Genomic DNA, 47,691 nt, shown 5'->3' with positions numbered 1-47,691 from the left:
GCGTTTCGGGTCGTAGCCGACGTACGGCCTAAACTCGGCGTGTGGCTTTCGAACTTCCGGAGAACCTTCACCCCGATGCCGGTCCCTGTGCGCCCAGGATCCCTGGGTGGACGAACGGCCCGCGCCCGACTGGCTGGGCGACGTCTCGCTAGGCGTAGAAGCCTGGGCAGGCAAGACCCCGTTGGTTGAGCCGGATTCGCGAGGTACGAGCGAATCCGTGTCGAAACCAACACGTTCCCGTCGGAGCAAACCTCGCCCCGCAGACCCGGCCGACCCGAAGAACGACCCCGAGCCCGACCACGAGGCGATCGCCCGCAAGATCCTCCTCGACGCCCTGACCGGCCAGGCGCGCAGCCGCAAGGAGCTCGCCGACAAGCTGGAGAAGAAGGAGGTCCCCGCAGCCCTGGCGACACGGCTGCTGGACCGCTTCGAAGAGGTCGGCCTGATCGACGACGAGGCCTTCGCCAAGGCCTGGATCGCCAGCCGGCAGCCCGGAAAGGGCCTGGCGCGACGAGCCCTGGCCCAGGAGCTGCGCCGCAAGGGCATCGACGACGAGGTGGCCCGCGACGCGCTCGACGAGATCGACCCCGACGACGAGCGCGAGGCCGGCAGGCGGATGGTCCGGCGCAAGCTGCGCTCCTTGGAGCGCTTCGACGACCAGACCAAGACCCGGCGTCTGGTCGGGATGCTCGCCCGCAAGGGATACGGCGCCGGTGTGGCCTTCAGCATCGTTCGCGAGGAGCTCGCTCTGGCCGATGACGATGGCGCCGACGGTCTCGTGTCAGAATCCGACCTGTGAGTGAGCAGCAAGAGCGCGAGATCCTGACCTACGACCTCTTCGGCACCGCAGTGCGCGACATCGCCCAGAAGGTCGTCGACAGCGGCTACGAGCCCGACATCGTGCTCTCCATCGCCCGAGGCGGTCTCGCCCTCGGGATGGGCCTGGGCTACGCCCTCGACGTGAAGAACCTGTCCGCGATCAACGTGGAGTTCTACACCGGCATCAACGAGCGTCTCGACGTCCCGATCATGCTCCCGCCGACCCCCGCGGCCGTCGACCTGACCGGGATGAAGGTGCTCATCGCCGACGACGTCGCCGACACCGGCAAGACCCTGGAGATCGTCCACGACTTCTGCGAGGGCCACGTGGCCGAGGCCCGCACCGCGGTGATCTTCGAGAAGCCGTGGACGGTGATCAACGCCGACTACGTCTACAAGAAGACCGACCGCTGGATCGACTTCCCGTGGTCCTCCCAGCCGCCGCTCGTCGACCGCCGCGGCGGCCAGGCCCACTGACCCCACACGGTTAACCTGGGTGCATGTTCACTCCGGTTGCGGTCCACACCGGGACACACCGTCTCGGTGGCGTGACGCGCCCGGGGGAGAGCTGGGCAGCGGCGGCGACGAGGATCGCCGGGCGGCCTGCGTACGCTGTGGATCTCTCCGGTGAGGTGAAGGAGTTCTCCTCCGACCCGATGCCGGTGGTGGCGCTGCGACCGATGACCCGCGGAGACCTGCCTCATCTGATCCGTTGGCTCAACGCGGAGCACGTGCACCGCTGGTATGCCGTCGACGGTGAGCCGACGCCCGAGTGGGTGAAGGAGAACTACGGGCCGGACATCGACGGCAAGACCCCGGTGACCTTCTGGGTGATTGAGGTCAACGGGCGCTCGATCGGCTTCTGCCAGGACTACCGGATCAATGATGAGACGACCGGAGTGAGGCCGATCGGCGAGCTTGCTCGTCCGTTCGCGCCGAGCGAGGGAGTAAGCGCGCGAAGCGCGCAGCCCGACTACGCGTTGCTCACCCCCGACCCGGACGCGATCGGCTTCGACTACGCGATCGGGGAGCCGGCCTTCGTGGGTCGTGGGATCGGCCCGCGGATGGCCTGGGTCTGGCTGACCTCGATCCAGCGCCGCTATCCGGGCGCGACGGCCTGCTTCGCGGCCCCTGACCACCGGAACGCCGCCTCGCTGCGGATGCTCGCCAAGGTCGGCTTCGAGCAGGGCACCTGGTTCGACGAGCCCCAGCCCGACGGCTCGACGACCACGATGGTCGGCTGCTCGTTGGATCTGGGGCGCGTTCTCGGCTGACCCGCCCCGGTGGCTCCTCTTCCGGGCCTATCGTCTAGCCATGAGCCTTCTTGACGAGCTGCGGCTGCCGGCCGGACCGGTGGACCTGCGGAAGTACGACACGAACTCCGCGCCCGGCGTCGACGTCGACAAGGAGACCGGCAAGCAGGTGCTCGCCGAGCTCGGTCCGATGCTGCTCGAGCTGCAGACCAAGCTCTTCGCCTCCAAGGAGAGCGACGACCCCAGGCGGGTGCTGCTCGTCCTGCAGGGGATGGACACCTCCGGCAAGGGCGGCGTTCTCAAGCACACCGTCGGGCTGGTCGACCCGGTCGGCGTGAAGATCACCAGCTTCAAGGCACCGACCGACGAGGAGCGGGCTCAGGACTTCCTGTGGCGGATCGAGAAGGCGGTGCCGGAGCCCGGCTACCTCGGCGTCTTCGACCGCTCCCAGTACGAGGATGTGCTGATCGGTCGCGTCCGCGAGCTCGCCCCGCCCCAGGAGATCGAGCGGCGCTACGGCGCGATCAACGACTTCGAGAAGCGGCTGGCCGACGACGGCACCGTCATCCTCAAGTGCATGCTGCACATCTCGCCCAAGGAGCAGAAGAAGCGGCTCATGGCCCGGCTCGAGGACCCGACCAAGCACTGGAAGTACAACCGCGGTGACGTCGACGAGCGCCAGTTGTGGGACAGCTACCGGGAGGCGTACGAGATTGCGCTGGAGCGCACCAACACCGAGTACGCTCCGTGGTACCTCGTGCCGAGCGACAAGAAGTGGTACCGCAACCTGGCCATCGGCGAGCTGCTCCTGGAGACACTGGACCGACTCGATCTGGACTGGCCCGCGCCCCGCTTCGACATCGCCGAGGAGAAGAGACGACTGGAAGAGGACACCATCTCGTGAGTCTTGAGACGGTGCGGGTGACGCGGTATGTCACCCCGCTCCGGGAGGGCGGCAGCCTGCCCGGGATCGTGGAGGCCGATGACCTCGGCACCTATGTCTGCAAGTTCCGTGGCGCCGGGCAGGGGCTGCGGGTGCTGGTCGCGGAGGTGGTCGTCACCGGTCTGTGCCGGGCGCTCGACATCCCCACGCCCGACCAGGTCGTGCTCGACCTGGACCCCGAGATCGCCCGCTACGAGGCCGACGAGGAGGTCCAGGACCTTCTCAACGTGAGCGCCGGGCTCAACCTCGGCATCGACTTCCTGGCGGGTGCGTTCGGCTACGACGCCGCCTACTCGCCGGACCCGTCGCTGGCCGGGCGAATCCTGTGGCTGGATGCGCTGATCGCCAACGTCGACCGCTCCTGGCGCAACCCCAACATGCTGCTGTGGAACGGCGCGCTCTACGTCATCGACCACGGCGCCTCCCTCTACTTCCACCATGTCTGGCCCGGCGGAGGCGGCGACCCGGCGCGCTACGCGGCGCAGCCCTACGACACCTCCGAGCACATCCTGCGGGCCTACGCGGACGAGGCGCTCGCCCAGAACGACGACCTCGCCGCGCGGCTCGACGACGCGGTGCTGGAGAAGGTGCTCGCCGACGTACCCGACGAGTGGCTCGAGCCCGTCCCCGGCTACGACACCCCGGAGTCGCTACGCGAGCGCTACGTCGCGTTCCTGCGGGCGCGCCTCGACGGCGAGCGCCCGTGGCTGCCCGCGGCCGAGCCCGCCCAGGAGGCGTGATGGACGCCTACCAGTACGTCGTGCTCCGCTGCGTACCCCGCCCCGAGCGGGAGGAGTTCCTCAACGTCGGCGTCGTCCTGCATTGCCCCGAGCAGAAGTTCCTCGCCGCCCGGTGGTCGCTCGACGAGCAGCGTCTCGCCGCCTTCGCCCCGGGCCTCGACCTCTCCCTCGTCCGGGCCGCCTTGGAGTCGGTGGACCTGATCTGCGCCGGTGCCGCCCACGCGGGCTTCGGCGCGGGCGTCCGAGCCACGGCGTACGGCCTCCGGTCGCTCTCCGACAACGAGTCCGCCCGCTTCGGTCTCCTCAAGGCCCCGAAGAGCACGGTCCTCCAGCCCGGCCCCGTCCACGGCGGTGTGACGGCCGACGCCGTCGCCGAGCTGGACCGAGTCTTCGCCCACCAGATCACCTGAAACCCCCGCCGAGAATGCAGTTGTGGGCGACGAAACCACAGTTTCGTCGCCCACAATTAACTACTCGGCGGGATCAGACCGGGACGAGCTCGACGGCACCTACGGCGTAGCGAGCCAGGATGGTGCGAGCGACCTCGGGGTGGGCGCCCATCGGGTCGCTGACCGCGACGGCGCCGGCCTCGAGAGCGAGCTCCTTGGCGCGGTCGGGCAGCTGCCCGGGAGCCAGGAAGAGCATGCCGACGGCGATGTGGCGGCGACCCTCGGCCCGGAAGGCACGGACGGCCTCGCCGGTGGCCGGGGGAGCAGCCGAGGCGTACGCAGCCACGACCGGCAGCTTGTGGTGGGCACCCCAGATCCGGGCCAGGCGGGCGACCGACTGGTTGGCCAGCGAGTCCGAGGAGCCGGCGGCGGCCAGGACGAGCGCGTCGAGCTCGCGCACCCGCGCGGCCTTGAGCGACGCCCGCAGGCGCTCGTCGAGCACCTGGAGGAAGACGCTCTCGAGGCCGAGGATCTCGCTGGTGTGGACGCGCAGGCCGGAGTGGCGCGCGGTGGCCTCGGCGATGACCGAGGGTACGTCGACGCGGGCGTGGAACGCCTCGGTCAGGAGCAGGGGCACGACGACGATCTCGTCGTGGCCGGCCTTGACCAGCTTGTCGACGACGGCCTGGAAACGCGGCCGGGAGTGGTCGAGGAAGGCGGCTTCGATACGGAGGTCGGGGCGCAGGGCGCGTACCTCGGCAACGAGGGCGTTGATGGTCGCGGCCGACTGCGGATCGCGGCTGCCGTGAGCCAGGGCTACCAGTGCAGGAGCTGCCATTGTCTTCATCCTTCGGGTGTTGCGGGTCTGTGTTGCCACGCGGGCGGAAAGTCTGTGATGGGGAGGGTCAGGCGTGGATGCCGCACTCGGTCTTGCCGGTGCCGGCCCATCGCCCGCTGCGCGGGTCCTCGCCGGGGGCTACCCGGCGGGTGCACGGCGCGCAGCCGATCGAGGGATAGCCGTCATAGACGAGCGGGTTCACGAGCACTCCGTTGTCCTCGATATATCGCTCGACCTGCTCGTCGGACCATCGCGCCATCGGCGAGACCTTGACCTTCTGGCGCTTGGCGTCCCAGCCGATGACCGGGGCGATGACCCGGTTCTTCGTCTCCGCGCGGCGCAGGCCGGTGGCCCAGGCGTCGTAGGAGGCGAGCGAGTCGGCCAGCGGCTTGACCTTGCGCAGCGCGCAGCACAGGTCGGGGTCGGTCCGGTAGAGGTCCTTGCCGTACTCGGCGTCCTGCTCGGCCACGCTCTGCACGGGCGTGATCGTGAGGAGGTTGACCGGCATCGTCGCCTCGACGGCGTCGCGGGTGCCGATCGTCTCGATGAAGTGGTAGCCGGTGTCGAGGAAGACCACGTCGATCCCGGGTACGACCTTCGAGGCGAGATGAGCCAGGACCGCGTCACCCATGGAGGACGTGATCGCGAACCGCTCGCCGAAGGTGGCGGCGGCCCACTCGATGATCGTCTCGGCCGGGGCGAGCTCGAGCTCGGCTCCCCAGTGGGAGACGATCTCGCGCAGCTCCTCGGGCGTACGTCCCTCGGTGTCGACCGCGCGGTTGGCCCTTGCGGCTGCTGTGCTGACGCTCATCGGTGCGCCTCCTTCGTGGTTGCCCGAGAGATCTGTCCAAGTGACTTCAGCTGGAAGGCGCGCAGGCAGGCGCGGCATTCCCAGGACCCGTGCGTGGCCTCGTGCGGCCACAGGTCGGTCTCGCCACAGAACGGGCAGTGGAACGGGGTGCTTGCGCGCTCGCTCATGCGGTCACCTCGTCCAAGGTCTTCTCGCCGCGCAGCAGTACCTCGTCGGCCCGCGCGGTCCAGGCCGAGAAGGTCTCGGCCTCCTCGCGGTCGGCCAGGTAGTTGACGACCAGCGCGGAGATGTAGTCGTCGAGCCCGGCCGAGGTGACCTTGTGCGCGCGCAGCTTGCGCCCGAAGTTGGCGGTCAGGCCGGTCGCGCCGCCCAGGTGCACCTGGAAGCCCTCGACCTGGTTGCCCTCGTCGTCGAGGACCAGCTGGCCCTTGAGCCCGATGTCGGCGACCTGGGTCCGCGCGCAGGCGTTGGGGCAGCCGTTGACGTTGACGGTGATGGAGGCGTCGAGCTCCGGGAACCGGGACTCGAGCGAGGCGATCAGGTCGCGGGCCCGGTCCTTGGTGTCCACGATCGCGAGCTTGCAGAACTCGATCCCGGTGCAGGCCATCGTGTTCTGGCGCCAGTTGGAGGGCCGGGCCGAGAAGCCGATCGCGTCCAGCGCGGTGACCAGGTCCTCGACGACCGCAGGGTCGACACCGATCAGCACGATCTTCTGGTACGGCGTGAGCCGAGCGCCCTCGACGGCGAACTTCTCCATGACGCCGGCGAGCTCGACCAGATGGGTGCCGGAGATGCGGCCGGCGATCGGCGCCAGGCCGACGTACTTCTTGCCGTCCTTCTGGTCGTGGATGCCGACGTGGTCGCGGTGGCCCAGGGGCGACTCGGGGGAGGGGTTGGAGACGAGCTGGCGGTCGAGGTACTCGTTCTCGAGGACCTCGCGGAACTTCTCCTTGCCCCAGTCGGCGACCAGGAACTTCAGCCGGGCCCGCGAGCGGAGCCGGCGGTAGCCGTAGTCGCGGAAGATGCCGGCGACGCCGGCCCACACGTCGGCGACCTCGTCGATCGGCACCCACACGCCGAGCTTCTCGGCCAGGCGCGGGTTGGTGGAGAGACCGCCGCCGACCCAGACGTCGAAGCCGGGGCCGTGCTCGGGGTGGACGGTGCCGACGAAGGCGATGTCGTTGATCTCGGGTGCCACGTCGTGTGAGGGGTGGCCGGTCAGCGCGGTCTTGAACTTGCGCGGGAAGTTCGAGAAGGCGGGGTCGCCCAGGTAGCGGGACTCGATCTCGCGCAGCGCCGAGGTGCCGTCGATGATCTCGTCGGCGGCGACGCCGGCGACCGGCGAGCCGAGGAACGGACGAGGCGAGTCACCGCAGGCCTCGGTCGAGTGCAGCCCGACCTCCTCGAGGCGCGACCAGATCTCCGGGACGTTCTCGATGTCGATCCAGTGGTACTGGATGTTCTCGCGGTCGGTGATGTCCGCGGTGTCCCGCGCGAAGTCGACGCCGATCTGACCCAGGGTGCGCACCGCGGCGGGGGAGAGGAGCTTGCCGTCGGAGCGTACGCGCATCATGAAGTAGCGGTCGTCGAGCTCCTCCTCGTCGAGGATGGCGGTCTTGCCGCCGTCGATCCCGGGCTTGCGCTGGGTGTAGAGACCGAACCACCGGAAGCGGCCGCGCATGTCGGCCGGGTCGATCGAGTCGAACCCGCGCTTGGAGTAGGTGTAGAGGATCCGGTCGCGAACGTTGAGCGGGTCGTCGTTCTTCTTCGACTCCTCGTTCTTGTTCAGCGGCTCGGTGTAGCCGAGGGCCCACTGACCCTCGCCCTTCTTGGGCCGGGGGATCTCGGTTCGGGTGGCGCGCTTGGCCTGAAACCGGTTGTCGCTCATGTCAGAGAAACCTTTGCGTCGGTCGTGGACGCACGGCGGAGCAGGGACGTGCTCGCGGCGGGCGCCCGGGATGTCTGTCGGGCGGCGGGCCAGCGGCTCGACGCGGTGAAATGCGGAGCGCTGGGCGTCAGTGGCGCCAACAGATCGAGCTGCGGATGCGGCAATAGTCCACGTGGCGTCGAACCACGAGGTGCGCATGTGTTGCAGCAGTGACCATGTCAAGGAGTCTCAGGTAGCGGACGGCTCTCACGCAATCTGGAATCCCGATATATGAGACATCGGTCCGTTATGTGGGACGTTCCCGCTTGTTCACGCGGGCGGTGTGGCCGAGGTCACCATCTGGTCACGGTCTCTCAACCGGGCTGAGCAGTCAGTCATTCCCGCGGGCGGTGATAGAGGACGTACGCAACGCACCGGGCGACCACGATGCTGCTCTCGTCCGCGCGGCTGACTACGCTGTGACCTATGAGCGATCTGTCCGCCTTGACGAGTTCTGCCTACAACCAAGCCCTCGAGGTCATCGCCTCCGTGGAGCCCCGCATCGCCGAGGCGACCAAGCAGGAGCTCGCTGACCAGCGCGCCAGCCTCAAGCTGATCGCGAGCGAGAACTACGCGAGCCCCGCCACGCTGATGACGATGGGCACCTGGTTCTCCGACAAGTACGCCGAGGGCACCGTCGGTCACCGCTTCTACGCCGGCTGCCAGAACGTCGACACGGTCGAGCAGATCGCCGCCGAGCACGCCAAGGAGCTCTTCGGTGCGGAGTACGCCTACGTGCAGCCGCACTCCGGCATCGACGCCAACCTGACGGCGTACTGGGCCATCCTCGCCCACCGGGTCGAGGGCCCGTGGCTGGAGAAGATGGCCGTCAAGAACATGAACGAGCTCTCCGAGGCCGACTGGGAGACGCTGCGCGGCGAGCTCGGCAACCAGCGCCTGCTGGGCATGTCGCTGGACGCCGGCGGCCACCTCACCCACGGCTTCCGCCCGAACATCTCCGGCAAGATGTTCCACCAGAACCAGTACGGCACCGACCCGGAGACCGGGCTGCTCGACTACGACTCGCTGCGCGCCAAGGCCAAGGAGTTCCAGCCGCTGATCATCGTGGCCGGCTACTCCGCCTACCCGCGCCGGGTGAACTTCGCCAAGATGCGCGAGATCGCCGACGAGGTCGGCGCCACCCTGATGGTCGACATGGCCCACTTCGCCGGCCTCGTCGCCGGCAAGGTGTTCCAGGGCGAGGAGAACCCGGTTCCCTACGCCCACGTCGTCACCTCGACCTCCCACAAGTCCCTCCGCGGCCCGCGCGGCGGCTTCATCCTGGCCACCGAGGAGTACGCCCCGAGCGTCGACCGCGGCTGCCCGATGGTCCTCGGCGGCCCGCTCTCTCACGTCATGGCCGCGAAGGCCGTCGCCTTCGCCGAGGCGAAGCAGGAGAGCTTCCAGATCTACGCCCAGGAGGTCGCCGACAACGCCAAGTCGCTCGCCGAGGGCTTCCTCAAGCGTGGCGCCAAGCTCGTCACCGGCGGCACCGACAACCACCTCGTCCTGCTGGACGTGACGAGCTTCGGCCTCACCGGCCGCCAGGCCGAGTCGGCGCTGCTCGACTCCGGCGTGGTCACCAACCGCAACTCGGTCCCGGCCGACCCCAACGGCGCCTGGTACACCTCGGGCGTCCGCCTCGGCACCCCGGCGCTGACAACGCGCGGCTTCGGCGCCGACGAGTTCGACCGCGTCGCCGAGCTCATCGTCGACGTGCTCTCGAAGACGACGCCAGGGACTACCAAGGCCGGCGGCCCGTCCAAGGCGTCCTACGCCATCGAGGACTCGGTCGCCGACAACACGAAGGCCGCCGCGGCGGAGCTGCTCGCGAAGTTCCCGCTGTACCCCGGTCTCGACCTCGCCTGATCCCGTGAGCGTTCCGAAGCGACCCAGCTCGATCCCCGGCGTGGGGGCCCCTGAGAAGGTGGTCCCGACGGCGGCGGTACGTGTCGTCGTCGAGGACGAGTGGCCGGCACTCAAGAAGGTGCGCCTCGCGGCTCTCCAGGACACTCCTCGTGCGTTCTGGGCGTCCTACGACGAGGTCGTCACCTGGCCCGACGAGCGTTGGCGGCTGTGGGCCGCGTCCGGTGCGGCCTACATCGCCTGGCTCGGGGAGAAGCCCTCAGGGCTCGCTGCCGGGATCATCCACGACGGCGAGCACCACCTGATCAACATGTGGCTCGCCCCCGAGGCGCGTGGTCACGGTCTCGCCGAGGGCCTCATCCTGGCCGTCGCGGGCTGGGCGCGTCGTGACGGCGCCTCCGTGCTGACCCTGTGGGTCGTCGACGGCAACGAGTCCGGGCGCCGCCTCTACGAACGCCTCGGCTTCGAGCTCACCGGTGAGACGCAGCCGTTCCCCGAGGGCGACCCGCGCACCGAGTCGAAGATGGCGCTCCGCCTCACCTGACCGCGATGGCCGACCCACGCGAGGGCGTGACCCCCGACGGTCTGATCATCACGGGAGCGCGCCGCGACCGGGTGCCGCCCGCGTATGAGCCGGTCCTTGCGTACGTCCTCGGGCGGACCCCGCCGGAGGTGTCGGTCCACGTCTACGGCTCGGTCGCGAACGGCACGGCCATCGAGCCCACCTCCGACGTCGACCTGCTGACGATCGGACTTCCGGCGGCGGACGCGTCCGCGCTCGGCACCGAAGCTTCGGCGGCGTTCGCCGAGGTCTGCCGTGGCGTCGAGATCGCCGCGGCGTCCGAGGGCGACTACCTCGGCGAGGGCGATGAGGCGTACGGCAACCGGGTCTTCCTGCGGCACTACTGCGCCCATCTCGCGGGCCCCGACCCGGGCGCTGTCCTGCCCGGGTTTCCGGCGGACGCCCGTGCGGCCCGCGGCTTCAACGGCGACATCGAGCGTGCTCTGCGCAGGTGGCGCGCCGCCCTCGGCCGCGACGACCCGAGCGACCTCTCCCGCCGGATCGCGCGCAAGTCACTCCTGGCCCTGGCCGGCCTGGTCAGCGTCCACGACGGCACCTGGACGACCGACCGCTTCGCGGCCGTCGCCCGCTGGAGCGAGATCGAACCGGCCCGGGCGTCCGAGCTGACCAGGCTCCGGACGCTGTGCGACAGCGGCGGCGCCTCCGCGGACGAGACCGAGGCGCTGCTCGCCGCCGGCGGCGTGATCGAGTCCATCGCCGCCCGTTTCGCGGCGGAGATCGGGCTGTGGCAGCCCTAGACTCGGCCCGTGACGAGTGAACAGGTCGAGGTCAGCGCCCTGGCGATCAATGTGGCCATTCCGGAGACCCTTCAGTGGACGGACACCCGCCGCGACGTGGTCTTCCGGCTCAGCACCCTCAACGTACGTCTCCTGCCCGACGGGCGCCTCGCCGCCAAGGCCTACGGCCGCCCAGTCGAGGGCGGCCGCAGCGCCTACACCTCGTTCCCGGTCCCGGACCGCCCCGAGCTGACCGCGCTGATCGGCGAGGCCGCGCAGGTGGCTGCCGAGCGATGGCGGACAGCGTACGCTCCGGAGGCATGACTCCAGACGAGGTCGACGCCTTCGTCTCCTCGCTGGACGGCTGCCGCCACAAACCGCGCGGCTGGTACCTCAACGACCGCCTGGTCGCCAGGCAGGTCGACGCGACCACCCTGCTCGTCCGCGTCCCGATCGATCGCCGCGAGGCGCTGATCGAACGCTGGCCGGACGCCTTCGGCATCCCACCCCGGATGGAGGCCCACCACAAGATCGAGGCCTACCTCGACCGCGCCCCGGCCCGGGCCGTGGAAGCGGCGATCCGCCTCGCCTGGGAGTTCCAGCGCGGCGAGTGACCCGGCTCTGCGTCGGTGTCAGCGGGATCCGTCGGGGTCCTCACCGTGGCCCGGGTCGGCTCGACCCAGCCCGGCATCGCGGCCGACGATGATCGCCTTGCCGCGCTCAGACAGGTTCAGCTTGGCCAGGATCACCGAGACGTTGTTGGCCACCGTCTTGGGGGACAGGAACAATGCCTGGCTGATCTCGACGTTGGTGAGGCCGGCTGCGACCTTGTCGAGGATCACCCTCTCCCGATCGGTGAGCTCCGGGAAGGACTCGGCTGATCTGGTGGGGCCGCCGGCGAAGAACGTGCGCATGCGATGAGCGAGGGCGGCACCGAACACAGCCTGCCCGGCCGCGGCCGAACGCACCGCGGCGAGGATGTCCTCGCCGTCGGCACCCTTGAGCAGGTAGCCGACCGCGCCGGCGGCGATCGCGGCATGCACGGTGGCGTCGTCATCGAACATCGTCAACACCAGCACAGCCAGGTCGGGTCGAGCCTCGAGGATCTCGTGGGTCGCCTCCAGACCTGAGCGCTCCGGCAGCTGCAGGTCCATCAGTACGACGTCTGGCTCGGTCTCGGCGACCACTTCGACCGCGCTTTGCCCATCGGCGGCCTGGCCCACGACGGCGATGTCGTCGACGGAAGCCACCACTGCCTCGAGCCCCTGCCGCACGAGCTGGTGGTCGTCGACGATGACCACCCGGATGACTCCGTCGGCTCTCATCACGGAGGCCCGGTCGCTGCGGGATCCACAAGCGGGAACGACGCCCGGAGGCGTCCGCCGTCGCTCGTGGGACCGATCTCAAGGGTCCCGCCGAGCTCCGAGACCCGCTCACGCATGCCGATGGTGCCGACTCCTGGCGTCCAGACTCGCCTGGATGCTCCGTCGTCCGCGATCTCTAGAAAGGCGTTGCCGTCGACGGTGCCGAGGCGGACTCGGCAGCTGCCTGCCTCGGCATGCCGGACCACGTTGGTCACACCCTCGATGCTGATCCGGTACAGCGCGACCTCGACCGCAGCCGGCAACGCCGGGAGGTCACCGCCCTCGACCGCGATGTCGAGGCCATCGACCTCGCCCATCCGGCGTACCTGGGCGGTGATCGCCCCGACGACACCGAGGTCGTCCAGCGCTGCGGGACGGAGGGAGTAGACGACGGTACGCAGATCCGCGATCGCCTGGCTCGAGGCTTCCTTCGCCCGGGCGAGAAGTTGGAGCGGGTCTCCGCCTGCAGCCAGCCGGCTCCGCATGGCGTCGAGGTTGAGGCCGACACTGGTCAGCAGCGGCCCCAGGCCATCGTGGAGATCGCGGCGCAGCCGGCGCCGTTCTTCCTCCCGCGCCTCGACGATGCGCTGACGCGACATCGCGAGGTCGGTGGTGAGCGCCTCGGCGTGCACGGCTGCACTCGCTTGGCGGGCCAGTTCAGCCAGCACCGCCTGGTCCCGCGTGTCGAGCGCCGACTCGCCTCGCCGCGGCGCGGCAACGAGGCTTCCGACCTGGACGCCCTGGGACACGAGCGGCCAGCGGCCGAGATCGGCCTCCGCCGGCGGTGGGTCGCCGTACTTGGCCAGCAGCTTGCGGTCCCCGGGTCGCTCGATCGCGACGTACGGCAGCCGGAGCGAAGCGGCGACCGTGCTGACCACTGCCGCCAGCGCCGCGCCTGGTGCGGCCGCGGCGTCGAGGCGTTGACCGAGATCGCGCAGCGCACGATAGGGATCCGCCCGATGGCCGTAGAACAGCTCGTCGACCAGGTGCTGACTGAGCCGCAGCGCCGGCCCGAGGACGAGGGCGGCGACGACCGCCGCGGTCACCAGTCCGGCCCGCTCCCGCTGGAACGCAGCGGCGGTGGAGGTGAGCGTTGCGAACACCGCCACGACCAGGACCGTCACCATCAGGTACGCCGCCGACCGCCGGATGATGGTGTCGATGGCCCACAACCGGTAGCGGACGATCGGAATCACCAGTGTGCTGGTGAAGATCAGTCCGTCGGCCGCGTATACCGCCAGCGGAAGCGATTCGGTGATCGCGAAGGGGAACAGTGCCAGCGTGAGGACGACGCCGAACGCACGCCACTTGAGCTGGTCACGCTCGATGCCGGTGGCCCTCCACGCACGTCGGACGACCTCGAGCCCGGCGATGATTCCCAGCAGGATCACCAGTGGGACGGCTGCCGTGAGCCCCAGCCCGATCTCTCCGAGGAGCGTCCCGCTCGTCAGGGGATTGCGGAGCGTCTCGACCGTTCCGTCGGCTCGATCCAGCTCGAGAGTCCAATCACCGATGAGCCCACCGGTCAGGCCCAGCGCGATGCCCACCAGGAGCAGCCGGCTCAGGAAGCGCCCGAACCTCGAGGAGACATTGCCGCTCGGGAAGCGGACGTTCACCAGGCCCTGAACCGCCACCGGCAGGAACTGCACCGTCGCGAGCAGGCACCCGAACCGGAGCAGAGCGTTGTCGGAGCCGGCACTGAGGGCGACGTACGACTGCGAGGCGATCGCGATCCCGACGGCGACGACCGCAGCGCAGCCCGCCAGCAGCCAGCCGAACGGGAGATCTGGACGACGGACCACGAGGAAGGCGCCGACGACCGCGTAGGGCACGACGTAGGCGAGCGTCGTCGCGTACTCCGCGACCTGCCCACGAGGAGCTTCCGTCGGCGTCATCAGCGCGGCGATCGCGACGCCGGCTCCGACCAGGGCGACAGCGAGCAGCACGCCGGCCGCCGGCACCGGGTGGGTGCGGGGTGACCAGGAGCGCTCAGCGATCACGGTGCTCGTCACGATATCCCCACAGTGACCCTGGGGCGCTGCGCGCGCAATGGGGTGGCGTTCCCGGTCATCGGGATGTTCTCCCGAGAACGCGGGAGGGCGCGGTGATTCCCGCCTCTGTGCGCGGGAATCGGCGGGGCAGACGATCAGATCCGTGGCGTCTGCACTCCTCGCCGGCGCCTACCGAGAACATCGACTCAGGAGGACAGCATGAGCTCCACCATCCAACCTGCACCCCCGGACAGCACGGGGCGGACGAAGCGAGTACGCGATCGCCGCGCCTTCTGGCGCATCCTCCTCGCGGTGATCCTGCCGCTGCCGATGCTCGCCAAGGGCATCCACTACATGCTGAGCCCGGTCGGAGGCGACGTCACCTTCACCGAGACGGTGACAGCGCTCGAGGCCCATCCCGACATGCTGGAGACCCTGAAGTGGCTGGACGCGGTCTTCGTCGTCGGGCTCATCCCCGCCACCATCGCCCTGGCCTGGGTCGCCCGCCGTGGCGCCCCCCGACTGACCACGGCCGGCGGGGTCATCGCGCTGACGGGCTTCCTCGTCGGCATGCCCCTGATGGGCGGTGTGATGACACCGGCGCTGGTCACCGTCCAGCACGACCTCGACCCGGCGTCGATGGCAGCCCTGGACGACGCCCTCCACCACGAGCCGCTGCTCGGGATCGCCTCGCTCCTGTTCATCGTGGGCATCGTCTTCGGTCTCGGCCTGCTCGGCGGCGCGCTGATGCGCAGCCGTGCCGTGCCGGTCTGGGTCGGTCTCGCCGTGATGATCGGAGCCGCGACCCACCCGTTCATCCCGAACAACATCGGTCAGGGCGTCGGCCTCATCGTCGCCGCGATCGGGTGCGCCGGTGTCAGCCTCGCCCTGCTGCGGATGACCAACGACGAGTTCGACCTGCCGCCTCAGGCGTGAGCGTCCGGCTTGCGCCAGACGGACACATGACTCGTGGAGTCGTTGGTGAACTCGGAGCGGTCCCAGCCGGCGTACCTCGACTCCAGCGTCATCCCGGCCAACCGCGCCATCAGGTCGAGCTCGGAGGGCCACACGAACCGGAAGTTGTGTGGCCCGTACCTGAAGCGTCCGTCGGCCTCGCGGGTGTAGTGGTGCGAGATCGCCTGCTGGGTGACCAGGTCGTAGGTGTCGAACCCGAGGTGCGCTGCGGAGACGTCGAACGGGATCGCCGGGCTGCCCGGGGGAAGCCGCCTCAGGCCGGGCACGCCGACCTCGACCAGGAAGCGCCCGCCCGGCGCCAGATGACGCGCGGCATTGGCGAAGCAGGCGACCTGCTCCTCCTGCGTACGCAGGTTCCCGATCGTGTTGAAGACCAGATATACCAACGAGTACGTCCCCACCCCAGGCGCCTCGGCAGAGGCCATGTCGCCGACCACGACCGGGATCTGCTCCTCGGTGACCTTGCGCCGCAGGACGTCGGCCATGGGCTCGGACAGCTCGATGCCGGTGACCGGCACGCCCAGCTCCCACAGCGGTACGCCGATCCGCCCCGTCCCGATGGCGAGCTCGAGCGCGGGGCCGCCGTCGGCGACCTCGGCGAGGAAGCGGGCCACCGGCCCGGTCACCTCGGCTGAGTTGACCCAGTCGTCGGGGTCGTCGTAGCGCTCGGCGTCGTCGCGGGTCCACAGGTCGCTGCTGGTCATGGGCATCGACTCTGCCCGGCGGCACACCCCGGGCGCGAACCATTTTAGGCGGCCTGACGTCGGTTCAGAGCCAGGAGTAGCCGACCTCGGGCCGCCCGCCGCTGGGACCGTAACGGACCCCGCGCGCGGCCAGGCCCTTGTCGGCGAGGTGCTCGAGGTAGCGCCGCGCGGTCACCCGCGACGCGCCGACCACCGCGGCGACCTCGCTCGCGGACAGGTCACGCTCGGCCTCGCGCAGCGCGGCCGTCACGGCCCGCAGCGTCTCCGGGCTCATGCCCTTGGGCAGCGGGGTGCTCCCGGTGGGCCGCAGCGACCCCAGGAGCTGGTCGACCTCGTCCTGGACGACCTCCTCGGGGGCTGCATCCAGCCGGGCACGATAGTCGGCGTACTGCTCGAGCTTGTCCCGGAAGGTCGCGAAGGTGAACGGCTTGAGCAGGTAGAGCACGACCCCCTGCACAACGGCCTGCCGCACCACCTTCGTGTCCCGCGCCGCCGTCACCGCGATCACGTCGCACAGATGCCCGGCGGCACGCAGCCTGCTGAGCAGGCCGAGCCCGTGCCCGTCAGGCAGGTTCATGTCGAGCAGGATCAGGTCGACCGGAGCGCCCGCGTCACGGGCGGCGTCGAGCGCGCGGACCGCATCCCGCGCCGACCGCGCGATCCCGGCCAGGGCGAAGCCCGAAACCCGGTCGACGTACGCCGCATGGGCCTCGGCAGCGAGCGCCTCGTCCTCGACGACCAGCACCTTGACACTCATTCGGCCACCTCCGTGCCGAGGGTGACGATGAACTCGGCCCCGCCGAGGTGCGAGCGGCCGATGACGACCTCGCCACCATGACGCCGAGCGATCTGGCCGACCAGCGCCAGGCCCAGGCCGCGGCCCGTGCCGGGCTCGGCCTTCGTGGTCCAGCCGCGGTCGAGGACGCGCGCCGAGTCGGCGTCGTCCAGGCCGGGACCACTGTCGCCCACACGGACCGTGAGGGCGTCGTCGTCACCGGTGAGGTGGACCTCGACCTGGCGGGACTCGAAGCCGGAGACGGCGTCGAAGGCGTTGTCGACGAGGTTGCCCAGCACCGTCACCAGGTCGCGGGGCGGGATGCCCGTGCCGGGTGGCACCTCGCCGACGATGCGGAACTCGACGCCCTGCTCGGCCGCCTCGGCCGACTTGCCGAGCAGCAGCGCGGCTACCACGGGGTCCTCCACCGCGCCGACGACCCGGTCGGTGAGGAGCTGGGCGACCTGGAGCTCCTCGGTGGCGAACTCGACCGCGTCCTGCTCCCGGCCCATCTCGATGAGGGACACCACCGTGTGGAGCCGGTTGGCCGCCTCGTGGTTCTGGGACCGGAGCGACTCGGTGAGGCGGCGTACGACCTCGAGCTCGCCGGTCACCGAGCGCAGCTCGGTGTGGTCGCGCAGCGTCACCACGGCCCCGACCTCGCGACCGTCCCACAGCGCGGGGGCCGAGGAGACGACGAGGATCCGCTCGCCCGCGAGGTAGAGGTCGTCGGACTCGGCTGTGCGGCCGCGGGCGGCGGCGACCAGGCCGGGCGCCAGGTCGAGGTCCTCGATCCGGGTGCCGATGACGTCGTCCGGGAGCGCCAGCAGGCGTCGCGCCTCGTCGTTGACCAGCTGCACGCGCCCCTGCCCATCGAGTAGGAGCAGACCCTCGCGGACCGAGTGGAGGACGGCGGAGTAGTACTCGTACATCCGGGCCAGCTCGCGCTCGCCCATGCCGTGGGTCAGCCGGTGCAGGCGACGGCTCAGCAGCCAGGCACCGGTCAGCCCGGCGGCCAGCACGAGTACGCCGCACAGCAGCACGATCGTGACGTCGCGCTTGAGCCCGCGGTTGATGTCGCTGACCGTGATGCCGACGGACACGAGCGCGACGACCTCGTCGCCGTCCTCGACCGGCACCACCGCGCGGACCGACGGGCCGAGCGTTCCGGTGTACTGCTGGGTGAAGACCTCGCCGTCGGGCGCGCCGCCGAGGTCGCCGACGAACTTTCCGCCGATCTGTTGCGGATCGGTGTGGGTGTAGCGGGTGCGGTCCAGGTCCATCACCACGACGAAGTCGGTGTCGGTGTCGCGGCGTACCTGCTCTGTCCAGGGCTGGAGGGTCGCCGTCGGGTCCTCGCCGCGCAGCGCCGTGCTGACGGTGGGGGAGTCGGCGACGGTCTGGGCGACCGCGACCGCGCGCTGGGTGGCGCGGCTGTAGGAGTCGCGCTGGGCGTCGTAGGACGCCATCAGGATGCCGGTGACGACGAGCAGCAGCACCGTGCCGAACTGGAGGAGCAGCACCTGCTGTGCCACCGGCCGATCGCGCAGAACACGGCGGCGGAACGGGTGGACACGGGGCACCACCTCATTCTGGACCACCTGCGTTGCGTGGATGTGATCGTGGCCACGAACACAACGAACACAACAGTGACGGTCGTCACGTTCTGCCGGAGAGTTGCCCGAGTTGCCCCGGAGGGCAGGACACACCGGACCAGGAGGAACGATGAGTACGACCACCACTGAGACAAGACCCAAGAAGGACCGGACACATTATCTCTACATCGCGGTGATCGCCGCGGTGGTACTTGGCATCCTGGTCGGGTTGATCGCCCCGTCGTTCGCGGTGGAGCTGAAGCCGATCGGCACGGCCTTCGTGAACCTGATCAAGATGATGATCCAGCCGATCATCTTCTGCACCCTGGTCATCGGCGTCGGCTCGGTCGCCAACGCGGCCAAGGTCGGCAAGGTCGGTGGCCTGGCGCTGGTCTACTTCATCGTGATGTCCACGGTCGCCCTGGCGATCGGTGTGATCGTCGGCAACATCATCGACCCGGGCACCGGCCTCCAGTTGAGCTCCGACGCTTCCAGCGCGGGCCAGGAGGCTGCGTCGGAGGGTCACGCGAGCACGACCGACTTCCTCCTCAGCATCATCCCGACCTCGCTCTTCTCGGCTCTCACCTCCGGTGTGGTGCTGCAGACCCTGCTGGTCGCACTGCTGGTCGGCTTCGCGCTGCAGCGGATGGGTGAGTCGGGCAAGCCGATCCTCAACGCGATCACCGTGATCCAGAAGCTGATCTTCCGGGTGCTCGCGATGATCATGTGGGCCGCTCCGGTCGGCGCCTTCGGCGCCATCGCCGGTGTCGTGGGCGAGACCGGCATCGACGCGCTGAAGAGCCTGGCCGTCATCATGATCGCCTTCTACGTCACCTGTGCGATCTTCGTCTTCGGCATCCTGGGCGTGCTCCTCAAGCTGGCGACCGGCGTCAACCTCTTCAAGCTGCTCAAGTACCTCGCCCGCGAGTTCCTGCTCATCCTCTCCACCAGCTCGTCCGAGTCGGCCCTCCCGCGCCTGATCGCGAAGATGGAGCACGCCGGTGTCGAGAAGGCGACCGTCGGCGTCGTGGTCCCCACGGGCTACTCGTTCAACCTGGACGGCACCGCGATCTACCTGACGATGGCCTCGATCTTCATCGCGGACGCGATGGGTGACCCGCTGAGCATCGGTGAGCAGATCGGCCTGCTGCTGTTCATGATGATCGCCTCGAAGGGTGCCGCCGGTGTGACCGGTGCGGGCCTGGCGACCCTCGCCGGCGGGCTCCAGTCCCACCGCCCGGAGATGGTCGACGGGGTCGGGCTCATCGTGGGCATCGACCGGTTCATGTCCGAGGCCCGTGCGTTGACCAACTTCGCCGGCAACTCGGTCGCCACCGTCCTGGTCGGCCACTGGACCAAGACCATCGACCACAGCCAGCTCGATCGTGTCCTGGACGGTCAGGACCCGTTCGACGAGACGACCATGGTCGACGACCACGCGGCTCCGCCCGCTGCCGAGACCGACAAGGCTCTCGTCTAGACCCCCATGGCACCAGGCCGTACGCCGCGCGACACGCGCGACGTACGGCCTGATGTTGTTCTACGCCCTGTCATCGGTTGCGGTAGAGGATCCGGGCCAGCTCGAACGGCGCGGCACGCCACGATCCGATCGGCTCGTCATCGAGCCCGATCCGGCCGAGCGCGGCGACGATCCACGAGAACGCGAAGCAGCCGATACCGGCGATAACCCAGATCCCGACCGTACGCCAGGCCAGGTCACCGCCGAAGGCACGGAAGATGCCGATGACGGCGGCGATCACGGCGATCGCTCCGATCAGCCAGAACACGATCGAGCAGATGGCAGCCGCCAGCCGGCCGGCGACAGCCAGCGGGTCGCGAGGAGGCTGGTGATGGGGCCCTTGACCGGGCCCTTGGTGGGGAGGATGCGGATAGTTCATTTGGGCGCTGATTCTGGCCTAACTCGGCCGCCGGAGCCACACCGGGCTGGCGGGTCTTGGCGGCCCCGGAGTGCGTGACAGGTATCGTCCTGCGCGTTCTCGGGTGAGTGTTCGACAATTTGCCCGGGACATCGATGGACCATAACGACTAATGTTATGGAGATCACATAACGAGGCAGTGCCTCGTGGACCCGACGCGGCCTGCGTGGCACGACTCCGTGGATCAAAACGACGATGGAGGGTGCAATCAGATGCACGTGCGAAAGTGGCAAATCGGAGCAGTAGTCGCAGGTCTGCTCGCCGTGACCGGCTGTGGCGTTCCCGGTGGCGGAGGCAGCAACGATGCCGGCGAGACCGAAGACGGAGACGGCAGCATCCAGATCCTCGGCGCGATCCCCGAGGGCGAGGCAGTGGGGCTCAACGCGGCCCTCGACACGTTCACCAAGGAGACCGGGATCGAGGTGACCTACACCCCCTCCACGGACTTCACCACCGAGATCCGCACCAAGGTCAACGGAAACGACGCGCCCGACATCGCGCTCTTCCCGCAGCCCGGTCTGGTCGCCGACCTGACCGAGTCGGGTGACACGCTTCCGCTCGACGACCTCATCGACGTCGGCTCGCTCGACGACACCATGATCCCGGGCCTGATGGACTCGGTCGAGATCGACGACAAGACCTACGGCGTCCCGATCCGCGTCTCGATGAAGTCGCTGGTCTGGACCCCGAAGAACTTCGAGCAGTCCGGCTACAAGGCGCCTGAGACCTGGGACGAGCTGAGGAGCCTCGAGGACCAGATGATCTCCAAGGGCCAGACCCCGTGGTGCCTCGGCGCCGAGGCCGGTGCCGACACCGGCTGGGTCTACACCGACTGGGTCGAGGAGATCGTCCTGCGCCAGGAGGGCCCGGAGTTCTACGACGACTGGGTCTCCCACGAGGTCCCCTTCAACGACCCGAAGATCGTCGAGGCGATCGAGACCATGGGCGACATCATCAACAAGCCGAAGAACGTACGCGGCGGGGCCGACGGCACCCTGAGCGAGCCCTTCGGTGACTCCCCGCTCCCGCTCTTCGACGCGAAGCCGGGCTGCCAGATGCACCGCCAGGCCAACTTCATCACCACCTTCTTCCCGAAGGATATCCAGCAGGACCTGGCCGGCAACGTCGGCGTCTTCGCGCTGCCCGGCAGCATGGAGGGTGGCTTCGAGGGCAACCCGGTGCTCGGTGCCGGTGACATGGCGACCGCCTTCACCAACGACACCGACGTGGTCGAGCTGATGGAGTTCTTCGCGTCGCCCGACTTCGGTGCCGAGTGGGCCAAGTCCGGTGGCTGGCTCTCGCCGAGCGTCGAGTTCGACAACTCCAACTACGCCGACCCGATGTTCGGTGAGATCGCGACCCTGCTTCAGGACGCCGACACCTTCCGCTTCGACGGTTCGGACCTGATGCCCGCGCAGGTGGGCGCCGGGACGTTCTGGAGCGAGATGAACGCCTACGTCGGAGGTGAGAAGAGCGCTCAGGAGGCTGCCGACGCGATCGAGGAGAGCTGGCGAGGATGAGCGATGATCCGTACCTGAAGATCCTCAACGGCCTGGTCGCGATCGTCCTAGGAGTCGGCGGCACCGCCGCTCTCTACTGGGTGCTCAACTTCCTCTCAGGCCTCCTGCCCGGCAAGTGGGACAGGCGGATCAAGCCGTACGTCTTCATCGGCCCGGCCATCTTGGTGGTCACCGTCTTCCTGGTCTACCCGGCCCTGATGACGGTGATCTACAGCTTCGCCGATGACAGCAGCATCAACTGGGTCGGGTTCGACAACTACACGGCCCTCTTCCGGGACGATGAGTTCATCGGCACGTTGGTCAACAACCTGCTCTGGATCCTCATCGTCCCGGCAGCCAGCGTCATCGTCGGCCTGCTCGTGGCGGTGCTGGCCGACCAGCTCAAGGCGTTCCCGGAGAGGGTCGCGAAGTCGGTCATCTTCATGCCGATGGCGATCAGCTTCGTCGGGGCGAGCACGATCTGGGGCTTCGTCTACGCGACCAGGTTCGCGCAGGGCGACAAGCAGATCGGGCTCCTCTCGGCGATCTCGACCAGTCTCGGGTTCGAGCCGGTCGCCTGGCTTCGCATCCAGACCGGCAACCTCAACGACCTGCTCCTGATCGTCATCATGATCTGGCTGCAGGCGGGGTTCGCGATGGTGCTGCTCTCCTCGGCGATCAAGGGCGTCCCCGAGGACACCGTGGAGGCGGCGCGCATCGACGGGGCCAGCGAGCTCCAGATCTTCTTCAAGGTCGTCGTGCCGCAGATCTGGCCGACGGTGATCGTCGTCTTCGTGACGATCCTCATCCTCGTGATGAAGGTCTTCGACATCGTCTACGTGATGACCGGTGGCCGGTCCGGCACCTCGGTGCTGGCCAACACCTTCGTCCTCGAGCTCTTCGAGTTCGGTGACGCCGGTCGCGCGGCCGCGGTGGTCGTGATCCTGATGATCGCCGTGATCCCGGTGATGATCTACCAGATGCGCCAGTTCAAGAAGCAGGAGGCCGGTCGATGAGGAGCTTCACCCTCGGCAGCGTCGCTGTCCGTGTCGGCATCGTCTTGCTGTGCGTGCTCTGGTTCATCCCGACGCTGGGTCTGCTGATCTCGTCGTTCCGCAACGAGGCCGACGTGAAGTCGTCGGGCTGGTGGACGGTCATCACCGACCCGTTCTCCCAGTGGACCGTCGACAGCTACTCGCAGGTCCTCGAGAGCGGGATGGCGAACGCCTTCGTGAACTCGATCGTCGTCTCCGTCCCCGCGACGGTGCTGCCGATCATGATCGCCGCATTCGCTGCGTACGCGTTCACGTTCATGCGGTTCCCAGGGCGCAACGTGCTGTTCATGCTGATCGTCGGGTTGCTGGTGGTCCCGCTGCAGGTGGCCTTCGTGCCGCTGCTCAACCTGTTCGGGAGCTACGACCTCAACGGCACCTTCCTCGCGGTGTGGCTGGCCCACACCGCGTTCGGGATGCCGTTGGCGGTCTTCATCCTGCGCAACTACATGGCGACCCTGCCGCAGGAGATCATCGAGTCCGCCGAGATCGACGGGGCCTCCCACTTCCAGACCTTCTGGAGGCTGATCGTGCCGATGTCGGTGCCCGCGCTGGCAGCGTTCGCGATCTTCCAGTTCCTCTGGGTCTGGAACGACCTTCTCGTCGCGCTCATCTTCCTCGGGGCAGGTGACAACGAGGTCGTCACGATCACGTTGCGCGACCTGATCGGCGACCGTGGCCAGGAATGGCACCTGCTCACCGCGGGTGCGTTCATCACCATGACGGTGCCGCTGCTGGTGTTCTTCTCGCTGCAGCGTTACTTCGTCCGTGGGCTCACGGCCGGGTCCGTCAAGGGCTGAGGTTCGGTCCGCAAGCGGCGGGCGTCATGTCTCCTTCGGGGGCGTGGCGCCCGTTGCGCGTCCAGGGCCCCTACAGGGTCAGCGTCGCTCGCCGCATGACCGCCAACTGGTCGCCGCCGGCGAGCATGCCGTACGTCCCGCTGTGACCCTCCAGGCGGCTGGCGCAGAAGATGTCGGCCACCTCGTCGGCGCCGTGCTGGACCAGGAGGCTTCCCTGGAGGAGGGCGGCCATGCTGCCGGCCAGACGCCTGGCGGAGCGCTCCAGCTCCTCGGGACTGGTCATGGACTCGCCCAGGAGGGAGAGGGTGGCGTCGACGGCTCGGTCGTAGCGCCGGTCGGCGCCCTTGGCCCTGCCGACCTCGGTGATCCACGCGTCGAGGACCTCGGGTTCGCGCTGGATGGCACGCAGGACGTCGAGGGCGTTGACGTTGCCGGAGCCCTCCCAGACCGAGTTGAGCGGGGACTCGCGGAAGAGCAGCGGCATCACCGACTCCTCCACGTAGCCGTTGCCGCCCAGGCACTCCAGCGCCTCGGCGACCATCGCCGGGGTGCGCTTGCAGACCCAGAACTTCGCCAGCGGCAGGCCGATGCGGCGCAGGGCCCGCTCGTGCTCGTCGTCGGGCCGGTCGACGGCGGCGGCCAGGCGCATCGCCAGTGTGGTGGCCGCCTCGGACTCGATGGCCAGGTCGGCGATCACGTTCTGCATCAACGGCTTGTCGGCCAGGACGCCACCGAACGCGGAGCGGTGGGCAACGTGCCAGCTGGCCTCGGCCACGGCCCGGCGCATCAGGGCGGCCGAGCCCAGCACGCAGTCGAGGCGGGTGGCGGCGACCATCTCGATGATGGTGCGTACGCCTCGCCCTTCCTCGCCCAGCCGGTAGGCGGTCGTGCCGCGGAACTCGAGCTCGGAGCTGGCGTTGGAGCGGTTGCCGAGCTTGTCCTTGAGCCGCACCACGTCGAGGCGGTTCCGCTCTCCCGAGGCAAGGACGCGGGGGAGGAGGAAGCAGGTGAGGCCTCCTGGCGCTTGGGCCAGCACCAGGAAGACGTCGTTCATCGGGGCGGACGTGAACCACTTGTGCCCGTGCAGTTCGTAGACGTCGTCGCCGACGGGACGCGCCTCGGTGATGTTCTGGCGTACGTCCGAGCCGCCCTGCTTCTCGGTCATCCCCATGCCCGCGAGAGCACCGAGCTTCTCGACAGGGTCGCGGAGGCCGAAGTCGTAGGTCGTGGAGGCGAGCCTCGGCACCCACTCCGCGGCGAGGGACTCGTCGGCGCGCAGCGCGGGGACCGCGGCGTACGTCATGGAGATCGGGCACAGGTGGCCGGGCTCGGTCTGGGACCAGGCCAGGAACCCGGCGGCACGGCGTACGTGGGCGTGCTCCTCGCCCTTCTCGGCCAGCGCCCAGGGCGCGGCGGCCAGGCCGTGGCCGACGGCCCTGTCCATCAGCCAGTGCCAGGACGGGTGGAAGGCGACCTCGTCGATGCGGTTGCCGTAGCGGTCGTAGGGGACCAGCTCGGGGTGGAAGCGGTTGGCGAGGCGGCCGTGCTCCTGCGCCTCGGCGGTGCCGGCCTCGGCGCCCAGGGAGACGAGCGAGTCGAGAGTCTCCTCGCCCGCATGGCGCAGGACCGCCGCGGAGAGCGCGGCATCGCCGGTGACCACGTTGTGACCGGCGAGCTCCGGCGCCTGGTTGGTGACACGGCGGATGTCGGAGGCACTCATGCAACAGACGATAGAGCGCGGCGGATAGGGTCGGTGATGTGTCCGAGACATCTGCGTACGCCCCGAAGTGGGCCGGGGTCGAGCAGATCGCTCTTCCCGAGACGGTGCGGTCGCCGTGGTGGCAGCTCGGACGGCGACTGCTAGCCGCGCTGGCGATCCTGATCGGGACGGTCCTGCTGGTCTACCTCGACCGCGACGCGTACGCCGACAACAACGATCCCACGGGGCAGATCAGCCTGATCGACGCGATCTACTACACGACGGTGACGCTGAGCACGACCGGCTATGGCGACATCGCCCCGGTCGAGGCGCATGCGCGGATGATCAACGCGTTCATCATCACGCCGGCCCGCATCGCCTTCCTGGTACTGCTGATCGGCACCACTCTCGAGGTCCTCACTAAGCAGGGCCGTGACCTCATCCGAGTCGCTCGCTGGAGGAAGAAGATGTCCCAGCACATCGTCGTCGTGGGCTACGGCACCAAGGGCCGCAGCGCCGTGGAGACACTGCTCACCAACGGAGCGGATCCGGAGGAGTTCGTCGTGGTCGATCCGGACCCGGTGGCGCGCTCGGACGCCCATTCCGACGGGATCGCAGTGGTCACCGGCGACGCGACCCGGCGCGAGGTGCTGATGCGGGCGGGCGTCAAGGACGCGGAGCAGGTCATCATCACCACCAACCGTGACGACTCCAACGTGCTCACGATCCTGACGGTGCGACAGATCAACCCCGAGGCGTGGATCGTCGCTGCCGCGCGCGAGCGCGAGAACGCGCCGTTGATGAAGCAGTCCGGAGCCGACTCGGTGATCACGTCCGCCGACGCGGTCGGCCGCCTGATGGGTCTGTCCACCATCTCGCCGACCCTGGGCTCGGTCATGGAGGACCTGCTCAACTCCGGCACCGGCCTGGAGGTCGCCGAGCGCGACCTGCTGGTCAACGAGGTCGGCAAGCAGCCGCAGCTGCTGGCCGACCAGGTGATCGCGGTCGTACGCGACGAGAAGGTCTTCCGTTACTTCGACCCGGTCGTCGGCACCCTGTCGCGCGGGGACCGGCTGGTCGTCGTGCGGGCCGCGAGGGAGCTGCCCTGGGCGCCGCGTCCGGGGACGCACGGCGAGGACACCGCGGACGCGTAGTCGCGTCGTCGCCCGACCTCCGAAATAGAAGTCAGCCGCTGGCGTCTCGGGTCACCAGCGGCTGACATGGAAGAGATTAGCGGACGCTCCGGCGACCTTCAAAGAGTTGATCTGCACTTTTATGAAGATGGCCCGGATGGGCTATGCCGGGTAGTTCGAGGCGGTGGGCGCGTGGCGGATTCGAGGGCGCCCGTCGCGCCTGGGATGATGTACGCATGACCGAGGCGCCCCACAGCCCCGGGTCTGCCGACGGGCAGCCGGGTCTTTCCGAGAACGAGAAGCGACTGCTCGACTTCGAGCGCTCCTGGTGGTCGGCCGGCACGGGTCGCGACGACGCGGTGCGGGAGCAGCTGGAGATGAGCGCGGCCGACTACCACCGAGCCGTCAACGACCTGATCGACAAGCCCGAGGCACTCGCCTACGACGGCGTCCTGGTGCGCCGGCTGCGGCGGCAGCGCGACGCGCGGCGTACGCAGCGCTCGAAGAACCCCCGCTCATAGCCCTCTCGGGTGGTCCGAGTAGCCCGGTCGGGTCATTTGCAGTCTTATGCATTGCAGGTGCTTGCACGTGTTCGGGATCGTCGGCTAACGTTCATCTTGTCAGCCGCTGGTGACCCGAGACGCCAGCGGCTGACTTCTATTTTGCCGCCTTGTGCCGAGACGGCAGCCGCGCAGGCCGAGACGGCACGCCGCTGCCAAGTCGGCCGACGGCAGTGACGCCTCGGCCGACGTACCTGACGCCTCGGCAGAGGTTGGTCAGTCGCGAGCGGTCAGGATGAGCGGGCCGTCCTCGGTGATCGCGACGGTGTGCTCCATGTGGGCGCCGCGGGAGCCGTCGGCGCTGCGCAGGGTCCAGCCGTCGGGGTCGGTGAAGATCTCGTCGGTGGTGTGCAGGAACCACGGCTCGATCGCGATGACCAGACCGGGCTGCAGCTTGAAGCCGCGGCCGGGGCGACCGTCGTTGGCGATGTGCGGGTCGCCGTGCATCGTGCGGCCGACGCCGTGGCCGCCGAACTGGGTGTTGATCTTGAGGCCCTTCGCGCGGGCGACGCCGGCGATCGCGTGGGAGATGTCGCCGACCTTGTTGCCCACGCGCGCGGCGTCGATGCCCGCGGCGAGCGCCTGGGTGGTGGTCTCGATCAGGTCGAGGTCCTCCTGGCGGGGCGTGCCGACGACGACGGAGAGGGCCGAGTCGGAGACCCAGCCGTCGACGCTCGCGGCGAAGTCGACGCTGAGCAGGTCGCCGTCCTGGAGCTTGTAGTCGAAGGGCAGGCCGTGCAGCACGCCGTCGTTGACCGAGGTGCAGAGCACCTTGCCGAACGGCATCGCGCCGAAGCTCGGGTGGTAGTCGATGTAGCAGGACTCCGCGCCGCGGTCCTTGATCATCTTGTGCGCCAGCTCGTCGAGCTCGAGCAGGTTCACACCCACGGCAGCGTGCTCGCGGAGTGCGGTCAGGACATCGGCCACGAATCGGCCGGCGGGCTTCATCTGCTCGATCTGGGTCGGGGTGCGCAGTTCGATCACAGGCACAGCGTAGCCTGAGAACGGTTCTCAGTAGAACTCAGCGGTACGCGTTCCGCTTCAGCAGCGAGCATCGCGAAGCGCAGCCGCCTTCGAGGTCAGGAATCGGCGCTCGGCGAGGTTGGTGGCCCGCACCGAGGCGAGATCGTACGCAGCGGCAGCACCGTCCAGGTCGCCGGCGAGCTCCAGCAGGTGAGCGCGCACCGCCGGCACCCGCGGATGATCGACGAAGCCGCCGGCGCCGTTCTGAGCACAGTCGCGCAGGAGCTCGTCGAGCAGCGCGAGCGCGGGGCCGGGGCCGTCGGCGTACCCGACCGCGACCGCCTTGTTGAGCGTCACGATCGGCCCGGGCGCGACCTTCTCCAGCAACCCGTAGAGCGCGGTGATCTGCAGCCAGTCGGTCTCCTCCGCGGTGGGTGCGCGATTGTGGAGCGCGGCGATGGCCGCCTGGATCTGGTAGGTCCCCGGCCGCCCGGTGCCGATGACGGAGTCGATCAGCGCTATCCCTTCGCGGGTGGACTCATGGCGCCACCGGCTCCGATCCTGGTCGGCCAGCGGCACCACGGCGCCGTGCGCGTCGATCCGGGCGGGGCGGCGAGCATCGAGCAGCAGCATCAGCGCGAGCAGCCCGCCGAGCTCGCCGTGGGCGCTTCCCGTCATCCGGGCGAGCGCGGTGCGGGCGAGGCGGGTCAGCCGGATCGCCTCGGCACACAGGTCGACCCGCTGCAGCTGGTCGCCCTCGGTCGCGACGTACCCCTCGTTGAAGAGCAGGTAGAGCACCTTCAGCATCGCCGGGATCCGCGCGGCGAGGTCGGCGGCGCCGTCGATCCCGAGCGAGCGCCCCTTGATCGTGGCCTTCGCCCGGGAGATCCGCTGCGCCATCGTCTTCTCCGGGACGAGGTAGGCGCTCGCGATCTCCCGGGTGGTGAGCCCGCCGACCGCCCGCAGGGTCAGCGCCACCGCCGAGGCCGGAGTCAGGCTGGGATGACAACAGAGCAGGAGTACGTCGAGGGAGTCGTCCCCCTCGTACGTCTCCTGCCCCTCCGGCTCTGCCGGCTGGTCGGCCTGCTCGCGGTCGCGGCGACGCGACTCGCTGCGCTTGGCGTCGACGAGACGGTGCATCGCGGTGGTGACCAGCCAGCCGCGAGGCTGCTCCGGAATGCCTCGTTCCGGCCAGGTGCGTACGGCCTCGACCAACGCCTCCTGCACCGCGTCCTCGGCCGCGTAGAAGTCGCCGCTGCGGCGGGTGACGATGGCGACGACCTGGGGTGTGAGATCACGCAGTAGATCAGCCGGCAGCGCCTCGGTCACTCGATGCTCGCCTCGCCGAAGGCGATGGTGTCGTCGACCGAGGAGCCGTCGGTGCCGTGGTACATCCGGCGCACCTGGATCGGCTGCTCGATCGGCCGCCCGCCCGGGCCGGGCGCGGCGGAGTAGAGCCCGGCGATCTCCAGGGCGCGCTCCTGGGTCTCGGCGTCGATGATCATGTAGCCGGCGACCCACTCCTTGAACTCCTGGAACGGTCCGTCGGTGACGGTCTTGTCGGTGCCGTCCGAGGTCACCACGAACGCCTGGTCCGGCGGTGTCAGCGCCTCGACGTGCACCAGCTCGCCGGACTCGGTCAGGGCCTTGTTGAGCGCTTCGTAGTAGCTCATGTGGCCCTGCACCTCCTCCGGCTTCCACCCGGCCAGACCGCCGGGAGTCTCGTCGTTGCCGGCTTGGTAGTCGAGGATCATCAGGTAGCGAGGCATGTCCTCACCCTTCCACTTCTAGCGCTCCTTGTGAGCGCCATTCACGAGGGGAACGGAGCCGGCGGCCGAATAACTACATGCTTCGGCGTACGACTTCGGCGTAGGTTTCTCGCCGTGCTGAAGGCCTATGACGAACAGTTGCGAACCGATGCCGAGACCTCCGGGGCGGTGTCGGTGACCCGGCACGGGCCGCTGCGCCTCGCGACCTTCGGTGGCGGACGAGGATTCATCTCCTACCAGGACCTCGACGGGGCCGACGCAGCCGGCGTCGAGGAGCTGGTCGCCGCAGCGGTGGCGCACTTCGACGCCGACGCGGCCGTCGAGGAGGTCGAGTGGAAGACCCGCGGCCACGACCACGCCCCGGGGCTCCACGAGACGCTGCTGCGGCACGGGTTCGAGCCCGAGGATCCCGAGTCGATCATGGTCGGCGAGGCCCGGCTGCTGGCCATCGACGTCCCGCTGCCCGAGGGGGTCGGTCTGCGCACGATCACCAGCGAGGAGGACATTCGCGCCGCCAGCGCCATGCAGGACGGTGTCTTCGGGTCTCCGGTCCTGGAGGCACGCGTGGAGACCCTGCTGCGCGGGCTCGCGGCGGGGGAGTCCGAGATGTGGGTCGCCGAGGCGGCCGGAGAGATCGTCAGTGCCGGCCGGATCGACATGGCGCCGGACACGGACTTCGCCGGCATCTGGGGCGGAGCGACGCTGGAGAAGTGGCGCGGCCGCGGCATCTACCGCGCCCTCACCGCCGCTCGCGCCCGCACCGCCATCGCCCGGGGCAAGCGCTACATCCACAGCGACTCCACCGAGTTCTCCCGGCCGATCCTCGAACGCTCGGGGCTGGCGAAGGTCGGCACCACCACGCCCTACGTCCGGCGCAGCCCTCGGTGATCAGGGAGCGACCGTAGCGTCCTGCCCCGAGCTGGCCAGCGACTCGGCGATCCGGCCGCTGGCCTTCAGGTCCTCGACCAGCTCGTGCAGGAAGGTCACGGTGGCTGGACGATGGTCCCGCGCGATCGCCACGGCCTGGCGGATCCGCATGAAACGCGGCTCGACCAGTCGCAGACCAGGGTCGGCGGCGACGTGCCGGGTGAGGGGCTGCCGGATCCCGGCGGCGACGTCGAGCCCGAGCTCGCGGAAGGCGTCGATCCCGTCGGCGCCGCGTACGACCTCGGCGTTCTCCAGCGTGCGGGTCAGGAAGAGGTCGTAGGCCGAGCCCTCCTTCACGCCGACCCGAACGCCTGGGCGGTCCACGTCGTCCGCGGTCCGGATGGGGGAGTCGGCCGCGACGGCGTAGACGCCCTCGATGAGGACGTACGGCGCGGTGAACGCGACCTCGGCGGCGCGAGCGGGCTCGACCGCGAGGAAGGCGACGTCGGCGGCCCCGGTCCGCAGCGCCTCGAAGGACTTGCGGGCGGCGTCGAAGCACTGGAGGGAGACCGGTACGCCGAGCCGGCGCGCCAGCTCCCGGGCGATGTCCACGGTGACCCCGCTCGGCGCCTCGGGGGTGCCCTGGGCGAGGACCGGGTTGCCGAGGTTGATCGAGGCGCGCAGGGTTCCGGTCGGTGCCAGATCTGCGGCGTGCTGGATCGGGTCAGGCATCAGGGTCCTTCGGCAGGAGAGTACGGATCGGGTCACCGGCCAGCCAGGCGGCGATGTCATCGACGGCGCCACCGTAGAAGCGGCGGTAGTTGTCCTCGGTGACGTAGCCGAGGTGCGGGGTCGCGACCACGTTCGGAAGATGGCGCAGCACGTCGTCGGCGGGCAGCGGCTCGACGTCGAAGACGTCCAGGCCAGCTCCGGCGATCGTGCCGGAGCCGAGGTGGGCGACCAGTGCCTCGGTGTCGACCAGCCCGGCGCGCGAGGTGTTGACCAGGTGGGCGGTCGGCTTCATCGAGGCCAGCTCGGCAGGTCCGACGATGTGTCGCGTGGTCTCCGACAGGACCAGATGGATCGAGACGATGTCGCTGGTCTCGAACAGCGTGGCCTTGTCGACCGCGCGTACCCCGAGCGGCTCGGCGCGCTCGGCGGTGAGGTGGGGGCTCCAGGCGATCACGTCCATCCCGAACGCCTGCGCCACGGCCGCGACGCGGGCCCCGATCTTGCCGAGCCCCAGCAGGCCGAGGGTCCGGCCGTGAAGGTCGCTCCCGACGGTCCGTTGCCAGGTCTGTCCGGTCGCCTCGGTCACGATGTGGCGGGTCAGCGCGTGGATCAGCGCCCAGGTCAGCTCGACGGGAGGATGCGGGCTCGACGGGGTGCCACACACGGTGATTCCCAGCCGGGCCGCCGCCGCGAGATCGATCGAGGCGTTGCGCATCCCGGTCGTGACCAGCAGCTTCAGGTCTGTGAGCCGTTCCAGGACGGCGGCCGGGAACGGCGTACGCTCTCGCATCGCCACCACGATCTCGGCGCCCTCGAGCGCCCGGACCAGGGCGTCCGGCCCGAGGTGCCCGGTCAGCGCCGTCACCTCGATGCCGTCCAGAGAGTCCCATGCGGCGTACGTCCTCGCCACGTCCTGATAGTCGTCGAGAATCAAGCAGCGCACGACCTAAACCTATCGGTTGGCTGGTGTTCTGCTGTGGGCAGATCTGCCTGCGGCAGATTCGCTGGTGTGCGGCGGGGGAGTCCTTCAGAGTCGAAGACATGACCCAGACACCCATCACGGCCGGGCCGCTCGACGAGCAGCTCACGGCACGACTGCAGAACCAGAGGATCATCGTGCTCGGCCAGGAGGTGGACGACGCGATCGCGAACCGGATCTGCGCCCAGCTGCTCCTGCTCAGCGCGGAGGATCCGCACCGCGACATCTCCCTCTACATCAACTCGCCCGGCGGCTCGGTGACGGCCGGGATGGCGATCTACGACGTGATGCACCTGATCCCCAACGACGTCTCCACGCTGGGAATGGGGATGGCGGCCAGCATGGGGCAGTTCCTGCTCACCGCGGGCACGCCGGGCAAGCGCTACGTCCTCCCGCACACCGAGGTGCTGCTGCACAAGGGATCCGCCGGGATCGGCGGCTCCGCGGCTGACATCGAGGTGCAGGCCGCGCGGCTGGCGCGGATGACCGAGCAGATGCTCCGGATCACCGCCGCCCACACCGGTCAGAGCGTCGAGCAGATCGACCACGACTCGCTGCGCGACCGGTGGTTCACCGCCGAGGAGGCGCGCGAGTACGGGTTCGTGGACGAGGTGCTCAACGACGTGCAGTCGGTGACGCCGGTGCAGCAGCGCAGCGCCGCCTTCGGTCTCTCCTCGGCTGGGGGTGCCCGATGAGTTCGTACACGATTCCCTCGGTCATCGAGAAGACCCCACGTGGCGAGCGGGCGCTCGATGTCTACAGTCGCCTGCTCTCGGACCGGATCGTCTATCTCGGTACGCCGATCGACGACGGGGTCGCCAACGTGGTCATCGCGCAGCTGATCCACCTGGAGTCGGACGCGCCCGACACGCAGATCGAGCTCTATCTCAATTCTCCCGGCGGCGACCCGACCGCGATGCTGGGCATCTACGACACGATGCAGTTTCTGCGTTCTCCGGTGGCGACCACCTGCGTGGGCCAGGCGGCGGGCTCCGCTGCCGTGCTGCTGGCCGCGGGGGAGCCGGGGCGGCGTACGGTCCTCCCGCACGCGCGGGTCGTGCTGCAGCAGCCGGGCCAGGACGGTCAGCGGGGCGATGTCACCGACCTGCAGGTCGCGGCGAAGGAGATCGGCCGGGTGCGAGCCGAGATGGACGCGCTGCTGGCGCGCCACACCGGCCTCGGCACCGACCAGATCCACGCCGACACCGAGCGCGACCTCGTCCTCGGTGCCGAGGAAGCGGTGGCGTACGGCCTGGTTGATGCGGTGCTGGAGAGCCGCAAGCTCACCTCGGTGTGACCCGGGGTGACCTGGCCGGCGGAGGTCAGGCGGCGAGAGCCATGGGGCCGGCCGGGCGGGCGCCCGCGCGCAGCGTGCGCGTGACCCGCTCGGTGAGGTCGACGAGGCCGAGACCCAGCGCACCACCGACCGCCTCGAGCACCTCGGAGCTGGGCTCCTTGCGGCCGCGCTCGATCTCGGAGAGATACTGCGTCGAGACACCGGCATCGCCGGCGACGTCGGAGAGCGTGCGCTCCTGGCGGGACCGCTCGTCGCGGATCACCTGGCCGGCGGCTTCACGCCACAGCGGCGCCGGCTTGTCGTGGTCCGGCAGCGGATGGCCGGGAAACCTGATCACTTCGCCCATGCCAACACACTAGCGCCCCACACGAGGCTCGGACGGGCCGTTCGCGCCGGGCGAACAGACCTCTTACCAGGGGTTATATCGGTCGAACGATAGATGACAAGGACTTGCCAGCAAGGCCCGACACCCCGATAGTGGTCGCACAGTTTGGATCTTTGTAGGTCTACTGTGCACGACCAGAGAACTTGTCGAGTCGTTGGTATCACGGGGGAATCGTGTTGCATCGCAAGCAGATCGCCTTGGCTGGAATGGCAACGGGGCTGGCCATGACGAGCATCGGGATTGGTGGCCTGATCGTCGGCAACGCCGGAGCGGAAGAGCCAGGACACAACTACGCCACGGACGAGTCCGGGATCAGCCTGATCTCGCCGGTCTCGCCGGTGGCGCCGCTGGAGAAGTCGTCCTCGACGCCTTCGCAGGCTGGTCCACCCAGCCAGATGGGTCCCGGGAGCGAGGTTCCCGAGGTCGCTGAGCCGGTCCCGGCGAGCCCGCGGTCGGTCGAGGAGTCGGCAGGCGGCTCGATGTCCCCGCTCCCGGCGCGCCCCACTCAGGTGCCGTCGGAGCCGAGGCCGTCGGGTAGGCCGACCGAGTCGCCGAGCGAGCCCAGCCAGTCGCCGAGCGAGAGCCCGAGCGACCCGAGCGAGTCGCCGAGCGAGCCCAGCGAGTCGCCGAGCGAGCCGACCGAGTCGCCGAGCGAGCCCAGCGAGTCGCCGAGCGAGAGCCCCAGCGAGTGACCGAGGCTCCCGGGTGCGGTGCCGCGATGCCCCGGGGTGGGTAACGCTCGAGGCATCGCTGCCCTACGCTGTGCGCCACACCAGGCGCGGGGCGGGTACAGGGAGTCGAGTTGCAGAGCAAGCAGGTCGCCGTGGCAGGCATCCTGACCGGCGGAGTCATCACCGGTCTCGGGGTGGTCGTCCTCATCGCCGGCCTGGCGCAGGCCGAGCGACCCGATCGTGACCCGGTCACGGGTTATGAGGACGTCGGGAACGTCTATCCCGATGTGGATCCGCTGCCGCCGCCCGGATCGAAGCCGTCCGAGGAGCCCTCGGACGGCTCGTCGGTGCGTCCGCGTGGTTCGGCGGCCGATCGTGACGGCGCGACACATCAACCGGAGGCCGACCCGTCGGTGACTGGCGGCCCGAACCGGCCGACGCCTTCGCGTGAGCCGGACGAGCCCGCCGAGACCGGTGGCTCGACGCCCACCTCCGGGCCCACGCGTACGGCGGAGCCGGAGCCGTCCGTCGAGCCGACCGAGTCGGCCGACCCGACCACGGATCCGACGCCGACGGAGACCGCGACCCCGACTACGGAGCCGTAGTCACCAGCCTCGCTCGCGCCACTCGGCGAGATGGGGACGCTCGGCGCCGAGCGTGGAGTCGTCGCCATGGCCCGGGTAGAACCAGGTCTCGTCGGGGAGGGTGCCGAAGATGCGCTCCTCGACATCGTCGAGCAACTGGGTGAAACGTACGGGATCCTGCTGGGTGTTTCCGACGCCTCCCGGGAAGAGGCTGTCGCCGGTCCACAGATGGGGAGTGCCCTCGGGGTCGCGGTAGACGAGTGCGACCGACCCGGGGGTGTGCCCACGCAGCGCGATGACCTCGAGGGTGCAGTCCCCGACGGTGACGGTGTCACCGTGGGAGAGCGCGCGAGAGATGGGTACGCCGGTGGCCTCCGTGATCGCGGCGGCATCGGGCTCTCCGGCGAGGGTGGCGGCGCCGGTCGCGGCGGTGACGTCGGCCAGGGCCCGGTGGTGGTCCCAGTGCTGGTGGGTGGTGACGACGGTGGCCAGCTCCTCGCCGATGAGCGGGAGCAGGGTCTCCGGCTCGGCAGCGGCGTCGATGAGAAGCTGCTCGCCGGTCGTCCGGCACCGCAGCAGGTAGCAGTTGTTGGACATCTGGGCGTCGACGGCGACCTTCGTGATGGTCAGCCGGCCGAGCTCGCGTACGTCGGCCGGGCCGCCCGGTTTCACCGCGCCTGTATAAGTGGTAGGGGCATCGCTCATGCGTCTATGCAAGCACGTCGGACACGACCAGAAGTAAAATGTCGGTGCTCCGTGAGAGGGTGCCATCTGGGAGTCTTCCCGGCGTCGTATGATGCGAACATCTGTTCGACGCAGTAGCGCGATGCGATAAGCACTGGACGAGGAAAGAACGTGGCGGAGCAGCAGCTGATCATCCGGGGAGCCCGGGAGCATAACCTGAAGGATGTCTCCCTCGACCTGCCTCGGGACTCGATGATCGTGTTCACCGGCCTGTCCGGAAGCGGGAAGTCGAGCCTCGCGTTCGACACCATCTTCGCGGAGGGCCAGCGTCGCTACGTCGAGTCGCTGTCGGCCTACGCTCGGCAGTTCCTTGGTCAGATGGACAAGCCCGACGTCGACTTCATCGAGGGGCTCTCCCCGGCGGTGTCGATCGACCAGAAGTCGACCTCGAAGAACCCGCGCTCGACGGTCGGCACGATCACCGAGGTCTACGACTACCTGCGTCTGCTCTACGCACGCGCGGGCCGTCCGCACTGCCCGACCTGCGGTGCGCCGATCGAGCGGCAGACGCCGCAGCAGATCGTGGACCACGTGCTCACGCTGGAGGAGGGGCGCCGCTTCCAGGTGCTGAGCCCGGTGATCCGGGCCCGCAAGGGGGAGTACGTCGAGCTCTTCAGCCAGCTGCAGCAGCAGGGCTACTCCCGGGTGCGGGTGGACGGCGAGACCCACCAGCTCGACGCGCCGCCCAAGCTGGAGAAGCAGAAGAAGCACACCATCGAGGTGGTCATCGACCGGCTCGCGGTCAAGGAATCCTCCAAGCGGCGGCTGACCGACTCGGTCGAGACCGCGCTGGAGCTGGCCGGCGGCCTGGTCGTCTTCGACTTCGTCGACACCGGCGAGCAGATGAAGTTCTCCGAGCGGATGTCGTGTCCCAACGACCACCTGCTCGACACCGATGAGCTCGAGCCGCGGTCGTTCTCGTTCAACTCGCCCTTCGGTGCCTGCCCGGCCTGCACCGGCCTCGGCACCCGGATGGAGGTCGACCCCGAGCTGGTGGTCCCCAACCCGGCAGCCACGCTCGCCGAGGGCGCGCTGCAGCCCTGGTCCCAGGCCCACGTCGCCGAATACTTCCTGCGCCTGCTCGAGGCGCTCGGCGGTGAGCTCGGCTTCGACCTGGACACCCCCTGGGACGACATCCCGGCTGCAGGCCAGAAGGCGATCCTCGACGGTCACGGACACAAGGTGCACGTGGTCTCGGTCAACCGCTACGGCCGCCGCCGTTCCTACGACGCCGAGTTCGAGGGCGTACGCCGCTGGGTGGAGCGGCGCCACAAGGAGGCCGAGTCCGACACCACCCGGGAGCGCTTCGAGGGCTACATGCGCCAGGTGCCGTGCCCGACCTGCAAGGGCACCCGGCTCAAGCCCGTCTCGACGTCGGTGACGCTGGGCGAGCGAAGCGAGGGCGGTCTCAACATCGCCGAGCTGTGCGCCCTCCCGATCAACGAGGCCGCGGAGTGGCTCGACCAGGTCGAGCTCAGCGGCCGGGAGCGGCAGATCGCCGAGCAGGTGCTCAAGGAGATCCAGGCGCGGCTGCGCTTCCTCCTCGACGTCGGCCTCGACTACCTCTCCCTGGAGCGACCCTCGGGATCGCTCTCCGGCGGTGAAGCCCAGCGGATCCGGCTGGCGACCCAGATCGGGTCCGGCCTGGTCGGCGTCCTCTACGTGCTGGACGAGCCCTCCATCGGCCTCCACCAGCGCGACAACCACCGGCTGATCGAGACCCTCGAGCGGCTCAAGCGACTCGGCAACACCCTGATCGTCGTCGAGCACGACGAGGACACGATCAAGGTCGCCGACTGGGTCGTCGACATCGGCCCGGGCGCCGGTGAGCACGGCGGCCAGGTGATCCACTCCGGCACGGTCAAGGACCTGCTCGCCAACGAGCAGTCCGTGACCGGTCAGTATCTGGCGGGTCGTCGCGAGATCGCCGTCCCGGCCGTACGCCGCCCCCGCACCGCCGGGCGCGAGCTGACCGTCCACGGCGCCAAGGAGAACAACCTCAAGGACATCGACGTCACCTTCCCGCTGGGACTCTTCCTCGCGGTCACCGGCGTCTCCGGCTCGGGCAAGTCGACGCTCGTCAACGACATCCTCTACACCGCCCTGGCCAAGGAGTTCTACCGCGCCCGCACCGTTCCGGGGCGGCACACCAAGATCTCCGGCCTGGACAACGTCGACAAGGTGATCCACGTCGACCAGTCCCCGATCGGGCGTACGCCGCGGTCCAACCCGGCCACCTACACCGGCGTCTTCGACCACATCCGCAAGCTCTTCGCCTCCACCCCGGAGGCCAAGATGCGGGGCTACCTGCAGGGCCGGTTCTCGTTCAACGTCAAGGGCGGTCGCTGCGAGGCCTGCTCAGGTGACGGCACGATCAAGATCGAGATGAACTTCCTGCCCGACGTGTACGTCCCGTGCGAGGTCTGCCACGGCGCGCGCTACAACCGCGAGACGCTCGAGGTCCACTACAAGGGCAAGTCGATCGCCGAGGTGCTCGACATGCCGATCGAGGAGGCGGTGGAGTTCTTCGCCGCGGTGCCCGCGATCGCGCGTCACATGAAGACCCTGGTCGAGGTCGGCCTGGGCTATGTGCGGCTGGGGCAGCCCGCGACCACCCTGTCGGGTGGTGAGGCACAGCGGGTCAAGCTCTCCGCCGAGCTGCAGAAGCGCTCGACGGGCAAGACGCTCTATGTGCTCGATGAGCCGACGACGGGTCTCCACTTCGAGGACATCCGCAAGCTCATCGGTGTGCTCTCCTCGCTGGTCGACAAGGGCAACACCGTGCTCGTCATCGAGCACAACCTCGACGTGATCAAGACCGCCGACTGGATCATCGACATGGGTCCGGAGGGCGGCAACCGCGGCGGCATGGTGATCGCCGAGGGCACTCCCGAGACCGTCGCCGAGACCCCTGGCAGCCACACCGGTGGATTCCTCGCCCCACTGCTCGACGGCAAAGCCGCCGAGCAGCCGCCGGACAAGCCGGTGAAGGCGAAGGAGGAGCCGGTCAAGGCCCCAGCCAAGAAGACGGCGGCCAAGAAGAAGCCGGCGACGCGGAAGAAGGTCAGCGCCTCCTGACCCGAGATCGAGATTTGCCCGACGGTTTGCGCTCAGCGGGGGACGCGCACGCCTATTCTGGGCGGCATGAGTGAATCTCGAATCACCCGGCGGAAGGTCGTCACCGGCACCGCGATGACCGCGGTCGGCGTGCCTCTCCTGGCAGCATGCGGCAGCGGTGACGACTCGGGCACCGGCTCCTCGGGTGACAACGGATCAGGTGGCAGCGGTCCGCTGGTCGCGACCAGCGAGGTCCCGGTCGGCGGGGGAGTGATCGTCGCCGACCGCAACCTGGTGGCCACCCAGCCGACCGAGGGCACGTTCAAGGTCTTCTCCTCGATCTGCACTCATCGGAGCTGCCCGGTCACGAAGGTCGCCGGCGGCACCATCGACTGCCCGTGCCACGGCAGCCGATTCTCGATCGAGGACGGCTCGGTGACGCAGGGTCCGGCGACGAGTGCCCTGGAGGAGGTCGCCTTCGAGGTCACCGACGGCGAGATCGTCCCCAGCTGAGCCAACCTCGTCGAGGCGTCGCCCCCGCAGGCCGAGGCGTCACGCGCACAGATCGAGGCGTCAGCTCTGCAGCCCGACACGTCACGCCGCTGCCAACTCGACCTGCAGAAGTGACGTTTCGGCAGGATTGGCTCAGGCGCGCGCCAGGGCCTGTGCCCGCCACAGCTCGTCGCGTGGCGAGCGGCGGCGGTCGAGACGGGCATCGAGCAGCACCCGGGCCTCGTCCCAGCGGTCGGCGCGGAGCAGGGCGGCGATGCGGGCCTCCTCGATGATCTCCCGCTGCGCGTCGGAGCCCCCGAGACGGCGGATCGACGGCGCGAGCACGGCAAGGCGGTCGGCGGCAGCCGAGTTCTCGTCGCGGGCCATCAGCCCCAGCGCCTCGGCGAGCGGGGAGACGACGGTCGCCATGGTCGGGTGTACGTGCCCGGCGGCCCACGACCTCAGCTCGTCGAGCGCACCCGCGTCACCGGTGGCGAGGTGAGTGACCGCCGTGTGCATCGCCAGGAACGGCGTGGCCGGCCGGATCATGGTCTCGCGGCCGGTGACGCGTACGACCTCGGCGATGTCGGGGACGTCGCGAGCACCCGGCGTGAGCGCCCAGCGGAAGAGCAGCGAGCCGGAGTCGACCAGCGCCCGGCAGCCCAGCGCGTGGCCGGGCTGGAGCTGGGTCTCGTAGCGGCGGCGTACGGCATCCAGGTTGCCCAGCGAGAGCTCGTGCAGCGCGGCGTGCCAGGAGAAGTGAGAGAGCGAGTCGATCTGGGCGCCATCCCCGAGCACCCAGCCCGACATCCACGCCAGTCCGGCCTCGTGGTCGCCGGTCTCGTAGTGGGCGTGCGCTCGGGCGTGAGCGGAGTGGCCGGCGCCGGGCTCCACCGCCAGCGAGGCGCAGGAGAGCGACATCGCGTCGTCGAAGCGGCGCTGCTCCTGGCGTACGAAGGCGAGCAGGCCGGTGAACCACCAGTCGTCGCCGTAGGCGGGCGCGGCACGTTCGACGATCGCCCACGCCTCCTCGGGCACCTCGGTGGCCCCGGCGAACGCGATGGTCGGCACCGCGGTCGAGAGCAGCAGCGAGTCTCGCGGGAAGGCCGCGAGGTGGTCGATCAGCGGCCGCGGGTTGCCGCCGATGTGGGCGTCGACCGCGTGAACGTGGCTGCGTTCGCGCTCGGTTGCCCGCCGGGCGTGCAGCCGAGCCTGCTTCAGGCGAGCGCCGACGTCGACGGGGGCGCACATCTCGTGGCCGAGCAGTGCCAGTGCGGCGTGTCCGAGCGCGAACGTCGGGTCGAGGACGATCGAGGCCGCGAACGAGGCGAGGGCGCCGTCCCGTAGACGAAGCACGTCGAGCAGCCCCTGGGAGTAGGCCCGGGCAGCTTCGTCGCTGGTAGTCAGCGCATATCCGTAGCGGTCACGACAAGGCACATAACCATACTAGGCCACTAGACTTTAAAACCCAGGCATGCGCGGCGGATTTCCCCAGACTCAGGGAGCCCGGAGCTCGCCGGAACCCCGGGGAATCAGCCGAGCGCCGATGGTGACGGTCTGCGGCGGGCCCGCGGTGTCGCCGGCGATTCGCTGGAAGAGGAGTCGCGCGGCGGCGGCCCCCATGGCGCCAGGATCCTGGGCGACCACGGTGAGCCCGGGCTGGAGAAGGTCGCCGAGCTCGACGTCGTCGAACCCGACCAGGGCCAGTCGCGTCGAGCGCCGGGCGAGCTCGCGGAGCATGCTGACGGTGGTGCGGCTGTTGCCGCACAGCAGTGCGGTCGCCGGTGACGGCCCGTCGAGCAGCCGGTCCAGCGCGTCGGCGGTCGACGCGGGGGACGGCGGCGCCTGCGTGACGAGATCCTCGGAGTAGGGCACCCCTGCCGACTCGAGCGCTTCGCGATAGCCGCGCAGGCGCTCGCCGGCCGTGTAGATCTCCGGTGCGTCGCCGATGAAGCCGATGCGGCGATGTCCATGGGAGAGCAGATGCTCCACGCCGCGCCGGCTGCCGCCACGGTTGTCGGTGAGGATCATGTCGGCCTCGATGTCGCCGGGCGGGCGGTCGACGAACACGACCGGGATGCCGGCCCGCATCTCGGGGAGGAGGTAGGAGTGGCTGGTGCCGGCCGGCACGACGATCAGGCCGTCGACGCGCCGCTCGCAGAACGCCAGGGCGAGCTCGCGCTCCCGGTCGGCGTCCTCGGCGGAGGAGCCGGCGAAGACCATCGTCCCGTGCTCCCGGGCGACCTCCTCGACCGCGCGGGACAGGATCGAGTAGAACGGGTCGGCGACGTCCTCGAGCAGCAGCCCGACGGTGCCCGACCGTCCCTGCCGCAGATCACGAGCGCTGGCGTTGCGCCGGAACCCGAGCTGGGCGATCGACTCGAGCACGGCCGCGCGCAGGTCGTCGTTGACGTTCGACTCGCCGTTGACCACCCGGGAGACGGTCTTCAGGCTCACCCCGGCCGACGCCGCGACGTCCTTCATGGTCGGGCGGCGCTGCTGACGGGTCTGCTCGGACGGGGGTGATGCCACGTGCTCAGCGTAGACGTCGATCCGAGCGCGACAACGATGTCTCGATTCTTCCCGTGTGTCGGCACAAATCACCCGGCATCCGCAGCGCGCCCGCGTAAATCCTTCTCAAACCACGTTGACAACGTTGTCATCCCACGGTTCCATCTGGAGTGGCCCCCATGTGAAGGAGATCACACCGATGCATCGTTGGGACGCACCACGCAGAACGAGAGGCCGGGCCCGCCTGGCCGCGATGATCGCCGCGACGGCGACGCTGATGGTCGCGATGAGCGGCACCGCGCCCGCGCTCGCGACGCCGGAGGCACCTGAGCCCTCGGCCCCCAAGAGCGACACCGCCGATCCCCAGCAGGCCGCGGAGGGCGGTGACTGGGAGACCTCCTTCGAGGAGGACGACCCCCAGCCCAGCTGGGCCGACCTCGTCGACACCGACGACGACGGCAACCCCCGCACCGCGGGCGTCACCGGACCCGACCCCTTCGGCATCCCCGGCGACATCTCCGAGCACATCACCGGCGTCACCGCCAGCGGAGAGAATTCCGGCTCAGGCGAGGGGGCCGCCGAGCTCGTCGACGGCGACATCAACACCAAGTGGCTCACCTTCGCGACCACCGGCTGGGTGCAGATCGAGCTCGACCAGCCCGTCAGCGTCGTCAGGTACGCCCTCACCTCGGCCAACGACGCCGCCGAGCGTGACCCCAAGAACTGGGTGGTCCAGGGCTCCACCGACGGCCAGGCCTGGACGACCGTCGACACCCGCACCGGCCAGTCCTGGGACGAGCGCTTCCAGACCCGAGGGTTCGAGATCGCCTCCCCGCAGGCGTACTCCCACTACCGCATCGACATCTCCGCCAACCAGAGCGGCGGCATCATCCAGCTCGCCGAGTGGCAGCTCTCCGACGGCGCCGAGCCCCCGCCGCCGCTGAAGAACATGACCAGCCACCCCGACGACGGCCCCGCCTCGGCGTACGCCGCGAAGTCGAAGGTCGGCTTCACCGGAGTGCACGCCTTCGAGTACGCCGGCAAGATCACCGCCGACAAGGGCCACTCCTACAACCGCGTCTTCGACGTCGACATCCCGGTCGGCACCGAGACCGAGCTGTCCTACCTGGTCTTCCCGGAGTTCATCGAGGGCGACCTGAGCTACCCGAGCACCTACACGGCCGTCGACCTGGCCTTCACCGACGGAACCCTGCTCTCGGAGCTGGGCGCGCTCGACGAGCAGGGCTACGTACTGTCCCCGAAGGGCCAGGGCGAGTCGAAGTCGCTCTACACCAACCAGTGGAACAAGAAGACCTCCGTCATCGGCGAGGTCGCCGCGGGCAGGACGATCGACCGCATCCTGGTCGCCGTCGACGCCCCGAGCGGCCCGACGAAGTTCCGTGGCTGGTACGACGACATCGCGATCACCGCCTCCCCGGACGAACCACAGATCACCAGCAGCGTCGACTACGCCGTCACGACCCGTGGCACGCAGTCCAGCGGCAGCTTCTCGCGCGGCAACAACATCCCCGCGACCGCGATCCCGCACGGCTTCAACTTCTGGGCGCCGATGACCAACGCCGGCTCGCTGTCGTGGTTCTACCGCTACCACCAGGACAACGACGCCCAGAACCGGACCAGCCTGCAGGCGCTGACGCTGAGCCACGAGACCAGCCCGTGGATGGGCGACCGGCAGACCTTCCAGGTGATGCCGTCGGCCGCCGAGGGCACCCCTGACCCGGGCCGCAACGCGCGCGAGCTCACCTTCGAGCACGAGAACGAGACCGCCCGGCCCCACTACTACAAGGTCGACTTCGACAACGGGCAGAGCGCCGAGATCGCGCCGACCGACCATGCGGCCGTGTTCCGGTTCACCTACCCCGGCGACTCCGCGCGGCTGGTGTTCGACAACGTCAACAACGACGGCGGGCTGACCCTCGACCCGGCTGCAGGGACGCTGACCGGCTTCACCGACACCCGCAGCGGCCTGTCCAACGGCGCCACCCGGATGTACGTCTACGCGACGTTCGACCAGCCGGTCACCGGCGGTGGGAAGTACGCCACCGGCGAGCGCCCGAACGTACAGGGCCACCTCGAGTTCGACGCCGGCGCGGACAGGACCGTGACGATGCGCATCGCCACCAGCCTGATCGGCATCGACCAGGCCAAGCGCAACCTCGAGCTCGAGGTCGCCGACGACTCCTTCGACACGGTCAAGGAGAAGGCGAAGGAGCTGTGGCAGGACAAGCTCGACGTCCTCGACATCCAGGGCGCGACCAAGGACCAGAAGACGACCGTCTACTCCAACCTCGCCCGGCTCTTCCTCTACCCCAACTCGGGCCACGAGAACACCGGCTCCGAGGACGAGCCGGTCTGGAAGCACGCCGTGCAGTCGACCTCCGGTGACACCAACCCGCCGGGCACCACGCCCACCCACACCGGGGCCGAGATCAAGGACGGCAAGGTCTATGTGAACAACGGCTTCTGGGACACCTACCGCACCACCTGGGCGGCCTACTCGCTCCTGGAGCCGAGCCAGGCGGCCGAGATGGTCAACGGGTTCGTGCAGCAGTACAAGGACAACGGCTGGATCTCGCGCTGGTCCTCGCCGGGCTACGCCAACCTGATGACCGGGACCAGCTCGGACGTCTCCTTCGCCGACGCGTACGTCAAGGGGGTCGAGGGGATCGACGCCGAGGCCGCGTATGCGGCCGCGATGAAGAACGCCACCGTCCGGCCGCCGGGCTCCGCGACCAACTCCAACGTCGGTCGCAAGGGCATGCAGACCTCGGTGTTCCTCGGTTACACGCCCGCGGCGGTGAGCGAGGGCGTCTCCTGGGGGCTCGAGGGCTACATCAACGACTACGGCATCGGGAACATGGCCGCGAAGCTCGCCGAGCGTGACGGGATCTCCTCGGCCGAGCGGAAGCGCCTGCGGGAGGAGTCGGAGTACTTCCTCGGCCGGGCCCGCAACTACGTCAACACCTTCGACACCAAGGTCGGCTTCTTCCAGGGCCGCAACGCCGACGGCACCTTCAAGAAGTCGCCGGCCGACTACAACCCGCTGATCTGGGGGAGCGACCACGACTACACCGAGACCAACGGTTGGAACTTCGCGTTCCACACCCCGCAGGACGGCCAGGGCCTGGCCAACCTCTACGGCGGTCGCGGCGGGCTCGCGAAGAAGCTGGACACCTTCTTCTCCACACCGGAGACGGGGGAGTACCCCGGCTCCTACGGCGGCATCATCCACGAGATCCGTGAGGCTCGTGACGTACGCATGGGGCAGTGGGGCTTCTCCAACCAGGTCAGCCACCACATCCCGTGGATGTACAGCTACACCGGCCAGCCGTGGAAGACGCAGGAGATCGTCCGGGAGACCCTGCGCCGGATGTACACCGGCTCCGAGATCGGGCAGGGCTACGCCGGCGACGAGGACAACGGCGAAACCTCGGCGTGGCATCTCTTCGCCTCCCTCGGCCTCTACCCGCTCCAGATGGGCAGCGAGAACCTCGTGCTCGGCTCGCCGCTGTTCACCAAGGCCACCCTCCACCTCGAGGGCGGCAAGGACCTGGTGATCAAGGCACCCGAGAACAGCAACGAGAACATCTACGTCCAGGGCGTCACGATCGACGGCAAGACCTGGGACAAGACCTACGTCTCCCACCAGGAGCTCGCCGACGGAGGCACCATCGAGTTCGACATGGGCTCGAAGCCGTCACGCTGGGGCACCTCGCCCAGCGCCGTCCCGCCGTCGCTGACCACCGGCTCGGAGCCGGCGAGGCCGATCGCCGACAAGTCCGGTGCCGGCAAGGGCACGGTCTCGGCCAGCGGAAGCGACGGCGAGAGGCTGGTCGACAACGACTCCGGGACGCAGACGACCGTGGCCGGTGACGGCTGGGTGGAGTACCGCTTCTCCGGGACCAGGGTGCCGGTGTCCTTCTACACGCTCACCAACGGCGCCGACGGTGGCTCGCCGAGCGGCTGGGTCGTCAAGGGGTCCAACGACGGCACCGACTGGAAGGTCCTCGACCGGCGCTCGGGTGAGAAGTTCTCGTGGCAACAGGCCACCCGGCCGTACAAGCTCGAGTCGGAGTCGAGGTTCAACCGGATCAGGATCGAGTTCACCGGGCCGGCCGCGCAGCAGATCACGCTCTCGGAGGTGGAGCTGCTCGGCTAGCTGATCCGGGCACCCCCTGCGTACCGCCAGCCTGTCGGTCCTCGCCGATAGGCTGGCGGACGTGCCCGATCCGCAGAGCTATCGCCCGAAAGCTGGGAGCATCCCCACCCAGCCGGGGGTCTACCGGTTCCGCGATCCCAAGGGGCGGGTGATCTACGTCGGCAAGGCGATCAACCTGCGTCAACGGCTCGCGAACTACTTCCAGCCGATCCCCAGTCTTCACCCCCGCACGGCCACGATGGTGACCACCGCGGCCAGCGTCGAGTGGACGACGGTCAACAACGACATCGAAGCGCTCCAGCTCGAATACACCTGGATCAAGGAGTTCGACCCGCGGTTCAACGTCAAGTACCGCGACGACAAGTCCTACCCCTGGCTCGCGGTCACCGTCGGCGAGGAGTTCCCGCGGGTCATGGTCGGTCGCGGGGCCAAGCGCAAGGGCACCCGATACTTCGGCCCCTACGGCCACGCCTGGGCGATCCGCGAGACCGTCGACATCCTGCTGCGGGTCTTCCCGATGCGCTCGTGCAGCAACGGCGTCTTCAAGCGCTCGCAGCAGATCGGCCGCCCGTGCCTGCTCGGCTACATCGACAAGTGCACCGCCCCGTGCGTCGGCAACATCTCGCCCGAGGAGCACCGCGAGATCGTCGACGACTTCTGCGACTTCATGGCCGGCCACACCACGACCTTCACCAAGCGGATCGAGAAGGAGATGTACGCCGCATCCGAGGCCCTCGACTTCGAGAAGGCCGCGCGGCTGCGTGACGACCTCGCCGCGATGCACCGTGCCCTCGAGAAGCAGGCGGTCGTGCTCGGCGACGGTGCCGACGCCGACGTGATCGCTCTGGCCGAGGACCCGCTCGAGGCCGGCGTGCAGATCTTCTACGTACGCGGCGGCCGCATCAAGGGCCAGCGCGGCTGGGTCGCGGACCGGATGGACGACGCCGACACCGCCGGCCTGGTCGAGCACTTCCTGCTCCAGCTCTACGCCGGCGAGGACGCTGAGGCGATCCCGCGCGAGATCCTGGTGCCGGCGCTGCCGCCCGACCACGAGACCCTCGAGGAGCTGCTCTCGGACGTACGCAAGGCGAAGGTCAGGATCCGGGTCCCGCAGCGCGGCGACAAGAAGACGCTCCAGGAGACCGTCGCCAACAACGCCAAGCAGGCCCTCGCGCTCCACAAGACCAAGCGCGCCAGCGACCTCACCATCCGCAACCGGGCGCTCGAGGAGATCCAGGAGGCGCTCGAGCTCGACGAGGTGCCGCTGCGGATCGAGTGTTACGACATCTCCCACCTGCAGGGCACCGAGATCGTGGCCAGCATGGTGGTCTTCGAGGACGGGCTCGCCCGCAAGTCGGAGTATCGCCGGTTCATCATCAAGGGCCAGGACGGCTCCGACGACGTCCGGGCGATGCACGAGGTGATCACCAGGCGGTTCAAGCGGCTCCTCGACGAGCAGTCGACGTCGATCGTGTCGACCGAGGTCGAGGG

Annotated in this window: 48 protein-coding genes (1 of these 48 only partly in view); 26 read left to right on the top strand and 22 right to left on the bottom strand. The window is 69.2% G+C overall.

Annotation, left to right across the window (positions count from 1 at the left end):
* Window positions 1–217: 217 nt before the first annotated feature.
* The 6 genes from AB0F44_RS20040 to AB0F44_RS20015 are packed head-to-tail and all read left to right on the top strand — an operon-like array spanning window position 218 to window position 4,165.
* Complete coding sequence (locus AB0F44_RS20040; protein WP_357358345.1) at window positions 218–799, top strand: regulatory protein RecX; 582 nt, start codon at window positions 218–220, stop codon at window positions 797–799.
* Window positions 796–1,296, top strand: a complete 501-nt coding sequence (locus AB0F44_RS20035; protein ID WP_350659047.1) for a phosphoribosyltransferase — start codon at window positions 796–798, stop codon at window positions 1,294–1,296. Before AB0F44_RS20040 ends, AB0F44_RS20035 begins: the two co-directional genes overlap by 4 nt.
* Window positions 1,297–1,319: 23 nt before the next feature.
* A complete protein-coding gene (locus AB0F44_RS20030; RefSeq protein ID WP_357358343.1) occupies window positions 1,320–2,093 on the top strand; it encodes a GNAT family N-acetyltransferase in 774 nt (257 codons plus the stop codon).
* 40 nt (window positions 2,094–2,133) lie between these two features.
* Window positions 2,134–2,976 carry a PPK2 family polyphosphate kinase gene (locus AB0F44_RS20025; protein ID WP_357358341.1) on the top strand — a complete coding sequence of 281 codons (843 nt, stop codon included), beginning with the start codon at window positions 2,134–2,136 and terminating at the stop codon, window positions 2,974–2,976.
* A complete protein-coding gene (locus tag AB0F44_RS20020) occupies window positions 2,973–3,755 on the top strand; it encodes a HipA family kinase (protein WP_357358339.1) in 783 nt (260 codons plus the stop codon). Before AB0F44_RS20025 ends, AB0F44_RS20020 begins: the two co-directional genes overlap by 4 nt.
* A complete protein-coding gene (locus tag AB0F44_RS20015; RefSeq protein WP_357358337.1) occupies window positions 3,755–4,165 on the top strand; it encodes a DUF3037 domain-containing protein in 411 nt (136 codons plus the stop codon). Before AB0F44_RS20020 ends, AB0F44_RS20015 begins: the two co-directional genes overlap by 1 nt.
* Before the next feature lie 73 nt (window positions 4,166–4,238).
* Here AB0F44_RS20015 and AB0F44_RS20010 read toward each other — a convergent pair whose 3' ends face one another.
* The 4 genes from AB0F44_RS20010 to AB0F44_RS19995 all read right to left on the bottom strand — a co-directional run bounded on the left by AB0F44_RS20010 (window position 4,239) and on the right by AB0F44_RS19995 (window position 7,681).
* Entirely contained in the window at window positions 4,239–4,982 is a 744-nt protein-coding gene (locus AB0F44_RS20010; RefSeq protein ID WP_357358336.1) for a CbiX/SirB N-terminal domain-containing protein, read from the bottom strand.
* Between the two features lie 67 nt (window positions 4,983–5,049).
* Entirely contained in the window at window positions 5,050–5,793 is a 744-nt protein-coding gene (locus AB0F44_RS20005; protein WP_141792939.1) for a phosphoadenylyl-sulfate reductase, read from the bottom strand.
* Window positions 5,790–5,960, bottom strand: coding sequence for a hypothetical protein (locus tag AB0F44_RS20000; RefSeq protein WP_350659041.1), 171 nt, complete (start codon window positions 5,958–5,960; stop codon window positions 5,790–5,792). The genes AB0F44_RS20005 and AB0F44_RS20000 overlap by 4 nt, the downstream gene beginning before the upstream one ends.
* Window positions 5,957–7,681, bottom strand: a complete 1,725-nt coding sequence (locus AB0F44_RS19995; protein WP_357358333.1) for a nitrite/sulfite reductase — start codon at window positions 7,679–7,681, stop codon at window positions 5,957–5,959. Before AB0F44_RS19995 ends, AB0F44_RS20000 begins: the two co-directional genes overlap by 4 nt.
* A gap of 465 nt (window positions 7,682–8,146) precedes the next feature.
* Between AB0F44_RS19995 and AB0F44_RS19990 the strand changes: the two genes are divergently transcribed.
* The 5 genes from AB0F44_RS19990 to AB0F44_RS19970 are packed head-to-tail and all read left to right on the top strand — an operon-like array spanning window position 8,147 to window position 11,499.
* Window positions 8,147–9,589: a glycine hydroxymethyltransferase gene (locus tag AB0F44_RS19990; RefSeq protein ID WP_350659039.1), complete on the top strand. Its 1,443-nt coding sequence runs from the start codon at window positions 8,147–8,149 to the stop codon at window positions 9,587–9,589.
* 4 nt (window positions 9,590–9,593) lie between these two features.
* Window positions 9,594–10,130: a GNAT family N-acetyltransferase gene (locus AB0F44_RS19985; RefSeq protein WP_357358331.1), complete on the top strand. Its 537-nt coding sequence runs from the start codon at window positions 9,594–9,596 to the stop codon at window positions 10,128–10,130.
* 5 nt (window positions 10,131–10,135) lie between these two features.
* Complete coding sequence (locus AB0F44_RS19980; protein ID WP_357358330.1) at window positions 10,136–10,906, top strand: hypothetical protein; 771 nt, start codon at window positions 10,136–10,138, stop codon at window positions 10,904–10,906.
* 9 nt (window positions 10,907–10,915) lie between these two features.
* Window positions 10,916–11,209 carry a hypothetical protein gene (locus AB0F44_RS19975; protein ID WP_357358328.1) on the top strand — a complete coding sequence of 98 codons (294 nt, stop codon included), beginning with the start codon at window positions 10,916–10,918 and terminating at the stop codon, window positions 11,207–11,209.
* Window positions 11,206–11,499 (top strand): hypothetical protein, encoded by a 294-nt coding sequence (locus tag AB0F44_RS19970; RefSeq protein ID WP_357358326.1) that lies wholly within the window; start codon window positions 11,206–11,208, stop codon window positions 11,497–11,499. The genes AB0F44_RS19975 and AB0F44_RS19970 overlap by 4 nt, the downstream gene beginning before the upstream one ends.
* 18 nt (window positions 11,500–11,517) lie before the next feature.
* On the opposite strand, the gene AB0F44_RS19965 is transcribed toward AB0F44_RS19970, so the two are convergent.
* On the bottom strand, window positions 11,518–12,210 hold the full coding sequence (locus tag AB0F44_RS19965) for a response regulator transcription factor (protein ID WP_357358324.1): 693 nt from the start codon (window positions 12,208–12,210) through the stop codon (window positions 11,518–11,520).
* Window positions 12,210–14,261, bottom strand: a complete 2,052-nt coding sequence (locus tag AB0F44_RS19960) for a histidine kinase (RefSeq protein WP_357358322.1) — start codon at window positions 14,259–14,261, stop codon at window positions 12,210–12,212. Before AB0F44_RS19960 ends, AB0F44_RS19965 begins: the two co-directional genes overlap by 1 nt.
* 198 nt (window positions 14,262–14,459) lie before the next feature.
* On the opposite strand from AB0F44_RS19960, the gene AB0F44_RS19955 reads away from it, so the two are divergent.
* Window positions 14,460–15,176, top strand: a complete 717-nt coding sequence (locus AB0F44_RS19955; RefSeq protein ID WP_357358320.1) for a hypothetical protein — start codon at window positions 14,460–14,462, stop codon at window positions 15,174–15,176.
* On the opposite strand, the gene AB0F44_RS19950 is transcribed toward AB0F44_RS19955, so the two are convergent.
* The 3 genes from AB0F44_RS19950 to AB0F44_RS19940 all read right to left on the bottom strand — a co-directional run bounded on the left by AB0F44_RS19950 (window position 15,167) and on the right by AB0F44_RS19940 (window position 18,277).
* Window positions 15,167–15,919 carry a class I SAM-dependent methyltransferase gene (locus tag AB0F44_RS19950; RefSeq protein WP_357358318.1) on the bottom strand — a complete coding sequence of 251 codons (753 nt, stop codon included), beginning with the start codon at window positions 15,917–15,919 and terminating at the stop codon, window positions 15,167–15,169. The two genes, AB0F44_RS19955 and AB0F44_RS19950, sit on opposite strands and share 10 nt — an antisense overlap.
* A gap of 64 nt (window positions 15,920–15,983) precedes the next feature.
* Entirely contained in the window at window positions 15,984–16,676 is a 693-nt protein-coding gene (locus AB0F44_RS19945) for a response regulator (RefSeq protein WP_357358317.1), read from the bottom strand.
* Window positions 16,673–18,277, bottom strand: a complete 1,605-nt coding sequence (locus AB0F44_RS19940; RefSeq protein ID WP_357358315.1) for a sensor histidine kinase — start codon at window positions 18,275–18,277, stop codon at window positions 16,673–16,675. The genes AB0F44_RS19945 and AB0F44_RS19940 overlap by 4 nt, the downstream gene beginning before the upstream one ends.
* 142 nt (window positions 18,278–18,419) lie before the next feature.
* Here AB0F44_RS19940 and AB0F44_RS19935 point away from each other — a divergent pair, with 142 nt between their 5' ends.
* Window positions 18,420–19,769, top strand: coding sequence for a cation:dicarboxylase symporter family transporter (locus AB0F44_RS19935; RefSeq protein ID WP_357358313.1), 1,350 nt, complete (start codon window positions 18,420–18,422; stop codon window positions 19,767–19,769).
* A 70-nt stretch (window positions 19,770–19,839) separates the two neighbouring features.
* Here the strand turns inward: AB0F44_RS19935 and AB0F44_RS19930 are convergent, their stop codons facing one another.
* Window positions 19,840–20,187, bottom strand: coding sequence for a hypothetical protein (locus AB0F44_RS19930; RefSeq protein WP_357358311.1), 348 nt, complete (start codon window positions 20,185–20,187; stop codon window positions 19,840–19,842).
* A gap of 251 nt (window positions 20,188–20,438) precedes the next feature.
* Between AB0F44_RS19930 and AB0F44_RS19925 the strand changes: the two genes are divergently transcribed.
* Genes AB0F44_RS19925 through AB0F44_RS19915 form a run of 3 tightly spaced genes read left to right on the top strand, consistent with a single transcriptional unit; the run spans window position 20,439 to window position 23,577 of the window.
* Window positions 20,439–21,746 (top strand): extracellular solute-binding protein, encoded by a 1,308-nt coding sequence (locus AB0F44_RS19925; RefSeq protein ID WP_357358309.1) that lies wholly within the window; start codon window positions 20,439–20,441, stop codon window positions 21,744–21,746.
* A complete protein-coding gene (locus tag AB0F44_RS19920; RefSeq protein WP_357358308.1) occupies window positions 21,743–22,741 on the top strand; it encodes a sugar ABC transporter permease in 999 nt (332 codons plus the stop codon). Before AB0F44_RS19925 ends, AB0F44_RS19920 begins: the two co-directional genes overlap by 4 nt.
* Window positions 22,738–23,577, top strand: a complete 840-nt coding sequence (locus AB0F44_RS19915; RefSeq protein ID WP_357358306.1) for a carbohydrate ABC transporter permease — start codon at window positions 22,738–22,740, stop codon at window positions 23,575–23,577. Before AB0F44_RS19920 ends, AB0F44_RS19915 begins: the two co-directional genes overlap by 4 nt.
* A gap of 70 nt (window positions 23,578–23,647) precedes the next feature.
* Here the strand turns inward: AB0F44_RS19915 and AB0F44_RS19910 are convergent, their stop codons facing one another.
* Window positions 23,648–25,297: an acyl-CoA dehydrogenase family protein gene (locus AB0F44_RS19910; protein ID WP_357358304.1), complete on the bottom strand. Its 1,650-nt coding sequence runs from the start codon at window positions 25,295–25,297 to the stop codon at window positions 23,648–23,650.
* Window positions 25,298–25,335: 38 nt separating this feature from the next.
* Between AB0F44_RS19910 and AB0F44_RS19905 the strand changes: the two genes are divergently transcribed.
* Together AB0F44_RS19905 and AB0F44_RS19900 are read left to right on the top strand one after the other, a co-directional pair.
* Entirely contained in the window at window positions 25,336–26,430 is a 1,095-nt protein-coding gene (locus AB0F44_RS19905; protein WP_357358302.1) for a potassium channel family protein, read from the top strand.
* Window positions 26,431–26,645: 215 nt separating this feature from the next.
* Entirely contained in the window at window positions 26,646–26,930 is a 285-nt protein-coding gene (locus AB0F44_RS19900; RefSeq protein ID WP_357358300.1) for a DUF3263 domain-containing protein, read from the top strand.
* Window positions 26,931–27,185: 255 nt separating this feature from the next.
* Here AB0F44_RS19900 and map read toward each other — a convergent pair whose 3' ends face one another.
* The 3 genes from map to AB0F44_RS19885 are packed head-to-tail and all read right to left on the bottom strand — an operon-like array spanning window position 27,186 to window position 29,701.
* Complete coding sequence (gene map / locus AB0F44_RS19895) at window positions 27,186–27,953, bottom strand: type I methionyl aminopeptidase (protein ID WP_350659017.1); 768 nt, start codon at window positions 27,951–27,953, stop codon at window positions 27,186–27,188.
* A gap of 57 nt (window positions 27,954–28,010) precedes the next feature.
* Window positions 28,011–29,261, bottom strand: a complete 1,251-nt coding sequence (locus tag AB0F44_RS19890) for a sigma-70 family RNA polymerase sigma factor (RefSeq protein ID WP_357358298.1) — start codon at window positions 29,259–29,261, stop codon at window positions 28,011–28,013.
* A complete protein-coding gene (locus tag AB0F44_RS19885; protein WP_350659015.1) occupies window positions 29,258–29,701 on the bottom strand; it encodes a YciI family protein in 444 nt (147 codons plus the stop codon). Before AB0F44_RS19885 ends, AB0F44_RS19890 begins: the two co-directional genes overlap by 4 nt.
* Before the next feature lie 114 nt (window positions 29,702–29,815).
* Between AB0F44_RS19885 and AB0F44_RS19880 the strand changes: the two genes are divergently transcribed.
* Entirely contained in the window at window positions 29,816–30,589 is a 774-nt protein-coding gene (locus tag AB0F44_RS19880; RefSeq protein WP_357358296.1) for a GNAT family N-acetyltransferase, read from the top strand.
* Here the strand turns inward: AB0F44_RS19880 and AB0F44_RS19875 are convergent, their stop codons facing one another.
* On the bottom strand, window positions 30,590–31,300 hold the full coding sequence (locus tag AB0F44_RS19875; RefSeq protein ID WP_357358294.1) for a transporter substrate-binding domain-containing protein: 711 nt from the start codon (window positions 31,298–31,300) through the stop codon (window positions 30,590–30,592).
* Window positions 31,293–32,243, bottom strand: coding sequence for a D-2-hydroxyacid dehydrogenase family protein (locus tag AB0F44_RS19870; RefSeq protein WP_357358292.1), 951 nt, complete (start codon window positions 32,241–32,243; stop codon window positions 31,293–31,295). Before AB0F44_RS19870 ends, AB0F44_RS19875 begins: the two co-directional genes overlap by 8 nt.
* A 98-nt stretch (window positions 32,244–32,341) precedes the next feature.
* Between AB0F44_RS19870 and AB0F44_RS19865 the strand changes: the two genes are divergently transcribed.
* Complete coding sequence (locus tag AB0F44_RS19865; RefSeq protein ID WP_357358290.1) at window positions 32,342–32,974, top strand: ATP-dependent Clp protease proteolytic subunit; 633 nt, start codon at window positions 32,342–32,344, stop codon at window positions 32,972–32,974.
* On the top strand, window positions 32,971–33,576 hold the full coding sequence (locus AB0F44_RS19860; RefSeq protein ID WP_357358289.1) for an ATP-dependent Clp protease proteolytic subunit: 606 nt from the start codon (window positions 32,971–32,973) through the stop codon (window positions 33,574–33,576). Before AB0F44_RS19865 ends, AB0F44_RS19860 begins: the two co-directional genes overlap by 4 nt.
* 25 nt (window positions 33,577–33,601) lie before the next feature.
* Here AB0F44_RS19860 and AB0F44_RS19855 read toward each other — a convergent pair whose 3' ends face one another.
* From AB0F44_RS19855 to AB0F44_RS19845, 3 genes are all read right to left on the bottom strand, one after another.
* Window positions 33,602–33,922 (bottom strand): helix-turn-helix transcriptional regulator, encoded by a 321-nt coding sequence (locus AB0F44_RS19855; RefSeq protein ID WP_357358287.1) that lies wholly within the window; start codon window positions 33,920–33,922, stop codon window positions 33,602–33,604.
* A 328-nt stretch (window positions 33,923–34,250) separates the two neighbouring features.
* Complete coding sequence (locus tag AB0F44_RS19850) at window positions 34,251–34,466, bottom strand: hypothetical protein (RefSeq protein WP_357358285.1); 216 nt, start codon at window positions 34,464–34,466, stop codon at window positions 34,251–34,253.
* Window positions 34,467–34,709: a hypothetical protein gene (locus tag AB0F44_RS19845; RefSeq protein ID WP_357358283.1), complete on the bottom strand. Its 243-nt coding sequence runs from the start codon at window positions 34,707–34,709 to the stop codon at window positions 34,467–34,469.
* 54 nt (window positions 34,710–34,763) lie between these two features.
* Here AB0F44_RS19845 and AB0F44_RS19840 point away from each other — a divergent pair, with 54 nt between their 5' ends.
* Window positions 34,764–35,237 carry a hypothetical protein gene (locus AB0F44_RS19840; protein WP_357358281.1) on the top strand — a complete coding sequence of 158 codons (474 nt, stop codon included), beginning with the start codon at window positions 34,764–34,766 and terminating at the stop codon, window positions 35,235–35,237.
* Here AB0F44_RS19840 and AB0F44_RS19835 read toward each other — a convergent pair whose 3' ends face one another.
* The gene (locus tag AB0F44_RS19835) at window positions 35,238–35,921 is read right to left on the bottom strand and encodes an MBL fold metallo-hydrolase (protein WP_357358279.1); all 684 of its coding nucleotides are present in this window, start codon (window positions 35,919–35,921) and stop codon (window positions 35,238–35,240) included.
* A 150-nt stretch (window positions 35,922–36,071) separates the two neighbouring features.
* Here AB0F44_RS19835 and uvrA point away from each other — a divergent pair, with 150 nt between their 5' ends.
* Both uvrA and AB0F44_RS19825 read left to right on the top strand, forming a co-directional pair.
* On the top strand, window positions 36,072–39,038 hold the full coding sequence (gene uvrA / locus AB0F44_RS19830; RefSeq protein ID WP_357358277.1) for an excinuclease ABC subunit UvrA: 2,967 nt from the start codon (window positions 36,072–36,074) through the stop codon (window positions 39,036–39,038).
* A 66-nt stretch (window positions 39,039–39,104) separates the two neighbouring features.
* On the top strand, window positions 39,105–39,530 hold the full coding sequence (locus AB0F44_RS19825) for a Rieske (2Fe-2S) protein (protein WP_357358275.1): 426 nt from the start codon (window positions 39,105–39,107) through the stop codon (window positions 39,528–39,530).
* Between the two features lie 132 nt (window positions 39,531–39,662).
* Here the strand turns inward: AB0F44_RS19825 and AB0F44_RS19820 are convergent, their stop codons facing one another.
* Both AB0F44_RS19820 and AB0F44_RS19815 read right to left on the bottom strand, forming a co-directional pair.
* Window positions 39,663–40,946, bottom strand: coding sequence for a pyridine nucleotide-disulfide oxidoreductase (locus AB0F44_RS19820; protein ID WP_357358273.1), 1,284 nt, complete (start codon window positions 40,944–40,946; stop codon window positions 39,663–39,665).
* Window positions 40,947–41,006: 60 nt separating this feature from the next.
* A complete protein-coding gene (locus tag AB0F44_RS19815) occupies window positions 41,007–42,041 on the bottom strand; it encodes a LacI family DNA-binding transcriptional regulator (RefSeq protein ID WP_357358271.1) in 1,035 nt (344 codons plus the stop codon).
* 178 nt (window positions 42,042–42,219) lie between these two features.
* Here AB0F44_RS19815 and AB0F44_RS19810 point away from each other — a divergent pair, with 178 nt between their 5' ends.
* Both AB0F44_RS19810 and uvrC read left to right on the top strand, forming a co-directional pair.
* Window positions 42,220–46,200 carry a GH92 family glycosyl hydrolase gene (locus AB0F44_RS19810; protein WP_357358269.1) on the top strand — a complete coding sequence of 1,327 codons (3,981 nt, stop codon included), beginning with the start codon at window positions 42,220–42,222 and terminating at the stop codon, window positions 46,198–46,200.
* A gap of 61 nt (window positions 46,201–46,261) precedes the next feature.
* Window positions 46,262–47,691, top strand: partial view of an excinuclease ABC subunit UvrC gene (gene uvrC / locus AB0F44_RS19805; RefSeq protein ID WP_357358267.1) — the 5' portion only. 547 nt of this gene lie beyond the right edge of the window; the window shows 1,430 of its 1,977 coding nt (coding positions 1–1,430); the start codon lies at window positions 46,262–46,264; the stop codon falls past the right edge of the window.

Source organism: Nocardioides sp. NPDC023903 (assembly GCF_040639295.1).
In the GTDB taxonomy this organism is placed as follows: domain Bacteria; phylum Actinomycetota; class Actinomycetes; order Propionibacteriales; family Nocardioidaceae; genus Nocardioides.
The sequence above is the reverse complement of the archived record's forward strand: the minus strand, read 5'-3'. Positions and strand labels throughout refer to the sequence as shown.

Excerpts from the sequence above, each read along its gene's own strand:
- AB0F44_RS20030 (WP_357358343.1), top strand. The coding sequence starts at position 1,320 with ATGTTCACTCCGGTTGCGGTCCACACCGGGACACACCGTCTCGGTGGC.
- AB0F44_RS20025 (WP_357358341.1), top strand. The coding sequence starts at position 2,134 with ATGAGCCTTCTTGACGAGCTGCGGCTGCCGGCCGGACCGGTGGACCTG.
- AB0F44_RS20015 (WP_357358337.1), top strand. The coding sequence starts at position 3,755 with ATGGACGCCTACCAGTACGTCGTGCTCCGCTGCGTACCCCGCCCCGAG.
- AB0F44_RS20010 (WP_357358336.1), bottom strand. The coding sequence starts at position 4,982 with ATGGCAGCTCCTGCACTGGTAGCCCTGGCTCACGGCAGCCGCGATCCG.
- AB0F44_RS20005 (WP_141792939.1), bottom strand. The coding sequence starts at position 5,793 with ATGAGCGTCAGCACAGCAGCCGCAAGGGCCAACCGCGCGGTCGACACC.
- AB0F44_RS20000 (WP_350659041.1), bottom strand. The coding sequence starts at position 5,960 with ATGAGCGAGCGCGCAAGCACCCCGTTCCACTGCCCGTTCTGTGGCGAG.
- AB0F44_RS19995 (WP_357358333.1), bottom strand. The coding sequence starts at position 7,681 with ATGAGCGACAACCGGTTTCAGGCCAAGCGCGCCACCCGAACCGAGATC.
- AB0F44_RS19990 (WP_350659039.1), top strand. The coding sequence starts at position 8,147 with ATGAGCGATCTGTCCGCCTTGACGAGTTCTGCCTACAACCAAGCCCTC.
- AB0F44_RS19980 (WP_357358330.1), top strand. The coding sequence starts at position 10,136 with ATGGCCGACCCACGCGAGGGCGTGACCCCCGACGGTCTGATCATCACG.
- AB0F44_RS19970 (WP_357358326.1), top strand. The coding sequence starts at position 11,206 with ATGACTCCAGACGAGGTCGACGCCTTCGTCTCCTCGCTGGACGGCTGC.
- AB0F44_RS19965 (WP_357358324.1), bottom strand. The coding sequence starts at position 12,210 with ATGAGAGCCGACGGAGTCATCCGGGTGGTCATCGTCGACGACCACCAG.
- AB0F44_RS19955 (WP_357358320.1), top strand. The coding sequence starts at position 14,460 with ATGAGCTCCACCATCCAACCTGCACCCCCGGACAGCACGGGGCGGACG.
- AB0F44_RS19950 (WP_357358318.1), bottom strand. The coding sequence starts at position 15,919 with ATGACCAGCAGCGACCTGTGGACCCGCGACGACGCCGAGCGCTACGAC.
- AB0F44_RS19945 (WP_357358317.1), bottom strand. The coding sequence starts at position 16,676 with ATGAGTGTCAAGGTGCTGGTCGTCGAGGACGAGGCGCTCGCTGCCGAG.
- AB0F44_RS19935 (WP_357358313.1), top strand. The coding sequence starts at position 18,420 with ATGAGTACGACCACCACTGAGACAAGACCCAAGAAGGACCGGACACAT.
- AB0F44_RS19930 (WP_357358311.1), bottom strand. The coding sequence starts at position 20,187 with ATGAACTATCCGCATCCTCCCCACCAAGGGCCCGGTCAAGGGCCCCAT.
- AB0F44_RS19925 (WP_357358309.1), top strand. The coding sequence starts at position 20,439 with ATGCACGTGCGAAAGTGGCAAATCGGAGCAGTAGTCGCAGGTCTGCTC.
- AB0F44_RS19920 (WP_357358308.1), top strand. The coding sequence starts at position 21,743 with ATGAGCGATGATCCGTACCTGAAGATCCTCAACGGCCTGGTCGCGATC.
- AB0F44_RS19915 (WP_357358306.1), top strand. The coding sequence starts at position 22,738 with ATGAGGAGCTTCACCCTCGGCAGCGTCGCTGTCCGTGTCGGCATCGTC.
- AB0F44_RS19910 (WP_357358304.1), bottom strand. The coding sequence starts at position 25,297 with ATGAGTGCCTCCGACATCCGCCGTGTCACCAACCAGGCGCCGGAGCTC.
- AB0F44_RS19900 (WP_357358300.1), top strand. The coding sequence starts at position 26,646 with ATGACCGAGGCGCCCCACAGCCCCGGGTCTGCCGACGGGCAGCCGGGT.
- AB0F44_RS19885 (WP_350659015.1), bottom strand. The coding sequence starts at position 29,701 with ATGCCTCGCTACCTGATGATCCTCGACTACCAAGCCGGCAACGACGAG.
- AB0F44_RS19875 (WP_357358294.1), bottom strand. The coding sequence starts at position 31,300 with ATGCCTGACCCGATCCAGCACGCCGCAGATCTGGCACCGACCGGAACC.
- AB0F44_RS19865 (WP_357358290.1), top strand. The coding sequence starts at position 32,342 with ATGACCCAGACACCCATCACGGCCGGGCCGCTCGACGAGCAGCTCACG.
- AB0F44_RS19860 (WP_357358289.1), top strand. The coding sequence starts at position 32,971 with ATGAGTTCGTACACGATTCCCTCGGTCATCGAGAAGACCCCACGTGGC.
- AB0F44_RS19855 (WP_357358287.1), bottom strand. The coding sequence starts at position 33,922 with ATGGGCGAAGTGATCAGGTTTCCCGGCCATCCGCTGCCGGACCACGAC.
- AB0F44_RS19845 (WP_357358283.1), bottom strand. The coding sequence starts at position 34,709 with ATGCCTCGAGCGTTACCCACCCCGGGGCATCGCGGCACCGCACCCGGG.
- AB0F44_RS19835 (WP_357358279.1), bottom strand. The coding sequence starts at position 35,921 with ATGAGCGATGCCCCTACCACTTATACAGGCGCGGTGAAACCGGGCGGC.
- AB0F44_RS19825 (WP_357358275.1), top strand. The coding sequence starts at position 39,105 with ATGAGTGAATCTCGAATCACCCGGCGGAAGGTCGTCACCGGCACCGCG.
- AB0F44_RS19810 (WP_357358269.1), top strand. The coding sequence starts at position 42,220 with ATGCATCGTTGGGACGCACCACGCAGAACGAGAGGCCGGGCCCGCCTG.